General features: G+C 71.0%; 41 protein-coding genes and 2 pseudogenes (1 of these 43 running past the window's edge). 37 read left to right on the top strand and 6 right to left on the bottom strand.

Annotated features, from left to right (window positions below; all coding sequences use genetic code 11):
• The 19 genes from ACFYPS_RS30120 to ACFYPS_RS30210 all read left to right on the top strand — a co-directional run.
• Positions 1-128: the 3' portion of a hypothetical protein gene (locus ACFYPS_RS30120; RefSeq protein ID WP_354967801.1), read on the top strand. 13 nt of this gene lie to the left of the window's left edge; only the last 128 of its 141 coding nucleotides appear in the window; its start codon lies beyond the left edge, outside the window; the stop codon is at positions 126-128.
• Positions 129-195: 67 nt separating this feature from the next.
• Complete coding sequence (locus ACFYPS_RS30125) at positions 196-2,145, top strand: NAD(P)/FAD-dependent oxidoreductase (protein ID WP_354967800.1); 1,950 nt, start codon at positions 196-198, stop codon at positions 2,143-2,145.
• Positions 2,142-2,891: an enoyl-CoA hydratase-related protein gene (locus ACFYPS_RS30130; RefSeq protein ID WP_354967799.1), complete on the top strand. Its 750-nt coding sequence runs from the start codon at positions 2,142-2,144 to the stop codon at positions 2,889-2,891. The genes ACFYPS_RS30125 and ACFYPS_RS30130 overlap by 4 nt, the downstream gene beginning before the upstream one ends.
• Positions 2,892-4,022, top strand: a complete 1,131-nt coding sequence (locus ACFYPS_RS30135) for an acyl-CoA dehydrogenase family protein (protein ID WP_354967798.1) — start codon at positions 2,892-2,894, stop codon at positions 4,020-4,022.
• Positions 4,019-5,077, top strand: coding sequence for an acyl-CoA dehydrogenase family protein (locus ACFYPS_RS30140; protein WP_354967797.1), 1,059 nt, complete (start codon positions 4,019-4,021; stop codon positions 5,075-5,077). The genes ACFYPS_RS30135 and ACFYPS_RS30140 overlap by 4 nt, the downstream gene beginning before the upstream one ends.
• A 2-nt stretch (positions 5,078-5,079) precedes the next feature.
• Positions 5,080-6,237 carry an OB-fold domain-containing protein gene (locus ACFYPS_RS30145; RefSeq protein ID WP_354967796.1) on the top strand — a complete coding sequence of 386 codons (1,158 nt, stop codon included), beginning with the start codon at positions 5,080-5,082 and terminating at the stop codon, positions 6,235-6,237.
• A complete protein-coding gene (locus ACFYPS_RS30150; protein ID WP_354967795.1) occupies positions 6,234-7,394 on the top strand; it encodes a thiolase family protein in 1,161 nt (386 codons plus the stop codon). The genes ACFYPS_RS30145 and ACFYPS_RS30150 overlap by 4 nt, the downstream gene beginning before the upstream one ends.
• Positions 7,387-8,124 carry an SDR family NAD(P)-dependent oxidoreductase gene (locus ACFYPS_RS30155; RefSeq protein ID WP_354967794.1) on the top strand — a complete coding sequence of 246 codons (738 nt, stop codon included), beginning with the start codon at positions 7,387-7,389 and terminating at the stop codon, positions 8,122-8,124. The genes ACFYPS_RS30150 and ACFYPS_RS30155 overlap by 8 nt, the downstream gene beginning before the upstream one ends.
• A 10-nt stretch (positions 8,125-8,134) precedes the next feature.
• Entirely contained in the window at positions 8,135-9,313 is a 1,179-nt protein-coding gene (locus ACFYPS_RS30160; RefSeq protein WP_354967793.1) for an acetyl-CoA hydrolase/transferase C-terminal domain-containing protein, read from the top strand.
• A 277-nt stretch (positions 9,314-9,590) separates the two neighbouring features.
• A complete protein-coding gene (locus tag ACFYPS_RS30165; protein ID WP_354967792.1) occupies positions 9,591-10,340 on the top strand; it encodes an ABC transporter ATP-binding protein in 750 nt (249 codons plus the stop codon).
• 52 nt (positions 10,341-10,392) lie between these two features.
• On the top strand, positions 10,393-11,601 hold the full coding sequence (locus tag ACFYPS_RS30170; protein WP_354967791.1) for an ABC transporter substrate-binding protein: 1,209 nt from the start codon (positions 10,393-10,395) through the stop codon (positions 11,599-11,601).
• A 67-nt stretch (positions 11,602-11,668) separates the two neighbouring features.
• Complete coding sequence (locus ACFYPS_RS30175) at positions 11,669-12,550, top strand: branched-chain amino acid ABC transporter permease (RefSeq protein WP_354967790.1); 882 nt, start codon at positions 11,669-11,671, stop codon at positions 12,548-12,550.
• A 40-nt stretch (positions 12,551-12,590) separates the two neighbouring features.
• Positions 12,591-14,312, top strand: a complete 1,722-nt coding sequence (locus ACFYPS_RS30180; protein WP_354967789.1) for an ATP-binding cassette domain-containing protein — start codon at positions 12,591-12,593, stop codon at positions 14,310-14,312.
• Positions 14,309-15,127 (top strand): glucose 1-dehydrogenase, encoded by an 819-nt coding sequence (locus ACFYPS_RS30185; RefSeq protein WP_354967788.1) that lies wholly within the window; start codon positions 14,309-14,311, stop codon positions 15,125-15,127. Before ACFYPS_RS30180 ends, ACFYPS_RS30185 begins: the two co-directional genes overlap by 4 nt.
• Before the next feature lie 2 nt (positions 15,128-15,129).
• A complete protein-coding gene (locus tag ACFYPS_RS30190) occupies positions 15,130-16,104 on the top strand; it encodes an LLM class flavin-dependent oxidoreductase (protein WP_354967787.1) in 975 nt (324 codons plus the stop codon).
• A gap of 32 nt (positions 16,105-16,136) precedes the next feature.
• Positions 16,137-17,708: an AMP-binding protein gene (locus ACFYPS_RS30195; RefSeq protein WP_354967786.1), complete on the top strand. Its 1,572-nt coding sequence runs from the start codon at positions 16,137-16,139 to the stop codon at positions 17,706-17,708.
• Positions 17,705-18,112 carry a PaaI family thioesterase gene (locus ACFYPS_RS30200; protein ID WP_354967785.1) on the top strand — a complete coding sequence of 136 codons (408 nt, stop codon included), beginning with the start codon at positions 17,705-17,707 and terminating at the stop codon, positions 18,110-18,112. The genes ACFYPS_RS30195 and ACFYPS_RS30200 overlap by 4 nt, the downstream gene beginning before the upstream one ends.
• A gap of 10 nt (positions 18,113-18,122) precedes the next feature.
• Positions 18,123-19,385, top strand: coding sequence for a TetR family transcriptional regulator (locus ACFYPS_RS30205; protein ID WP_354967784.1), 1,263 nt, complete (start codon positions 18,123-18,125; stop codon positions 19,383-19,385).
• Entirely contained in the window at positions 19,385-20,167 is a 783-nt protein-coding gene (locus tag ACFYPS_RS30210) for an enoyl-CoA hydratase-related protein (protein WP_354967783.1), read from the top strand. The genes ACFYPS_RS30205 and ACFYPS_RS30210 overlap by 1 nt, the downstream gene beginning before the upstream one ends.
• Here the strand turns inward: ACFYPS_RS30210 and ACFYPS_RS30215 are convergent.
• Positions 20,154-20,561 (bottom strand): hypothetical protein, encoded by a 408-nt coding sequence (locus tag ACFYPS_RS30215; protein ID WP_354967782.1) that lies wholly within the window; start codon positions 20,559-20,561, stop codon positions 20,154-20,156. The genes ACFYPS_RS30210 and ACFYPS_RS30215 overlap by 14 nt on opposite strands.
• A gap of 199 nt (positions 20,562-20,760) precedes the next feature.
• Between ACFYPS_RS30215 and ACFYPS_RS30220 the strand changes: the two genes are divergently transcribed.
• From ACFYPS_RS30220 to ACFYPS_RS30240, 5 genes are read left to right on the top strand one after another with little or no spacing between them, the layout of a single operon-like run.
• The gene (locus ACFYPS_RS30220; RefSeq protein ID WP_354967781.1) at positions 20,761-21,792 is read left to right on the top strand and encodes a LacI family DNA-binding transcriptional regulator; all 1,032 of its coding nucleotides are present in this window, start codon (positions 20,761-20,763) and stop codon (positions 21,790-21,792) included.
• A gap of 43 nt (positions 21,793-21,835) precedes the next feature.
• Positions 21,836-23,104, top strand: a complete 1,269-nt coding sequence (locus tag ACFYPS_RS30225) for a sugar ABC transporter substrate-binding protein (RefSeq protein ID WP_354967780.1) — start codon at positions 21,836-21,838, stop codon at positions 23,102-23,104.
• Position 23,105: 1 nt separating this feature from the next.
• Positions 23,106-24,068, top strand: a complete 963-nt coding sequence (locus ACFYPS_RS30230; protein WP_354967779.1) for a sugar ABC transporter permease — start codon at positions 23,106-23,108, stop codon at positions 24,066-24,068.
• 2 nt (positions 24,069-24,070) lie between these two features.
• Positions 24,071-24,919 (top strand): carbohydrate ABC transporter permease, encoded by an 849-nt coding sequence (locus ACFYPS_RS30235; RefSeq protein WP_354967778.1) that lies wholly within the window; start codon positions 24,071-24,073, stop codon positions 24,917-24,919.
• Positions 24,920-24,946: 27 nt separating this feature from the next.
• Complete coding sequence (locus tag ACFYPS_RS30240; RefSeq protein ID WP_354967777.1) at positions 24,947-26,488, top strand: glucoamylase family protein; 1,542 nt, start codon at positions 24,947-24,949, stop codon at positions 26,486-26,488.
• Between the two features lie 207 nt (positions 26,489-26,695).
• Here ACFYPS_RS30240 and ACFYPS_RS30245 read toward each other — a convergent pair whose 3' ends face one another.
• Complete coding sequence (locus tag ACFYPS_RS30245) at positions 26,696-28,549, bottom strand: xylan 1,4-beta-xylosidase (RefSeq protein ID WP_354967776.1); 1,854 nt, start codon at positions 28,547-28,549, stop codon at positions 26,696-26,698.
• A 62-nt stretch (positions 28,550-28,611) separates the two neighbouring features.
• On the opposite strand from ACFYPS_RS30245, the gene ACFYPS_RS30250 reads away from it, so the two are divergent.
• Positions 28,612-28,968 carry a hypothetical protein gene (locus ACFYPS_RS30250; RefSeq protein ID WP_354967775.1) on the top strand — a complete coding sequence of 119 codons (357 nt, stop codon included), beginning with the start codon at positions 28,612-28,614 and terminating at the stop codon, positions 28,966-28,968.
• Positions 28,923-29,039 (top strand): annotated as a pseudogene (locus tag ACFYPS_RS30255) (IS701 family transposase); the annotation flags it as partial. The gene ACFYPS_RS30250 and the pseudogene ACFYPS_RS30255, both read left to right, overlap by 46 nt.
• Before the next feature lie 89 nt (positions 29,040-29,128).
• On the opposite strand, the gene ACFYPS_RS30260 reads toward ACFYPS_RS30255, so the two are convergent.
• Positions 29,129-29,362 (bottom strand): hypothetical protein, encoded by a 234-nt coding sequence (locus tag ACFYPS_RS30260; RefSeq protein ID WP_354967774.1) that lies wholly within the window; start codon positions 29,360-29,362, stop codon positions 29,129-29,131.
• Between the two features lie 263 nt (positions 29,363-29,625).
• Between ACFYPS_RS30260 and ACFYPS_RS30265 the strand changes: the two genes are divergently transcribed.
• Entirely contained in the window at positions 29,626-29,958 is a 333-nt protein-coding gene (locus ACFYPS_RS30265; RefSeq protein ID WP_387328829.1) for a DUF6444 domain-containing protein, read from the top strand.
• A complete protein-coding gene (locus ACFYPS_RS30270; RefSeq protein ID WP_354967773.1) occupies positions 29,955-30,716 on the top strand; it encodes a transposase in 762 nt (253 codons plus the stop codon). Before ACFYPS_RS30265 ends, ACFYPS_RS30270 begins: the two co-directional genes overlap by 4 nt.
• Before the next feature lie 36 nt (positions 30,717-30,752).
• Here the strand turns inward: ACFYPS_RS30270 and ACFYPS_RS30275 are convergent.
• A pseudogene (locus ACFYPS_RS30275) lies at positions 30,753-31,052 on the bottom strand (hypothetical protein); the annotation flags it as partial.
• Positions 31,053-31,085: 33 nt separating this feature from the next.
• Positions 31,086-31,625, bottom strand: a complete 540-nt coding sequence (locus ACFYPS_RS30280; protein WP_354967772.1) for a transposase family protein — start codon at positions 31,623-31,625, stop codon at positions 31,086-31,088.
• Positions 31,626-31,750: 125 nt separating this feature from the next.
• On the opposite strand from ACFYPS_RS30280, the gene ACFYPS_RS30285 reads away from it, so the two are divergent.
• From ACFYPS_RS30285 to ACFYPS_RS30325, 9 genes are all read left to right on the top strand, one after another.
• Positions 31,751-32,179, top strand: a complete 429-nt coding sequence (locus ACFYPS_RS30285) for a transposase (protein ID WP_387328803.1) — start codon at positions 31,751-31,753, stop codon at positions 32,177-32,179.
• A gap of 356 nt (positions 32,180-32,535) precedes the next feature.
• Complete coding sequence (locus tag ACFYPS_RS30290) at positions 32,536-33,576, top strand: LacI family DNA-binding transcriptional regulator (protein ID WP_354967771.1); 1,041 nt, start codon at positions 32,536-32,538, stop codon at positions 33,574-33,576.
• 67 nt (positions 33,577-33,643) lie between these two features.
• Positions 33,644-34,927 carry an extracellular solute-binding protein gene (locus ACFYPS_RS30295; RefSeq protein WP_354967770.1) on the top strand — a complete coding sequence of 428 codons (1,284 nt, stop codon included), beginning with the start codon at positions 33,644-33,646 and terminating at the stop codon, positions 34,925-34,927.
• Complete coding sequence (locus ACFYPS_RS30300) at positions 34,924-35,850, top strand: sugar ABC transporter permease (RefSeq protein WP_354967769.1); 927 nt, start codon at positions 34,924-34,926, stop codon at positions 35,848-35,850. The genes ACFYPS_RS30295 and ACFYPS_RS30300 overlap by 4 nt, the downstream gene beginning before the upstream one ends.
• Positions 35,851-35,953: 103 nt before the next feature.
• Positions 35,954-36,766, top strand: coding sequence for a carbohydrate ABC transporter permease (locus tag ACFYPS_RS30305; RefSeq protein WP_354967768.1), 813 nt, complete (start codon positions 35,954-35,956; stop codon positions 36,764-36,766).
• A gap of 4 nt (positions 36,767-36,770) precedes the next feature.
• Positions 36,771-37,841 carry a hypothetical protein gene (locus ACFYPS_RS30310; RefSeq protein ID WP_354967767.1) on the top strand — a complete coding sequence of 357 codons (1,071 nt, stop codon included), beginning with the start codon at positions 36,771-36,773 and terminating at the stop codon, positions 37,839-37,841.
• A gap of 63 nt (positions 37,842-37,904) precedes the next feature.
• Complete coding sequence (locus tag ACFYPS_RS30315; protein ID WP_354967766.1) at positions 37,905-39,185, top strand: Gfo/Idh/MocA family oxidoreductase; 1,281 nt, start codon at positions 37,905-37,907, stop codon at positions 39,183-39,185.
• A gap of 14 nt (positions 39,186-39,199) precedes the next feature.
• Positions 39,200-41,230 carry a hypothetical protein gene (locus ACFYPS_RS30320; RefSeq protein WP_354967765.1) on the top strand — a complete coding sequence of 677 codons (2,031 nt, stop codon included), beginning with the start codon at positions 39,200-39,202 and terminating at the stop codon, positions 41,228-41,230.
• Positions 41,227-42,843, top strand: a complete 1,617-nt coding sequence (locus ACFYPS_RS30325) for a glycoside hydrolase family 13 protein (protein WP_354967764.1) — start codon at positions 41,227-41,229, stop codon at positions 42,841-42,843. Before ACFYPS_RS30320 ends, ACFYPS_RS30325 begins: the two co-directional genes overlap by 4 nt.
• 40 nt (positions 42,844-42,883) lie before the next feature.
• On the opposite strand, the gene ACFYPS_RS30330 is transcribed toward ACFYPS_RS30325, so the two are convergent.
• A complete protein-coding gene (locus tag ACFYPS_RS30330; RefSeq protein ID WP_387328810.1) occupies positions 42,884-43,720 on the bottom strand; it encodes an IS5 family transposase in 837 nt (278 codons plus the stop codon).
• Positions 43,721-44,118 lie beyond the last annotated feature (398 nt).

Raw genomic sequence — 44,118 nt, forward strand, 5'->3', positions numbered from 1 at the left:
TGCAACGCGCCGACGGCGCCGAGCTGCTGAACCGGCACTTGGCCCAGCCCCGTGCCGAGCTTGCCGAGCTGCTCGTCGGCCGCATCTCCGAACTCCTTGCGGATACTGACCGGAGAGTATACAAATAGCGAAGGAACCGATTCCGGCCGTCCGCGCACACCCGGCTACGGTGGCCCGCGGAACTTGGGGGACGATGTGATCGAAAGCTCGGCCACGTACCCGATCGCCGTCGAGGAGGACGCGAGCGCGGTTGCGGCGCTGCGTGAGGCCCTCGCGGAGGCGAACATCCCGACGCTGCTGATGGTCCTCGTGCAGCTCACCGGCGACCGTCATTGGCTGGCGGACCCGTACCGGCCCCAGCGCACCAAGGGGATGAGCGACAACGACACCGGCGGGCTGCCGCCGGAGGTCCAGGAGCTGATCCGCGGCGAGGCGTTTGACGCCATCCGGCGATGGCGCGCCGGCGAGCTGACCCCGATGGGTCTGCCGCCGGAGGAACTGTTCGTCGAGATGATGAGCGTCTGCGTTGGCGAGCCGGTCCCGCCGGAGTACGCGCCGATGATGGCCGAGGAGATGGGCTTCCGCGCGCGCGACGTCACCTGGGACACGTCGCCGGACCCCGAGGCGCTGAGCCGCTTCCACGTCCTGGTGATCGGTGCCGGGGTCTCCGGCCTGTGCACGGCCTTCAAGCTGGAGCAGGCCGGCATCCCGTACACGGTGATCGAGAAGAACGACGCCGTCGGCGGTACCTGGCTCGACAACCGGTATCCGGGTTGCGGGGTGGACACGCCGAGCCACCTGTACTCGTACTCATTCGCGCAGCAGGAGTGGCCGCACTACTACTCCAAGCGCCAGGACCTGCACGACTACCTGGAGCGGTGCGCCACCGAGTTCGGCGTACGGCACCGGATCCAGCTCCGCACCGAGGTGCGCTCCGCGCGCTACGACGCCGTGACGCACACGTGGACTGTCATGCTGCGCGGCCCCGACGGCACCGAGCGCGAAGTCGTCGCCAACGTGGTAATCAGCGCAGTGGGGCAGCTCAACCGGCCCTCCGTGCCGAACATCCCAGGGCGGGACACCTTTGCGGGGCCGGCGTTCCACTCCGCCCAGTGGCCGTCAGAGGTGGACGTGCGGGGCAAACGGGTCGCGGTGGTGGGCACCGGCGCCAGCGCGATGCAGCTCGTCCCGGCGATCGTGGACGAGGTCGCTCAGCTGACCGTGTTCCAGCGCTCGCCGCAGTGGACGGCACCCAGCGAGAACTACCGCCGCGAGGTCACCGACGGCATCAAACTCCTCATGAAGGAAGTGCCGCTCTACGCGGCCTGGTACCGGTTCCGCCTGGCGTGGGCCTTCAACGACAAAGTGCACGCCTCGCTGCAGGTGGATCCGGACTGGCCACACCCCGAGCGCTCGGTGAACGCGGTCAACGACGGGCACCGCCGCTTCTTCACCGACTACATGCTCGGCAAGCTGGGGGACCGCAGCGAGCTCATCCCCAAGGTACTGCCCGACTACCCGCCGTTCGGCAAGCGGATGCTGATCGACAACGGCTGGTTCGAGGCGATCACGCAGGACCATGTTGAGCTGGTGACCGAGTCCGTCGCGGAAATCCGCCCACACGGTCTGATCACTGCGGACGGTGCGGAGCACGAGGCGGACGTGATCGTGTTCGCGACCGGATTCGACAGCCGCAAGATGCTCGCGCCGATGGAGATCCGCGGGCGGTCCGGCCGGACCCTGCGCGAGACCTGGGGCGACGACGACGCCCACGCGTACCTCGGGCTCGCCATCCCGGACTTCCCGAACTTCTTCTGCCTGTATGGGCCGAACACGAACCTCGGCCACGGCGGCAGCCTGATCTTCCTGACCGAGTGCGGCGTCCGCTACATCATGGAGATCATCCAGGCGATGGTCTCCGGCGGACTGGCCGCCGTGGAGTGCCGTCTGGACGTCCACGACGCGTACAACGCCCGGGTAGACGCCGCGCACGGCCGGATGATCTGGACCCACACCGGGATGGACACCTGGTACCGCAACGCGCGGGGCCGGATCGTCACGAACTCGCCCTGGCGGGTCGTCGACTACTGGCAGATGACGCGCAGGGCGCGCCTGGAGGAGTTCCACGTGGAGGGAGCGTCGTGAGCGAGGTACTCATCGAGGTACGCCCAGACGGGGTCGCGACGCTGACCCTGAACGCGCCGGACCGCCGCAACGCGCTGACCGCGGAGATGGCCGACGAGATGGTGGCCGCCTGCGACGCGCTGGACGCCGACGAGCGGGTCGGCGCGGTGGTGGTGCAGGCGCAGGGCAAAGCCTTCTGCGCCGGGGCGCACCGCGACGTGCTCGCCGCGGTAGCGAAGGATCCTGCCGCCGACGGGGCGTATCGGACGCTGACCCGGATCTACGCCGCGTTCACCCGGGTCGGGCGGCTCGCGGCGCCGACGATCGCGGCCGTCCGTGGGCCCGCGGTCGGCGCCGGGATGAACCTGATGCTGGCCACGGATCTGCGCGTGGTGGCCGACGATGTGCGGCTGGCGTCCGGCTTCCTGCCGCTGGGCGCACACCCCGGCGGCGGGCACTTCACCCTGCTGAGTCGGACGGCGGGGCGCGAGGTGGCGGCGGGGATCGGGCTGTTCGGGGCAGCGCTCACCGGCCGGGAGGCGGTGCAGCGCGGTCTCGCGTTCGCGTCCAGTCCTGCGGACCAGGTGGAGGCCGAGGCGATCCGGCTGGCGTCCACGGTGGCCAAGGACCCGGCGTTGGCCCGGGCGGCGGCCCGCTCGTTCCGTCTCCAGGCTGGCCCGCCCGGCGTCGGCTGGGACGTCGGCGTGCAGGTCGAGCACCCCGCGCAGATGTGGTCGTTCCGGCGCGGCCCACTCGGGGAGGCCTGAGTGGCCCTCACCCTCCCGCCCGCGGTGCTGCCGAAGTCCGCGGAGGCACTCCGCGCCGAGGTGCGGGAGTTCCTGACCGAGCAGCGCGCGTCCGGGGCGTTCGTGCCCGGCGTCGACACCTGGCTGTCCAGCTTCGACGCGGAGTTCAGTCGCCGGCTGGGGGAGCGCGGCTGGCTCGGGATGACCTGGCCCAAGCGGTACGGCGGACATGAGCGCTCGGCGCTGGAGCGGTTCGTCGTCATCGAGGAGCTGCTCGCGGCCGGCGCGCCCGTCGCCGCGCACTGGGTGGCGGACCGGCAGTCCGGCCCGTCGCTCCTGCGGTTCGGCACCGAGAAGCAGCGCCAGACGTTGGTGCCCGCGATCGCCCGGGGCGAGTGCTACTTCGCGATCGGGATGTCCGAACCGGACAGCGGCTCCGACCTCGCCTCGGTGCGCACGAGAGCAACCCCGGACGGCGAGGGCTGGCGGCTCGACGGCACCAAGGTGTGGACCAGCGGCGCGCACCATTGCCACTACATGATCGCGCTCTGCCGGACCGGCCCGGACCGGCACGGCGGGCTCACCCAGTTCGTGGTGGACCTGTCCGCGCCGGGCGTGCAGATCCGTCCGATCGAGCTGCTGACCGGGGAGCACCACTTCAACGAGGTCGTGCTCGACAACGTGTACGTCCCCGGCGAGATGCTGCTCGGCACGGAGGGCGACGGCTGGAAGCAGGTCACCTCGGAGTTGGCGAACGAGCGCAGCGGCCCCGAGCGATTCCTCAGCACCGCGCAGCTCCTGGTCGAGCTGGCGAGGTACGCCGAGGCCGCACGGGACACCCGCACGCTGGCCACCCTCGGCGGGCTCTTCGCGCAGATGTGGTCGATCCGGCAGTTGTCCCTGCGGGTCGCCGGGGCGCTGGACCGGGGCGCCTCCGTCGAGGTCGAGGCGGCGCTGGTGAAGGACGTCGGCACCCGCTTCGAGCAGGAGGTCGTCGACGCGGTCCGCGTCGCGCTGGCCGGGAACGTGGACCGGGACAGCCGGGCGGCGGCACTGCTGACGCATGCCGTGCTGCACAGCCCGGGTTTCACGCTCCGGGGCGGCACCACCGAGATTCTCGGGGTCATCGTGGCGAGAGGGCTGGGGCTGTGAGCGACGAACGTGAGCTGCTGGCCGGTGCTGTCACCGACCTGCTGACAGACCACTGTGGGCCAGATCGGGTCGCCGCCGCCGACGGCGGCTGGGACGAGGGGTTGTGGCGGCACCTCGACCGCGCAGGGTTGACCGGCATCGGCATCCCCGAGGAGGCGGGCGGCTCCGGCGGCGACGTGGCCGACGCGGCGGTCGTCGCGCGGCTCTGCGCGAGCTTCGCCGCCCCGGTGCCGATCGCGCCGACGCTGCTCGTCGCCCCGTGGCTGCGGGACGCGGCCGGGCTCGCGCAACGGCCCGGCCCGGCGGCCGTCGCCGGGAAGGCCGACGTGACGGCGGTACGCGCCGACGGTGGCTGGACGCTGCACGGCGAGGCCCGCGGGGTGCCGTGGGGAGGGTGCGCGGCCAGCGTGCTGGTCCTCGCCTCGACAGATGAGGGGCTGGCGCTCGCGGAAGTCGTCGGGGCCGCCGCCACGCCCGGGACCAGCCCGGCCGGCGAGCCGTCCGACACGCTGCGGTTCCACGGCCTCGGCCTCCCCGACGAGCGGGTGCGCCCGGTCACCACCGAACTCCTCGGCGAGCTCCGGCTGCGCCAGGCGCTGGCAACCACGGTGATGCTCGCCGGGGCGCTCGACCGGGTGCTGCAGCTGACCCGGCGGTACGTCGGGGAACGGGTGCAGTTCGGCAAGCCGATCTCCTCGTTCCAGCTGGTCAAGCAGAAGGTCGCCGTCCTCGCCGGCGAGGTGGCCGTGGCCGGTGCGGCAGCGGACGCGGCGGTGCTCGCAGTGGCGGCAGGTTCCACCGACGCCGCACCGGCCGTGCTCGCCGCCCGCGTCCGGGCGGCGCGCTCGGCCACCGCGGCGACCGCGATCGCGCACCAACTCCACGGCGCGCTCGGCTTCACGAGGGAGCACCAGTTGCAGCACTTCACCCGGCGGCTCTGGGCCTGGCGGGACGATGGCGACGCCGAGGGCACGCTCCAGGAGGAACTGGGCCGGATCCTGGCCGAGCGCGGGGCCGCGGGTTTCTGGCCCACCGTTGTCCGGGCGGGGGTGTGACGATGGAGATCACCGCACTGTCGGTGTACCGGCCCGCTTGGGCCGACGCCCGGGGCCGCCGGATGCTCGGCCCGGACGAGGACGTCACCACGCTCGCGGTCGCCGCGGCCACGGGGCTGGGCGGGGAGGCACTGGTCGCGGTGGCGCGGGTCGTGCTCGTGACCCGCCGCCCGGACGCGACCCTGGGCACGTTCCCGGAGATCGTGCTCCAGGCCCTCGGCCTCGACCCGGCCACCCCGGTGGAGGAGCGGCTCGGCGGCGCGCCGTCCACGCTGGACGCCCTGCTGTCCGCCGCGCCGGGGACGCTGGTGATCGGCGTGGACCCGGCGGCCCCGGCGGCCGCGGGGGCGGCGCTCACCGGCCCGGGCGGGCTGTCGCTGGAGCGGGCGGACACGGTCCGCCACAGCGTCCCGGTCCGCACCCGGGCCACCGGCGATGCCACCGACCGGGTGTACGACGACCCGCGGCTGCTGCGGGAGCGGGGCTGGCGGCGGGCGCTGCCCGGCGCGGGAGAGGCGACCGTCGTCGCCGGGCTCCCCGACCGCGACGTTCGCAAGCTCGCCGAGGGAGCGCACGGGGTGCCCGACGCACAGGAGGCAGCTGCCCCGATCTTCGCGCTGGCCCGGGGGCCCGGACTCCTGGTCGCGGTCGAGAACGGGCACAGCGTCTCCGCCCGGGTCACCGGCGACGCCCCTTGCACGGTGACCGCCCGTACCCCGCACACCGCCCCGGAGACCTGGGCGCCCCGCACCCCGGCCGAGATCCCCGCCTCGCTCGCCTCCTACGAGCGGGCGCTGGAGGCCAAGGTCGGCCTCAAAGCGGGGGAGTGCCGGGACTGCGGCGAGCGCAGCCTCCCGCCGCGGACCCGCTGTCTCCACTGCGGCGGAATGGACACCCAGGACCTCGTCGCCCTGCCCCGGAGCGGGGAGGTCTACTCGATCGTCACGATCCACGCCACGGTGCCCGGCAAGCACGGGCCGTACTCGCTCGCGGTCGTGGGCCTCGCGGGCACCTCGCTGCGGACGCTCGCGCACGTCACCGACGCCGAGGCCGGCAGCGCGCGGATCGGGGACCCGGGCGCGCTGGTGCTGCGCTGCGTCGCCGTCCGCGCCGGAGTGCCCGACTACGGATACGCCTTCCAACCCGAGGAGCAGCCGTGAGAGATGTGGCCATCGTCGGGGCGGGGATGATCCCGTTCGGCGAGCTGTTCGACCAGGGCATCAAGGACATGGTCGCCCGCGCGTTCGACGCGACGCTCTCTTCCGTGGACAAGGGCATGCGGCCGGACGAGATCGGTGCCGCGTGGTTCAGCGAGGTGCAGAGCGTCGACGGGTTCCCGGCCGGGCTGCTCGCGGACAGCTGTGGCCTCGACGACATACCGGTGACCCGGGTGGAGAACGCCTGCGCCAGTGGCAACGACGCCCTGCGCAACGCGCTCTACGCGGTCGGCGGCGGGTACGTTGACGTCGCGCTCGTGCTGGGCACCGACAAGATCCGGGACACCTCGGCCAGCTCCACGTTCTGGGACTGGATGAGCACCAACCGGGACACGGCCTGGGACCTGCCGCTGGCGCTGATCTCGCCGGCCAGCTTCGGGCTGCACGTCGCCCGGTACATGCACGAGTTCGGCGCCACCCGCGAGCACCTCGCGATGGTCGCGGTGAAGAACCACCACAACGGCGCCAACAATCCCTACGCCCACCTGCGGTACGAGGTGACGATCGAGCAGGTGCTGTCGGCGCCGATGGTGGTGGAGCCGTTCGGGCTGCTCGACTGTGTGCCGCAGAGCGACGGCGCGGCCGCAGTCCTGCTCGCCGGCCGGGACGTGGTGGACCGCTATACCGACCGGCCGGTCTGGGTCCGTGGGGTCGGCACCGGAATGGACCGGGTGCTGCACGCCGAGAAGGCGAACCTCGCACGATTCCCGGCCACGGCGAAGGCGGCGAAGCAGGCGTACGCGATGGCGGGCATCGGGTCCGAGCGCATCGACGTCGCCGAGGTGCACGACTGCTTCACCGGCGTCGAGATGATGACGTACGAGGAGCTCGGGTTCTGCGGCCGCGGCGAGGCCCCGCGGTTGCTGGAGAAGGGCGCGACCACCCTCGGCGGGCGGCTGCCGGTCAATCCCAGTGGCGGGCTGAAGTCCAAGGGGCACCCGCCGGGCGCCACCGGCCTCGCGCAGTGCACCGAGCTGTTCGAGCAGCTGCGTGGCGAGGCAATCAACCAGGTGGACGGCGCGCGCTGGGCCCTCGCCCACAACGTGGGCGGCCCGACCGCGGTCTCCGCCGTGACGATCCTGGAGGGTCCCGATGCATGAGCTGAACGGCAAGGTCGCGGTCGTTACGGGCGCGGCGCAGGGCATCGGCCGCGCGGTGGCGTTCGCGCTCGCTGAGCAGGGCGCCCGGGTGGCGCTGCTGGACCGGGACGGCGACGGCGTCGCGCGCGCCGCCGCGGAGCTGGGTGACCGCGCTCTCGCGCTCGCGGTCGACGTCGGGGACGAGGCCGCCGTCACGGAGGCCGCGGACCGCGTCGAACGAAAGCTCGGCCCGCTCGCCGTCTGGGTGAACAACGCCGGCATCACCCGTCCGGCGATGCTGCCGTCGATGTCGGCGGACGACTTCGACCTGGTGCTGCGCGTGCACGCCCGCGGTACATTCCTCGGCCTGCGGGAGGCGGCCCGGCGGATGGGCGCCGGGGGCTCGATCATCAACGTCACCTCGTCCGCTGGGCTGGACGGCACGATCGGGCAGATCAACTACGCCGCCGCCAAGGGCGCGATTGTGGCGATGACGAAGTCCGCCGCCCGGGAGCTCGGCAAGGCCGGGATCCGGGTCAACGCGGTGTCGCCCGCCGCGGCCACTCCGATGACCGAGAAGATCCGGACGGACGAGCGGTTCGCCGCGCGCTACCTGGAGCGCATCCCGCTGCGGCGATGGGGTGAGCCGGACGAGGTGGCGGAGGCGTTCGTGTTTCTCGCCGGGGCCACGTCCCGGTACGTCACCGGCCAGGTCCTCTGCGTCGACGGTGGCACCTACATGGCCAGCTGACGTGGAAGGCATGGTTCCGGCGGAGCTGACCCCGGACGAGGCGCGGGTCGCGGCGCGGATCGCAGAGTTTCTGACCCCGGGCTGCCGGGTGGCGATCGCGGACGGGGCCGGGGCTCCGGTCGGACTGGGCCGCCCGCTGGCGTACGCCGCCCGGCAGGTCGGCGGGGTGCGGCTGCTGCTCGGCTGGTCGTTCACCCTGCCGGTGCCTGAGGACCCGGTAGCGTTCCCGGAGGTGCGGACGCTGCTCGGCGGGTACGCGCTGCGGCGGGCGTTCGGCGGCGGTGTGCGGTACCTGCCGGTCCGGCTCAGCGCGGTCCCGGCGTTGTTCGCCTCGGCGTGGCGGCCGGACGTGCTGCTGGCCGGGCTGCGGCCCACGCCGGGCGGGTTGGGCTTCGGCAGCGAGGTCGCCTGGATGCGCGCCGCGGTCGACGCCGGCGCGCACGTGCTCGCGGAGGTGAACCACGCGCTCCCGGCCGCCAGCCGCGAGCCCGCGCTGCCCGCCGGCCGGGTGACGATCGTGAGCGAGGTGGAGCGGCCGCCGCTGGAGCTGCTACGGCCCCGGGTCGACGACGTGTCCGACGCGGCGGGCCGGCATGTCGCCGCGCTGGTGCGGCCCGGCTCGGCGGTCCAGTTTGGCCCGGGCACGATCGGCGACGCCACGCTGCGGGCGCTGGACGTCCCGGTGCGCATTGACTCCGGGATCGTCGGCGACGCGGTGCTGGATCTGGACCGGCGGGGCCTGCTGGAGGGCGTTCCGCTCGCCACCTACGTCGCCGGGACGGCGGCGGCGTACCGCTGGGCCGACGGGCGGGCGATCACCGCGCGGCTGGAGCACACCCACGACCTCACCCGGCTGTCCCGGCAGCCGCTGGTCGCCGTGAACACCGCGCTCGAACTGGACCTGGTCGGCCAGGTCAACGTCGAGGGCTTCGGCGGGGACGTGGTGGCCGGGGTGGGCGGCCACCCGGACTACGCCGTCGCTGCGGCCCGGGCGATCCGGGGTCTGAGCGTGGTCGCGCTGCCCACCCGGCGCGGTGGGCACCGCACACTCGTCGACCGGCTGTCCGCGCCCACCTCCACCGCCCGCTCGGACGTCGACGTGGTCGTCACCGAGCACGGGTCGGTGGACCTGCGCGGCCGCACCGACGCCGAGCGCACGGCCGCGCTGCGGCGCCTGTGGGAGTGTTGAGGCTCCGGGACGAACTGGGATGAGCGGGGGCGTCGCCGCCCGGGGCCGCGGGACGCTGCCCGGGCGCAGACTTCGCCCTGCCTGCCCGTCCGGACCGGTGCTGATCCGCGCCCTTGGGCAGGTGCAGGTTCCGACCGTCCCACCCGAGTTTCGATATCCCGAGGTTCTTGACCCGCCGGGGCCCTTGTGTATACCGTCCGGTCAGTATCAATGTGATGCTCGTTACAGGTCTCCAAAGAGGAGTAGCCACGTGACATCCAGTACGAGGGGAGCCCAGGTGCGGACCGATGACGCACCGGACGGCCCGGGCCGACCGGCGGTGCTGGCGGTCGCGGACCTGACCGCCGGCTACGCCAAGCACACCGTCCTGCGGGGCGTCGGGCTCACGGTCGGCGAGGCCGAGCTGGTGGCCCTGCTGGGGCACAACGGGGCCGGCAAGACGACCCTGCTGCGCTCGGTCACCGGCCAGGTCAAGCCCGCCGGTGGCCGGGTGGCCCTGGACGGCGGGGACTTCACCGGCCGGCCGCCCTCGGCCACCGCGGTCGCGGGCATGAGTCTCGTGCCGCAGGGCCAGGGGGTGTTCCCCTCGCTGACGATCGAGGAGAATCTCACGCTCGCCGCCGCCACCGGCGGCAAGCGCGGCGCCTCGGCGAGCACGCTGGCCGAGACGAAGGCGTTCGTCTTCGACCTCTTCGGGATCCTCAAGCATCGCCCGAAGGACCGCGCCGGATCGCTCTCCGGCGGGCAGCGCCAGATGCTCGCGATCTCGATGGCGCTGATGACCCAGCCACGGCTGATGCTCCTCGACGAGCCGTCCACGGGCCTCGCCCCGGTGCTCGTCGACGAGGTGCTCGCCGCGGTGCGCACGGTGAACCGGGAACTCGGCACCAGCGTCCTGGTCGTCGAGCAGGACATCAAGCGGGTGCTGGGCGTCGCCGACCGGGCGTACGTCCTGAAGCTGGGCGCCCTCGTCTTCGCGGGGACTCCGGCGCAGCTGGAGACGAGGGACTGGGCAGAGCTCTTCTGAACGCGCACCACCCGGGCCTGGTTGCGCCCGGCCCACCTTGAGAGGAGAAGCCGTGAAGTTCGGAGCAGGTCGGCGGCGGCTGGTCGCGATAGCGGCGGTGGCCGCACTGGGTACCTCGGCATGTGGAGGGGCCGCCCAGGGCGGCGACGCCTCCGTGACCAAGGACGGCGTGACGACGTACAAGATGGGCGTCGCGATGGCGCTGTCCGGCAGTCAAGCGGCGCTGGGGCAGGACTTCGTCACGTTCGTGAAGTACGGCGTCGAGGACGCGAACAAGCAGTACAAGGCGGACGGTTTCCAGATCGAGCTCGTCACCGAGGACACCGCCGGCACCGCCGACGTCGGCCTCAGGGCGTTCAACAAGCTCACCTCGGTCGAGCAGGCGCCGGTCGTGTTCACGGCGTGGAGCGCGGTCGTCAAGGCGATGGTGCCGGCCGCGAAGGACGTCGGCGTCGCGCTGATTAACAGCGGCGCGAACAGCCCCGAGCTGGAGGGCGCCGGCGAGAACCTGCGCAACTTCTTCCCGCTCGCCTCCAACGACGTCGCCGCGGTCAGCACGTACATGGCCGAGACGCAGAAGAAGAAGCGGGCCGCAATCATCCACGTCGACAACGCGACGGGGCAGGGCGCGACGGAGGTCTACAAGAAGTCGTTCGAGAAAGCCGGCGGCGAGGTCGTCGCGGTCGAGTCGATCCGGCAGGACGCGGTCGACGCCTCGGCGCAGGTCGCGAAGGTGCTCGCCGCGAAGCCGGACACCATCCACATCCACGCGCTGCTCGGTGAGGCGCCGGTCATCTTCAAGGCGCTGCGCGAGCAGGGTTCGACGATTCCCCTCACCACTTACGCGGGGCTCGGCGAGGCCGTGGCGGTGCGCACCGCGGCCGGCTCGTCGATGGACGGGCTGGTCTACACGACGCTGGCGAACACCTCGGCGGAGGACCCGAAGATCGCGGCACTGGTCGAACGGTTCAAGAAGGAGAAGAACCGCGAACCGGCCGGCCTCTCCTACGACGTCTACATGTACGACAGCGCGTTCTTCTTCGCCGAGCTGGTCAAGGGCCTGCGCGCCGCCAACAAGCCGGTGACCGGGGAGAACATCCTCAAGGCTATCGGCGACACCGACAGCTTCCCGCTGCCGCTGCAGAAGTCGACCGAGTTCACTGACACGGGCACCGTCCGCAAGCCGGTGATCCTCAAGCAGATCGCGGCGACCGCGGACAACCCGGCCAAGGACAAGGCCGTCGCGACCATCGAGCCCTAGCCGACCCATCTCCCGCCGCCCCACCCCAGGGGCGGGGCGGCGGGACCCCCTGAACCGAGGGACGACCATGGACCTGCTCCTCCAGCTCGCCAAGAACGGCGCGATCATCGGGCTGCTCTACGGCCTGTTCGCGTACGGCATGAGCCTGATCATCTCGACGACCGGCGTGCTGCACTTCGCCCACGGGTTCACGCTCGTCGGCTCCGCGTACACGTTCTGGTGGCTGTTCCAGGGCCACGGCGTCCACCCGCTGCTCGCGGCGGTGATCACCCTGGCGGCGGCCGGGGCGATCGGTGTGCTGATCGAGCTCGGCATCTACCGCCCGCTGCGGCGCCGCCGGGCGGGGGAGATGGTCTTCCTCGTCGCCTCGCTCGCGGTGCTGACCCTTGGCCAGAACCTGCTGGTGCTGCTCTTCGGCACCGACCCCAAGCCCACACCGCCCTCGGACTTCATGTCGTGGAACGCCTCGTTCGGGCCGCTGCTGATTCGCACGTTCGACCTGCTGGTGATCGCGGCGAGCCTCACGGCGTTCGCCGGCCTGTACCTGCTCCAGACCAGGACCGCGGTCGGGCTGTCGTTCCGCGCCGTCGGGGACAACCCGCACCGCGCGGAGACCCTCGGCATCCGGCTCCAGCACACGTACGTGTGGGTGTTCCTGGCCGGCTCGGTGGTCGCGGGGCTGCCCGCGGTGCTGCTCGCCGTGCAGAACCCCGTCACCCCGTCCATGGGCTTCGACCTGCTGGTGAAGGCGGTCATCGCGCTGGTCATCGGCGGCGTCGGCAGCATGCCGGGCGCGCTGCTGGGCGGCGTCCTGATCGGGCTCGTCGAGAGCCTAGCCGTCTACCAGCTCCCGACGCACTGGGCCGAGTTCGTCCTGTTCGCGGTCCTGTTCCTGTTCGTCGTGATCCGGCCGAACGGCCTGACCCGCAACACGCTGCGGTCGGCATGACCGCGGCCGCCGCCGTCGCCACAGAAGGGGCCGCGTCAGCATGGCTTTCTATCTGAGCAACCTGATCGCGCTGCTGGCGATCTTCATCATCCTCGGGATGTCGTTCAACCTGCTGATGGGGAACGCCGGGCTGTTCTCGATCGCACACGGCGCCTTCTTCGGCCTCGGCGCGTACACCACCGGCCTGCTGATGCGCGATGCGGGCTGGGGATTCCTGCCCGCGCTGCTGGCCGCCTGCGCGTTGTGCGCGCTGATCAGCATGATGCTCGGCATCGCCGCCAGACGGGTCACCGACGTGTACCTGGTGATCCTCACGCTGGCCTTCCAGGTCGGGGCCATCGAGATCATCCGCAATTCCGAGCTGACCGGCGGAGCGGGCGGCCTGATCGGCATCCCGAGGCCGGATCTCCTCGGGGCGGTGCTGATCACGCCCGAGGAGGTTGCCACCCTCGCCGTCGTCTTCTGCCTGCTGGTCGCGGCCCTCCTACGGGGCGTGGTGCGCTCGCCGTTCGGCCGCTCGCTCAAGGCGTTGCGGGAGGACGAGTTGGCGGCCCGCTCGCTCGGCAAGGCCACTCCCGCCGCGAAGATCAAGGCGTTCGCGCTCTCCTCGGCGCTGGCAGGGATGGCAGGCGCGCTGTTCGCCGTCCAGGTGCGGTACATCAGCACCGCCGACTTCGGCCTCGACCGCTCAATCGAGGTCCTGTCGCTGACGATCATCGGTGGGCTCGCGGTGTGGTGGGGGCCGTTCGTGGGCGCCGCGGTCGTGCTGCTGATCCCCGAGGCGCTCACCTACCTCGACCTGCCGGACACGCTCGTCGGCGCGGTGAAGGGCTTCGCGTTCTCGCTGCTGCTGCTCGCGTTCCTGCTGTTCCGGCCGCAGGGCATCGCGGGCCGGCGGCGCCGGGAGGCCGCGTCCACTCCGGCGGCGAGTGTGGTCTCGAGGCAGCGGGAGGAGGAGTCGATCCTGCTCCCCGAGGCCGCCTCCCCGGTCGACGGGCGTTCTGGCGGCGACGCACTGCGGTGCGAGGGTGTGTCGATCTCGTTCGGCGGCCTCACCGCGGTCGACGACGTCACGCTGACGCTGCGGCCGGGCAGCATCACCGGCCTGGTCGGTCCGAACGGCGCCGGCAAGACCACGCTGTTCAACCTGCTCTCCGGGCTGCTGGACCCGAACACCGGCCGCGTGTACTTCGGCGAACGCGACATCACCCGGTCCCCATTGGACGCCAGGGCGCGGGGCGGAATTGTCCGGTCGTTCCAGGAGATGCGGCTGTTCGGCGGCATGACGGCGCGGGAAAACCTGCTCCTTGCGCTCACCCCGAAAAGCGACGAGCGGCTGCTCACCCCGGGCGTGGTGCTCGGCGGCAAGCACGGACCCGAGCGGGAGCGCCTGGCCCGGGCCGACGAGATGCTGGAGTACCTCGGCATCGCCCACCACGCCGACACAAACGCCGGCGACATGTCGTACGCCGAGCAGAAGTTGCTCATGATGGGGCGGCTACTCGCCACGAAGGCCGACTGCTACCTGTTGGACGAGCCCATGTCTGGGTTGGACGCCGCCGGGCGGGAACGCATCCTCGCGCTGCTGCGGGACACCGTCGCGCAGGGCGCCACGATCTGCCTCGTCGAGCACAGCCTCGACGTGATCCGCAGCGTCTGCTCCTGGGTCGTGTTCCTCGCCGACGGAAAGCTCGTCAGAGAGGGCCCGACCGCGGAGATCACCGGCGACCGCGAGCTTGCCGCGATGTACTTCGGAACATGAGAGGAACCAGAGTGGACGGAACCGTGATCGTCACTGGCGCCGCCCGGGGGCAGGGGGCCGCCGAGGCGCGTCTGCTCGCCGGGCAGGGCGTGGCGGTCGTGCTCACCGACGTACTCGACGCAGTGGGCGAGGATCTCGCGGACGAGTTGGGGGACCAGGTAATCTACGCCCACCTCGACGTCACGTCCGAGGCGGACTGGGCGCGCACCGTGGAGCTCGCCGAGCGGACGTTCGGCCCGGTGCGCGCGCTGGTGAACAATGCCGGCGTGAGCCACCGCGTCGGGCTGATGGAGATCGACCTCGGCGACTGGAACCACGTCCTCGATGTCAACCTCACCGGCCCGCTGCTGGGGATGCGCGCCTGCGTCCCGTCGATGCGACGTGCGGGTGGCGGGTCGATCGTCAACGTCAGCTCGATCGCCGGGCTGACGGCATACTCCGCCTCCGCGTACTCGGCGAGCAAGTGGGCGCTGCGTGGGCTGACCAAGGTCGGCGCGCTGGAGCTCGGCCCGTCCCGCATCCGGGTCAACTCCGTCCACCCGGGACTGATTGAGACGCCGATGCTCGGCGACGCGCCCCAGGCGATGCTCGACGCGTTCGCCAGCCTCACCCCACTGGGTCGGGGCGGGCGGGCGGAGGAGGTGGCGGCGCTGGTCGCGTTCCTGTGCTCCGACGGGTCGAGCTACATCAACGGCGCGGAGATCGCGGTCGACGGCGGCTTCACCGCCGCGGGCCAGATGCAGGGTGTGCTCGGCGCGATCGAGCGCACGACCGGGGGGCCCGCCACGCTGCGTGTCCCGCAGCGAGAGGAGTAGCAATGAAGTTCGGGTATCTGCTGGCCGGCCAGTTCCTGGAGGGCGAGGACCCGCAGGCCCAGCTCGGCCAGGCGCTGGAGCAGGTGCGGGCCGCGCGGGAGGCCGGGTTCGGCTCGATCTGGGTGACCCAGCACTTCCTCGCGGACTTCCAGTTCCTCCAGCCGATCCCGTTCCTCTCCCGGGTCGCCGCGGAGGCCGAGGGGATGTCCCTTGGCACCGCAGTGCTGCTGGCACCGATGTACCCGCCGGTGCTGCTGGCCGAGGAGCTCGCCACGCTGGACGTGCTCTGCGGCGGCAGGCTGATCGTCGGGGCCGGGGCCGGGTACCGCGAGGAGGAGTTCCAGGCGCTCGGCGTACCGCGGAAGGTGCGGGCCGGTCGGCTCGCCGAGACCGTGAAGCTGCTTCGACAGCTGTGGAGCGGCAAGCCGGTCACGTACAGCGGCAACGGCGTCGAGCTGAACGAGGCCCGGCTCCGGCTGCTGCCCGCGAACCGGGAGGCCACTCCGTTCTGGATCGGGGCCACCGGACCGAAGGGCGTCGCCCAGGCCGCGCGCATCGGAGACGAGTGGTTGGTGTCGCCCGAGTTGCCGATCGGCACGATCGTCGAGCGCCAGCAGTGGTATCGGGACGCGCTGCCCGAGGGCGTGCGCGCGGAGGACAAGCAGTTCCCGATCCTGCGCGAGGCGTACTGCGCGGCGAGCTACGACGACGCCGTGCGGATCGCCCGGCCGGCGCTGGAGACCAAGTACGCGGCGTACGCCCGGTGGGGTCACGAGGTCGGCTCGTTCGACGAGATGGCCCGGGACTCGTTCGTGCTCGGGGACGTCGATCGGTGCGTCGAGCAGGTCGAGCGGTACCGCGCCGAGGTGAACACGTCGTTCCTCGGCCTGCGGATGCAGTGGCCGGGGCTCCAGCACTCCGACGTGCTCGCGAGCATCGCGGCCTACGGCGACGTGATCGCGCGGTGCTCGCGGTGAGCGCGAGCGCGCCGGACTCTATGGGAGGTGTGATGACCCAGGACATGGCCGGGGTAACGATCGGCGCTCTGCTGAAGCGGGCGATCGAGCGGTCCGGCGACCGCGAGGCCTGTGTGGACGGTTGGCGGCGGCTGACGTACCGCGAGCTTTCCGCGGAAGCGGACCGCTACGGCCGGGCCCTGATGGCGCTCGACATCTCCTCCGGCGACCGCGTCTCGATCTGGATGGGCAACCGGCTGGAATGGGTCTGCTTCTACCTTGCGGCGGCCCGCATCGGCGCGGTGCTCGTGCCGGTGAACACCGGTCTCACCGTGGACGAGGCGGCGTACGTCGTCGGCCAGTCAGACTCGGTGATCCTTGTCGTCGGGGACCGGATCCGGGACCGGGACCTGGCCGCCGATGCGCTCGCGGTGCTCCGGGACGACCGGGTCAGCGCGCACACGGTCGTCGTGGCCGGGGAGGGCTGCCCGGAGGGGGCGCTGCCGCTGGACGATCTGCTCGCGCGGGCGGATGAGACCTCTGAGGCCGACCTTGCCGCACGGCTGTCCACCGTGGACGCCGACGACGTGGTGCTGATGCTCTACACCTCGGGGACGACCGGGTTCCCCAAGGGCGCGATGCACTCGCACAAGGTCATCCGGAACATGTGCGACGCCGCCGACCGGATGCGGATCTCGTCCGAGGACACGCTGGTGCTGTACCTGCCGCTGTTCCACGTCTTCGGCGCCGCGGCCCTGCTCAGCTTCATGTACGCGGGCGGCCGCATCGTGCTGCAGCGGTCGTACGACGTGGCGCAGACGCTGGAGCTGATCGAGCGCGAGCGCGCCACGGTTGTGTACGGCGTCGCCACCATGTACTACGACCAGCTGCAGCACCCGACGTTCCCCTCCCGGGACCTGTCCCGGGTCCGCCTTTGCCTCGTGCCGGGCACCGGCGACCTGATCCGGCTGGTCTCCGAGAAGATCAGCCCCGCCATCAACGTGTACGGGATGACCGAGACAACCTCGATCACCACGCTGGCGGGCATCGAGGACCCGTTCGAGCGGCGGGGAGACACGGTCGGGTACCCGCTGCCCGGGTTCGAGGTGAAGATCGTCGGGCCGGCCGGCGAGTCGCTGCCGGCCGGGGAGAGCGGCGAGCTGGTGGTCCGCGGGCACCCGGTGATGCTCGGCTATTACAAGAAGCCGGAGGCCACCGCGGCCGTCCTCGACGACGAGGGCTGGTTCCGCACCGGGGACCTGGCGGCGCTGACCGAGGACGGGTATGTGCGGTACGGCGGCCGGATCAAGGATATGTACAAGGTCGGCGGTGAAAACGTCGACCCGATCGAGGTCGAGACCGCCCTCCTGCGCCACCCCGCGGTCGCGATGGCCGCGGTCGTCGGCGTGCCGGACGCGCGGCTGGAGGAGGTCGGCGTCGCGTACGTGCAACTACTGCCCGGCACCAGTGTGTCGCCGGAGGAGCTGCGGGAGTTCGTGCTCGGACACCTGGCCCGGTTCAAGGCGCCGCGGCATATCCAGCTGGTCGAGGTGTTCCCGATGACGGCGAGCGGCAAGATCAAGCGGTACCTGCTGCGGAAGCGGTTCCTGGAGGCGCAGACGTGAGCTCGCTGGAGGAGCAGCAGGTGGAGGCATTCGCCCCGGGGCTGCTGCCGGCCCACCTCGGGATGACGATGAAGCGCTGCGGGGACGGCTCCGCGGTGGTCTGCCTGCCGTTCCGGGAGGTACACCGGCAGCACCTCGGCGTGCTCCAGGGCGGGGTCACCGCTACGCTCATCGATGTCGCGATGGCGTGGGCGGTCTCGTCGCTGATCCATCCGCGGTCGGCGCCGACGATCGACCTCAACGTGCAGTACCTACGGCCGGTCGTTGACGAGGATCTGGAGTGTGAGGCCACCGTAATCCGGGCGGGACGGTCCGTCGCCACCGCCCGGGCCGAGGTGACGACGAACACGGGAGCGCTCGTGGCGGTCGGTACGGGGACATTCTTGGTCAGGCCGTCGTGGTAGGACGAGCAGCATGAACATACGGGTAGCCACCGAGCAGGCTCCGCGGACGTCCCGCCGTGCCCTCGCGGAGGAGCAGCGCCGTCGCGCGATCCTCGACGCGGCGACCAGCCTGTTCGACGAGCGCGGGTTCCACGGCGCCACCACCGACGACATCGCCGAGGCGGCCGGGGTCACCAAGCGCACGCTCTACCGGTACATGTCGAGCAAGGAGCAGATCCTCTTCGAGATCCACGACCGTTTCCTGAACCGGACCGTGTTCGAGGAGGTCACCGGGGCGGGCACAGCGGTGGAGCGCTTCGAGCACATGCTCCGCACGCACGTCAACGTGGTCGCCAACCACACGCAGGAGATCCGCGTCTTCATGGAGGAGCGGAAGCACCTACCGGAGGATAAGAAGCAGGAGATCTACCGGGGACGCGACACGTACGAGGCCGTGCTGCGGGACATCCTCACCGACGGCATGGAGTCTGGCGTGTTCGTGCGCGGGGACGTAAGGCTGCTCGCACAGGGCGTGCTGGGCGCGCTCACCGAGATGTACCGCTGGTACCGGCCGCGGCGGAACTCCCGGCCCGACGCCATTGCCCGCGTGGTGAGCGATCTGTTCCTCCGCGGCCTGCTGCCGCCGGGCGCCGACACCGCAGGCGAACCGGCGAGCTGGGTCGAGGGCGTGCCCGAGGTCGGGTCCACCGCGGACTCCGACGAGCCGATGGCTCGGATCATGCACGCGGCGACCGAGCTGTTCAGCACCCGTGGCTACCACGGCACGGCCACCCGCGAGCTCGCCGACGCGGCCGGACTGACCAAGGGCGCGCTGTTCTATCACGTGGGCCACAAGGCGGAGGTGCTGTTCGCGATCCAGAGCGCGGTCGTGGAGGAGGGCATCGCCATGCAGGGCGCGGTGCTCGACACGCCCGGCTCGGCCGCGCAGACGCTCGCCCGGATGGTGGTGGGGCACTTCCGGATCCTGCACAACTACCACCACTCAATGGCGGTGGTGAGCGAGGAGCTGAAGTACCTCGACCCCGAGCCGAAGGCGGCCGTGATCGCGCGGCGCGACCGCTACACCGCGGGGATCCAGGAGCTGCTGCGGGTGGCCAGGGAGGCGGGGGAGCTGCGGGTCACCGACGACCGCGTCGACACGCTGACGATCCTCGGCATGCTGAACTCCACGTACCGCTGGTATCGGCCCGGTGGACGGCTCTCCGCTGACGCGATCGGCGTGCAGCTCAGCGATCTGCTGCTGCACGGGCTGCTGGCGGGGGAGGCACGCTGATGGTCGAGGTGAAGATCGAGGGCCGCTGCGCGTGGGTGAGCCTGGCGCGGCCGGACCGCCGCAACGCGGTGGACCGGCACATGGTCGCGGCGCTGCGGGAAGTCTTCGACGACATGGCGGGCCACGAGGACGTGGACGCGCTCGTGCTGCGCGGCCTCGGTCCGAGCTTCTGCGCCGGCGGGGACATCGCGGAGTTCCGGGAGCTGGGCGAGCTGGGCCCGGCCGAGTGCGAGGCGGTGTTCGCGGGGCATGTCGCGATGCTGGACGCGCTGGGGTCGCTGCCCCAGGTGACGGTCGCGGCGGTGCACGGCGTCGCGGCCGGGCTCGGTGTCTCCCTGGTCAGCCGCTGCGACCTGGCGGTGGCTGCGAGCTCGGCGCGGTTCCTGCTGCCGGAGCTGGCGATCGGGGTCGTGCCGTCGCTCGTGCTAGTGGACGCGCTGCGGGTGATGCCGGACAAGCGTGCCCGGGACTGGCTGCTCACCGGCGGTCAGCGGAGCGCCGCGGAGGCTCTCGCCGCCGGGCTGCTCAGCCGGGTCGTCGAGGACGCGGACCTGGCGGCGGAGGTGGACCGTATCGTCGCGTCGCTCGGCGGCACCTCACCGGTGGCGCTGCGGCGCACCGTCGCGCTGCTCGGGGAGGTGGCGGACGCCCCCGCGGATGCCTGGGGCGCGATCTCGGCCCGGGAGGCCGGGGCCGCGATGGGCAGCGCCGAGGCTCGGGAGGGCGTCCGGGCGTACCTGAAGCGCCGCCCACCCCGCTGGGAGGACGTCAAGGCCGGCTGACACGTTTACCGGGGCTGAATCCGGCGGTGTCCCCAGGTCGGGTTTCCGCGGCGAGTCGCAGCACCAGCTCCCGCACTTGCTGGTCGACCGGTGGCCGGCCGGGCCGGGCGTGCGGGTAGGTCCAGTGCGAGATCAGCTGTCGGTGCCAGCGGAGCAGGGTCGCTGGGGTGACGAAGAACGCCGCCCAGAGCGGGCGGGGCAGCAGCCGCGACAAGGCGGCCAGGACCACCCCGTCGGCCGGTTCGAGATCGGGGCGGTGCACCTCTCGGCGTAGCACCGCCACCTGGTGGCGGAGTACAAGTATCTCGACATCCTTGGCCCCGCCATCGCGGACGATCTGGGTCAACATCTGCAGGACCTGCCGAAGCAGCAGGTACAGAAGGGACGCGGTCATGGCCGCCATCGTGTCGGCCACGCCGGCGGCGAGCATGTGCCGAACCGCAGGTCAGCCGATGTAACCCAATTCTCGAGCCCCACAGGGGCAGGCCTCCTCGCACGGGAGATTGTGGACCCGAGGGTTGTGAACTTCGTCGCGGCTGCCTATGGTCGCCTGAAACCGGTTTCTGTGAGGCCGGTTACGGATTGAGGGAGCGATGGGCAACAGCCGTATGACGGTTCGCGAGATCGCCAGGCTCGCCGGCGTCTCCGTGGCGACCGTCTCGCGCGTCTCCAACGGCACCGGCCAGGTCTCGGAGGAGATGCGGCGACGGGTGCTAGAGGCGATCGAGAAGCACGGATACCGCCCCGACCACCTCGGCCGAGCCCTGGCCGCCGGCCGGCACGGCGCCCTCGGTCTGGTCTTCCCCGGTCTGTCCGGCCCCTACTTCACCGAGCTGATCCAGGGCTTCGAGTCCGAGGCGGTGGGGTCGCGGGCCAGCGTGCACATCCTCTGCACGCACCTGCGCTCCGACTCCGACGACCAGGTGCTGGAGATGGGCCGCCGGGTGGACGGCGTCGCCGTCATGGGTGGCACGATCGCCGACGGGGCGCTGCTCCGGCTCGCCGGGATGGTCCCCGTGGTGGTGGTCGCCGGCGAGGGGCCCGGCGACATCCCCTCGATACGCGCCGACAACGCCGGCAGCATGCTGGCGCTCACCCGTCACCTGCTCGCCGACCACGACCTGCGCGAGCTGACCTTCGTCGGCAACCCGGCCGGCTCGCCCGACGTCAACGAACGCTGGGCCGCCTTCCGGCGGGCGCACCACGACCTCGGCATCGAGCCGCCCAACGAGCCGGTCGCGGTCAGCATGCAGCAGGCCGACGGGTTGCTCGCCGCCGACCAGTTGCTGGGCGGCGACGCACCCCGGCCCGCCGGGGTGGTCTGCGCCAACGACGAGATCGCCCTCGGCGTGCTGGTCGGTGCGCTCGGCCGGGGCCTGCGGGTGCCGCAGGACCTGGTCATCACCGGCTTCGACGACGTGCCGGCCGCCGCCCTCGTCACCCCGTCCCTGACCACCGTCCGGCAACCCGTACGCGAGCTCACCGCCGAGGCGGCCCGGCTGATCCTGCGTGCCGCCGACAAGCCCGGCGACACTCCTGCGGGCAGTCTCGTGCTGCCCACCGAACTCGTCCTGCGCGGCAGTTGCGGCTGCTCGGCGCCTCCGACCGGAGGTACCGGCAGGTGAGTAGCTCACACCCATCGAAACCACCAACCTCCGGAGGTACGAGATGAGAAGTAGGCGGTTAACCGCCGCGGCCGCGGTCGTCCTGGCCGCGTCGGTCGCGCTGGCCGGTTGTGGCCGTGACTCGGGCGGCGGCCAGGACGAGGCGAAGTCCGTCGGCGCGGGAAAGGCGAGCGGGGACATCACCGTCTGGGCGATGGGCACCGAAGGCGAGAAGCTCGCCGAGTTCGCGAAGGAGTTCTCCACCGAGAACCCCGACGCCAAGGTCTCCGTGACGGCGGTGCCCTGGGACGCGGCGCACCAGAAGATCGCGAGCGCCATCGCCGCGAAGCAGACGCCGGACGTGTCGATGATCGGTACCACCTGGCAGGGCGAGTTCGCCAAGACCGGTGCGCTCGACCCGGCCCCGCCGGACCTCATCAAGAAAGACGACTTCTTCCCCGGCGCCTGGGACACCACGATCGTCGACAACACCTCGTACGGCGTCCCCTGGTACGTCGAGACCCGGCTGATCTACTACCGCAAGGACCTGGCCACCAAGGCCGGGTTTCCCGACGGCCCGAAGTCGTGGGACGACCTCAAGGCCATGGCCAAGGGCATGAAGGAGAAGGCCGGCGCCAAGTGGGGCCTCAACCTCCAGCCCGGCAAGACCGGCAGCTGGCAGTCGGTCCTGCCGTTCGCCTGGTCCAACGGCGCGGACGTGGCCAGCGCCGACAAGCTGAGCTTCGACACCTCGGAGATGACCGAGGCGCTCGCCTACTACCAGTCCTTCTTCAAGGAGGGCCTGTCCCCGACCGCGCTGCCGGACGGCTCGCTCGAGCCCGGCTTCGTCAAGGGTGAGATCGGCTCCTTCATCTCCGGCCCATGGCACATGGGCATCGTCGAGGAGCAGGGCGGCGCCGGCTTCAAGGACAAGTACGCGGTCGCGCAGATGCCGACGAAGAAGTCGTCGACCTCGTTCATCGGCGGCAGCAATCTCGCGGTCTTCAAGGATGCCAAGAACCGCGACGGCGGCTGGAAGTTCGTGCAGTGGCTGAGCCGGCCCGAGGTGCAGGTCAGGTGGTACCAGGCGGTCAAGGACCTGCCCGCGGTGCAGTCGGCCTGGAACGACCCGACGCTGTCCGGCGACACGTTCCTGACCACGTTCGGCCAGCAGCTCAAGAGCGCCAAGGCGCCGCCGGCGATCACGACCTGGGAGCAGATCGCGGCTGCCTTCGACCTTGAGGCCGAGAAGCTGTGCAAGCAGAATGCGGACCCGGCCGCGACCGCCAAGGCGATCCAGGAGAGAGCGAGCGCCATCGGGACCGGGAGCTGACATGGCCGCCGCCCCCGCGGCGACGGCACCGGCGCGACCGGCCGGGGCGACGAGCCCCGACCGGCCCGCCGGGTCGGTCCGGCGGCGGCAGCGCCTGCAGCGGGCGCTGACCGGCTGGGCCTTCTCTGCGCCCTTCACCGTGTTGTTCCTCGTGTTCATGGCACTGCCGGTGGTGGTCTCGCTGCTCATGAGCTTCACCGACCTGCGCTCCACCGACCTGCGCCACCCGCTGGCCGTCAACGTCGTCGGCATCGACAACTACACCCGCCTGTTCTCTGATCAACTGTTCCTGCGCTCGTCGGTCAACACCCTGGTCTTCGTCGTCATCGGCGTGCCGCTGACGATGGTGCTGGCCCTGGCCGCCGCGACCGCGCTCAACTCCGGGCTCGTACGCTTCCGCGCGCTGTTCCGGGTCGGCTTCTACCTGCCGGTCGTGACCAGCATCGTGGCGATCGCGGTGGTCTGGCGCTTCCTGCTCGATCCCGAGATCGGGCTGGTCAACAACCTGCTGCGCCTGGTCGGGGTCGACGGGCCGAACTGGCTGTACGACACCACGCTCGCGCTGCCGTCGCTGATCGTCATGGCGGCCTGGCGCAACTTCGGTTTCCTGATGGTGATCTTCCTGGCCGGACTCCAGGCGGTGCCGGCCGACCTCTACGAGGCGGCGACGCTCGACGGCGCGACGCGGTGGCAGCAGTTCCGCAACGTCACCGTGCCGATGCTCCGGCCGACGCTGCTCTTCGCCGGGGTGATCACCGGCATCGGCTATCTCCAGTTCTTCGAGGAGCCGCTCGTCATGACGCAGGGCGGCCCGCTCTCCTCGACGCTGTCGGTGTCGTTCCACATCTACAACCAGTTCGGCTTCGGCAACTACGGCTACGCGGCCGCCGCCAGCTACGTGCTCTTTCTGGCGATCGTGGCGCTGTCGGTCGTGCAGTTCCGCCTGCTGGGGGAGAGGAACTGACGATGGCCACGAAGGACACCACCCTGCGTACCCGCGATCGGGTTGCGAAGGCCGCGCTCTACGCCGTCCTGCTCCTCGGGCTACTCGCCGTGGCCGGACCGTTCCTCTGGATGGCATTGTCATCGCTCAAGCCGGAGCGGGAGATCCGCGACGTGCCGCCGACCTGGTGGCCCGAGACGGTCACGCTCGACAACTTCCGTGGGCTGTTCTCCCGGCTCGACTTTCCGCTCTACTTCTTCAACTCCGCACTGGTCGCGACGCTGGTCATGGTCGGCAACCTGCTGTTCTGCTCGCTCGTCGGGTACGCATTGGCCAAGCTGCGGTACCCCGGCAAGCGGGCGCTCTTCCTGGCCGTGCTCGGCATGCTCATGGTGCCCGGCATGGTCACCTTCGTCCCGCAGTTCGTGCTGGTCAGCAACATGGGCCTGACCAACACGTACGCCGGCCTGATCCTGCCGTTCCTCGTCGGACCGTTCGGCGTGTTCCTCATGCGGCAGTTCCTCCAGTCGATCCCCGACGAGCTCATCGAGGCCGCCAGGGTCGACGGCGCCGGCGAGTTCCGGATCTTCTGGCGGGTGGTGCTTCCGCTGTGCCGGCCGGCACTGGCCACCCTCGGGATCCTCACGTTCCTCGCGTCCTGGAACAACTTCCTGTGGCCCCTCGTGGTCGCCACCACGGAGGACAAGTACACGTTGCCGGTCGCCCTCGCGCTCTACAGCGTCGGCGAGAACGAACGCAACTACGGGCTGCTCCTCGCCGGCGCGGTCGTCGTGGTGCTCCCGGTGCTCATCGTGTTCCTGTTCCTCCAGCGGCACTTCCTGCGCGGCATCGCGACCACCGGAATCAAGTGACCATCCCCGAACCAGACAAGGAGACCCATGCGACGCCTTCTCGCACCGCTGCTCGCGCTGGCACTCGTGCTGGCAGGCGGCCCGGCCGCCGTCGCGGCACCCGGCGAGCGCGGCCCCGACCGGGCACTGCTCCGCTACGCCACGGACACCTGGCGGTCGATGGCCGCCATGACCGACCCCGGCACCGGCCTGGTCGCCGACAACATCACCGGCGACCTTGCCGCCGGCGGCCGCGCCACCTACACGTCCCCCACCAACATCGGCGGCTACCTGTGGTCTGCGGTGGTCGCCAGTAGGCTCGGCATCATCTCGCGGGCCGAAGCCCGCCAGCGGATCGCCAGGACCCTCGACACGCTCGCCCGGCTCAAGCATCACACCGCGTCGGGCATGTACTACAACTGGTACGACCCGCGAGACGGCTCGGTCGTCACGGTATGGCCCGACAACGGCGACCCGGTCTATCCCTTTATGTCGAGCGTGGACAACGGCTGGCTGGCGGCCGCGCTCAACGTGGTCAAGGGCGCCGTGCCGGAGCTGCGCGGCAAGGCCGACGCGATCCTGCGAAAGATGAACTTCGGCTTCTACTACAACCCGGCGGCGTCGACGCCGTTCGGGGCCAGCGGCCTGATCGCCGGCGGCTTCTGGGACGCGCCGCCCCCCGGGTGCTCGCAGCAGCGCGACGGCGTCTGGTTCACCTGCAACCACTACGACATCACCGTCACCGAGCCGCGCATCGCGACGTACCTCGGCATCGCGATGGGCCAGATCCCACCGAAGGCCTACTACAACACGATGCGCACCCTGCCGGCCACCTGCGACTGGAGCTGGCACGAGATGCAGCCGGTCGGCTTCGACACCACCTACGAGGGCGTGCCGGTGTACGAGGGCGCGTACCGGTACCGCGGCATCCAGTTCGTACCCAGCTGGGGTGGCGACATGTTCGAGGCCCTGATGCCGGACCTGTTCGTGCCCGAAGCGCAGTGGGCCCCCAACAGCTGGGGCCGCAACCATCCCGCGACGGTCGCCGGCCAGATTGAGCACGGGATGAACGACGCCGGGTACGGATACTGGGGCTTTTCCCCGGCGAGCGACCCGGCCGGCGGTTACCAGGCCTGGGGCGTCGACGCGATAGGCATGGACACCGACGGCTACCCGTCCGACATGGAGCGCTCGAAGTACGACGCCGGGTTCGGTGACTGCCGCCCAGCCGGCCCGGACCCCGACTACGGCGACGGCGTGGTGACCCCGCACGCGGCGTTCCTCGCCCTCCCGTACGCCAAGGCAGCGGTCGTCGACAACCTCGCCCGCCTCAGGGCCAACTTCGACTCGTACGGTCCCGGCGGCTTCTACGACGCGATCGCGGTCGGCAGCGGCACCGTGGCCAAGCGCTACCTCTCGCTCGATCAAGCCATGATCATGGGTGCGCTCGGCAACGAGCTCGCCAACGACCTCCTGCGCCGCGCGTTCGTCTCGCCACAGTTCGAACGCCGGATCCGTCCACTGATCGCACAGGAGACCTTCAACGTGCCGGCCAACCAGAGCCTTCCACAGCTGCGTGGGGCCGCCTGACGGCGCCGGAAAAGGTAACGGTCGACCTGCCCAACCCGTCGCGGTGCAGCGAAGTAGGGCCCACGGCCACGCGCCGTAGGGCGCTACTTCCGCAATCGAGCACGATCCTTCGAGTGGTCGGCACCGCGGGAGCCGAGCCGAGGCCGGCCGGTCCGCGGACCTGGCTGCCCGATACCCCGGCCGACGACGCACCGGGGTGGGCAGGGATCAGGCCCCGGGGACCTCCACCAGCACCGCGCCGGGCTGCGGCAGGTCCAGCTCGATCACCGCCGCTCCAGCGTCTGTGGAGGGCTGCACCTTCTCCGCCGCGACCTGGTCGGCGGCGCGCAGCGCGGCCCACTGCTCATCGGTCGGCCACTCGGCGACGCCCAACCGGTCGGCGAGGGTGGTGATGTCACCGTGCTCCCGGTCGAGCCGGGAAACCAGGGCGGGCCGTCCGGCCGCGCCGTCGATGACCAACCGGATCCGCCGGGCCAGCGCCGGGTCTCCGTCCCGCTTGCCCTGGTCGAGGGTGGACACCCAGACCAGGATCGCCAGGCTGCCGTCGCCGCGCCGGCTGGCCCAGCTCTGCACCAGACCGTCCGCGCCGTCGCCGGCGGCCCGTACCGGCAGTTCGGTCTCGCCGAGTTGCGCGAGCATCCGCAGCGCGTGGTAGCGCGGCTTGGCGATACCGCCGACAGTGAGCAGGCCGAACCCGCCGTGCAGCAGCCTCGGCGGCCGGCCGAGTTCCTCGAAGTGATCGCTGGCCACCCAGTAGGACAGCGCCTCGACCCTGCCTGCGGCCGACCGCATGCCGGTGAGCAGGAACGTGGCGGCCGAGGTACCGTCGCTGATCGGGTGGAAGTGGGTGGGGGTGACGCCCCACTCGGTCCACAGGATCCGCGCGTCGGGGAAGCCGAGGCGGGCCAGAGTGGGCCGCAGGTCCAGCGGCGGGCTGCCGTACGTGTGGGTGGAGACGAAGTCCACCGGTGCGCCGGACCGTACGGCATGCTCCAGCAGCGCGTCCACCCAGCCAGCGGCCGCCGACGAGGGCCCACCGACCGGGATCCGCGGGTCGACGTCCTTGACCGCGCGGGCGGTCACGTCGTACAGCCGCATCCATTCTTCGTGGCTGCCGCTCCAGAAGACCTCCAGGTTGGCCTCGTTCCACACCTCGAAGTCCCAACCGAGCACCTGCTCGCCGTACCGGTCCAGCAGGTGGGTCACCAGCGCCCGAACGAGCCCCGACCACCGGTCCCAGTCGCGCGGCGGGGAAATGATGCCGCGATAGTTGAAGACGGTGCGGTCCGGATCGCTGGCCAGATCGCGGGGCATGAACCCGATCTCCACCACCGGCGTCATTCCGACGCCCAGGAGTAGATCGTAAATCTGGTCCACGCGGCTGAAGTCGTACACCGGCTCGCCGTCGACCTCGCGGTAGACGCCGAGGTCGTCGTGCAGGATCGCGTGCGCCCGCACGGCGGTCACGCCGATCTCCTCGCGTACCCGGCGGAGCGCGGCCAGCAGTTCGATGCCGATCTCCCGGCCGCCTGAGTGGTCCCGGCAGAGCAGTTGGGACAGCCGCTCGCTGCCGATCATCGGCTGCCAGGGACGGTGCAGGGTGGTGCCCGGGGCGTCCGCGTCGAGGCGCAGCGTGACGGTGCCTGGTTCGCCGGCGCCGGGCAGGGCGGCCGCCGTGACCGGGTCGCTCAGCGCGCTGGTCACGGTCACCTCGGGTACGGCAGCCACCGCATACGCATACCGCTCGCCCGGCGTGCCGGTGGTGTCGACGTACCAGGTGTCGGGAACGGAGAGCACGTCGCCGCCGAGGTGGTCCAGCGGGGTGAACGGGCCGGACACCCGATCGCCATCCAGCGTTGCACGATGCACCAGGTAGCCGACCGTGCCGTCGACGGGATGCCAGGAGAGGCGGACGTGTCCGCGGCCGGGGGTGGCGGTGAGGCGGGCCGGTGGTGGTAGGTCGGGTAGCGCGGCCGTGTCGCCTTCGTCGCTGCGGCGGGCGATGCGGGCTTCCCAATCGGTCCGGGCGTCGGACGGCTGGGGTCCGCTGGTGTTCGTCACCGGGTACCTCCTGGCGGTCTTGATTGAACCGGTTCGACGAATGTAACCGGTTACCGTCCGTCGTGCGATCCCGCTACCCGCCGCCGGACGACCCCGCGGCGCTGCATGCCGCCCTGAACGACACGCTGGTGTTCGTGTCCAGCGACGGCGAGGCCGCGCGGGTGTTCGTCCACCACCACAACGTCCTCGACGCGGCCACGCGGACCGGGGTCGGGCACGTGGTGCTGCTCAGCGGCCTCGACGCGGATGTGACCTCCCCGTTCTGCTACGCGTACACCAACGGCCACACCGAGCGGCTGCTCCGCGCCTCCGGCCTCCCGTACCCCATCGCGCGCCGGCCTCTTCACCGAGTTCCTCGTCGGCCTGATACCGGGCGGTGTGGGACGCCGACGTCGTCCGCGACGACCTGCGGCAGCTGATCGCCGACCGGTTCGGTGGCCCGAACGCGGTGCTGGTGGTCGATGAAACCGGCGATCTGAAGAAGGGCACGCCATGGTGATGACTCGCACGAGCTTCAAGTCGCGCATGTCGTCGCGGACCTCGGCGAGGACCAGCCGCCGAGGTTATAGAAAAAAATGCTCACCTGGCGTTGGCAATTCGATTGTCCGCGGCGATCCAGTTCGTCTCCCATGTCTTCCCGCCGTCGTCTGAGAAGGCCTGTTCGGACCTCGCCTTGTCCGGCCCCTGCCGGAAGATGAGGAAACGCGCCCTGATCGCGCGTCCCCCGAGCTGGTCGTCGCCGTAGAACTCGCCCACACCGTCGTGGAACCCGCCATGCACGGACGGGGTGAGCAGTCCATCGCGGAGGTTCACGAAGGTCAGGCTCCAGCGCCCCGGCTGGGGCTCATAGAGCCGCAGATTGAGGCCCTCGATCCTTCCGTTCGGCCCCGAGACCGTAAGCTCGACGACATTCGCACGCCGGTCCAGCAGTGACGTGATCTCAACAAGAATCCGGGTGACCGGATAGGTCGTTGGCCGCCAGAGGTGTCCATGGTGGAGGCTGGTAGGTTGGCGGATCGTGTTCGCCGAGTCGCCGCAGCCGCCGTCGTATGACGAGTTGCTGGCGTTTGAACGCGGTGTTGGTGGCCCGGTTGGAGCAGGCCCTCGGCCGGATCGCCGAGTTGGAGGCCCGGCTGGGTATGTCGTCGAGGAACTCGTCGAAGCCACCCTCGTCGGATGGCCTGGTCAAGCCCGCGCCGAAGTCGCTGCGGAAGAAGACCGGTCGGGGACTGGGACGCCCGCCGGGGCAGCCCGGGTCGACCTTGGAGCGCGTCGCCGTGCCGGACGTCACGGTGCGGCATGTCCCGGCGGCGTGTGCCAGCTGCGGTGCCGGTCTGGGTGACGACGCGACGCAGGTGGGAGTACTGATCCGGCAGGTGTTCGGCATTCCGAGCCGAGACTGGTCGTGACCCAGCACGAGATCATCACCGTGGCTTGCCCGTGTGGGCACCACACCCAGGCCGGCGTACCTGCGCAGGCGAGCGCGCCGGTGGCGTACGGGCCGCGGATCGCCGCCCTGGGGGTGTACCTGCTGCACGGGCAGTTCCTGTCGATCGGGCGCACCGCGCAGACCCTGGCCGAGGTGTTCGCCGCGCCGGTCAGCGCGGGCACCGTGGCGTGCTGGGTGAAACGCGCCGCCCTGGGCGTCATCGACACGGTCCTACCGGTGATCCGCGACCGGATCACCGCGGCGCCGGTGGCGCATTTCGACGAGACCGGGTGGCGCACCGCCGGTGGGCTGGGCTGGTTGCACTCCGCGTCCACCCCCACCGATGTCCTGTACACCGCGCACCCGAAACGGGGGACCGCGGCGATGAACGACGCCGGGATCCTGCCCGTGTTCACCGGGATCGCCGTGCATGACGCGTGGGCGCCCTACGACACCTACACCCAAGCCACGCACGCCCTGTGCAACGCCCACGTCCTGCGCGAACTGGTCTACGTCGTGGACAACGCCGACACCCTCATCGCCGCATACGCCCAGCAGGCAATCACCGCCCTGCTGGAGTTGAAAACACTGGCCGACACCGCCGCCACCACCGGCACGGCCCTCGACGCGGCCGCCACCACCGAACACACCCACCGGCTGCGATCCGCCGTCGTCCTCGCCGCGAACGCCACCGCGGGCGCCGGGGAACAGGCTGTCATCGGCCGGTGCGGTGCGTAGGGTCCGGCGTTCGGTGCGACCGTGTCCGCGGTCGTCGTCGACGTGCGTGTGGTCGGCGAACTCGGTGTCGGTACCGCGTAGCAGCGCCTGGGCGGCCTGGTAGGCGAGGGGCTGATTCCCCTTCAAGACCAGAAGGTAGTGGGCGTCGAGGACCTCGGTGATCAGGCGGGCGGTCTTCTTCGTCGTGTGCAGTGTGTCCAAGGTCAGCATCATCCCGGCCACATCGAGGGGTGCCAGCAGGTCGGCGACCACCGTGTTCTCGCCGCGTTTGTCCGGGACCTGGCGTTGGCCCAGGATCACGCCGCCGTGGTGGGTGATCGACGCGACCAGGAACACCTGCCCGGTCGGGGTGCGGGTCCCGCGCAGGAGTTACCCGTCGACCGCGGCGGCGGGCAGCAGCCCGGCCGGCCGCGGGTGGGTCACCGCCCGCTGCTCGGCCCGGCGCTGCTCCCGTTCGAGGGGTCCCGCGGTGGCCGCGATGACCGGGACGGGCGCATCGCCTCGCACGACGTCCGCGGCGTATCCGCAGGTCGCCGTATCGAGGGCGTCACCGTCCAGACCGGCCAGGACCCGGCGGAAGGTCCGTTCGCTGGGCACGGTGTACCGGCCGAGCAGCGGGTCGAACCGGGCCCCGATCCGGTGCAGGACATCTTGCGGGGTACCCGCCGCCCACTGCCGGATCGCCGCCACGGAGTCGTTGCCCACCACCAAGGTTGCGCACGCGGTCAGGACCAGGATCACCACGAGCCGGTGGCGAAGACCCCGCAGCCGGCGCGGGTTGGGTACCTGCCCTAGACGGTTGAGCAGCGATGACGGCACCGACAACGGGTCCGTGGCAAGTTCGGCCTCCCAGAGGGCCAGATCCGCGAGGTGGTCAACAGCAGGGCTGATCGGGGAAGATGAGGACACGAGCGCGGCTCCTGAAACGATCTTCTGGCGTAGGCACCCGAAAGATCATCAGAAGTCGCGCTCGTCCCACAACTCCACCCCCAAAACGTGAACAGACCACCGCAAGTCGGCACAACGCCGGGGCCGTGGCCGACGGCTCAGTCATCAGCGAGCTGCACCGTCAGCACCGGGCGACCGAGTTCAAGAAATTCCTGATCACCATCGACAAGAGCGTCCCGGCCGAGCTCGACGTGCACCTGATCTGCGACAACTACGGCACCCACAAAACGCCGGCAGTACGTGCCTGGCTGGCGAAACACCCGCGGTTCCACATGCGCTTCACCCCGACCGGCTCATCATGGATCAACCAGGTCGAACGCTGGTTCGGCTTCCTTACCGACCAGAAAGTCCGCCGCGGAACCCACAAAAGCGTCCAGGCCCTTGGAGCTGACATCCGATCCTGGATCGCCGACTGGAACAGCAACCCCCGACCGTTCATCTGGACCAAGACCGCCGAAGAGATCCTCGAATCACTCGCGCGATTTTGTAGGCGAATTTCCGGCGCGGCACACTAGCCGCGCCAGGCCGAGACGACCCTCCGCAAGCCGGATGACCTCGGACGACACCCGATTCCGACCGGCTTGCCGAGAGTTCACACCGAAGGCGTCTATCTCGTTGTAGTCGGACACAGTGGTCGTCCTCGCGCGTCGAAGGGCTCAGTTGCCAGCCGCCGGTCGACGCGTCTGGGTCGCGCGGCGGCCGGCCCTCGGCCGGGTCTACCGGTGATCTTCTCTCATGATCAGCACGGCATGGTCACTGATTGTGATCGGAACGACCTATTGATCCGTCTGCTAAACCGGTCTAGCATTCCCCAAACCGGTTTAGCGACAGTGGTGCTCCGCGCTCTGGCGGGTACGGGAAGGAGGCCGAGTTGGTCAGCCGAGACCGGCCGACAATTACCGACGTCGCCCGTGCCGCCGGGGTCTCCAAGGGAGCGGTTTCCTTCGCCCTCAACGGCCGGCCCGGGGTGGCCGAGGAGACCCGCCAGCGCATCCTGGCGACGGCGAAGGCGCTGGGTTGGACCCCGAGCCACCGTGCCCGGGCCCTGTCCACCTCGCGGGCGTTCGCCGTCGGCCTGGTCCTGGCGCGCCCGCCGGAGTTGCTCGGCGCCGACCCGTTCTTCCCCGCCTTCATCGCCGGCGTGGAACGAGTCCTGGTCGAGCGGAACCAGGCGCTGGTCCTCCAGGTCGTCCCCAGCCAGCGGGCGGAGGAGGCGGGCTACCGGCGTCTGGCCGCCGATGGGCGGGTGGACGGGGTCTTCCTCCTCGACCTGCGGATCGCCGATCCCCGGATCGCCCTGCTGGAGGAGCTGCGGCTGCCTGCCGTCACCCTCGGCCGTCCCGACGTTGCCAGCCCGTTCCCGGCGGTGCTCGTCGACGATCGGCGGGGGATCACCGCCGCTGTACGCCATCTGGTGGAGTTGGGGCACCGGCACGTCGCGCACGTCGCCGGCCCGGACCACTTCCTGCACGGGAGGGCGCGGCGGGAGGCCTGGGAGAACGCGCTGCGGGCCGCCGGGTTGTCGCCCGGGCCGTGCGTGCCCTCCGACTTCTCGGCGGCCGGTGGGGCCGCAGCCACCCACCGACTGCTCGACCTGGCCGAGCCGCCGACCGCGATTATCTACGCCAACGACGTGACGGCGATGGCCGGCATGGCTGTGGCCCGGGAGCGTGGCCTGGACGTCCCGGGCCGGCTCTCGGTCACCGGCTTCGACGACACCGAATTGGCCGCCCACATCAGCCCGGCGCTGACCAGCGTCCGGACGGATCCGTCCGGGTGGGGCGGCGCCGCCGCCCGTACCCTGCTCAACCTCATCGACGGCGACGGCGGCGCGGATGTCGAGATGCCCCCCGCGCAGCTCGTCGTTCGCGCCTCCACCGCCGCACCACCCCCACCACCCCCACCGCCGTGACCGGCCGGCCGGCGTCGCGCCGGCCCGGCCGGTCGATCGTCACGGCAGTCGAGATCGGAGACCCATCATGAAACGGACCGTCCCCGCCGCGTTGCTCGTGCTCTCCCTCGGCCTCACCGCAGCCTGCAGTGACGGCGGCTCCGACGCCAAGGCCGACTCCTCGGCCAAGGGGCCGATCACCATCTGGCTCTCCAACAACAAGGAGGAGTTGGCCTGGGGCACGGCGATGGTCGAGGCGTGGAACAGCCAGCACGCCGACCAGAAGATTACCGCCCAGGAGATCCCGGCCGGCAAGTCCTCGGAGGAGGTCATCGGCGCCGCGATCACGGCCGGGAACGCCCCCTGCCTGATCTTCAACACCGCGCCGGCCGCGGTGCCGCAGTTCCAGAAGCAGGGCGGGCTGGTCGCGTTGGACGACTTCGAGGGCGCCAAGGGCTACATCGAACAGCGGTCCGGTTCGGTCGCCGAGCAGTACAAGTCGCCGGACGGCAAGTACTACCAGATGCCCTGGAAGGCCAACCCGGTCATGATCGTCTACAACAAGGCGATCATGCAGAAGGCCGGTGTCGATTCGGAGAACCCGCCGCTCGGCACGTACGCGGAGTTCCTCGACACGAGTCGGAAGATCAAGTCCTCCGGCGCCGCGCAGGCGGCCATCTACCCCTCGCCGACCAGCCAGTTCTTCCAGTCCTGGTTCGACTTCTACCCGCTGTTCGTCGCCGAGACCGGCGGCAAGCAGCTCGTCGAGGACGGCAAGGCGCAACTCAACTCGGCCGAGGGGCAGCGGGTCGCCGACTTCTGGAAGACCCTCTACGCCGAAGGACTGGCCCCGAAGGAGCAGTACAACGGTGACTCCTTCGGTGAGGGCAAGGCCGCCATGGCGATCGTCGGCCCGTGGGCGATCGCCGTCTACGGCAACAAGATCAAGTGGGGTCTGAAGCCGGTCCCGACCTCCGCCGGCAAGCCCGCCGCCGAGACGAAGACCTTCAGCGACGCCAAAAACGCCGCCATGTACTCCTCCTGCCAGAAGCGGGGCACCGCCTGGGAGGTGCTGAAGTTCGCTACCAGCCAGGAGCAGGACGGCGCGCTGCTGAAGGCGACCGGCCAGATGCCGCTGCGGACCGACCTGACCGCCACCTACGCGGACTTCTTTACCCAGAAGCCCGCCTACCGCGACTTCGCCGACCAGGCCGGGCGCACCGTCGAGGTACCGAACGTGCCGAACTCCATCACCATTTGGCAGACGTTCCGGGATGCGTACTCCGAGTCGGTGATCTTCGGCAAGCGGCCGGTGGCCGACGCGTTCGGCGACGCCGCGCAGAAGGTCGACGGGCTAGCCGGCCAGCGATGAGCGCCCGCCTCACCCGGGGTACGCACCAGCACCCCGGCCGCCGACCGGTGACGGCCCTGCTCGGCCGTCACCCGGTCGGGCTGGCCCTGACCGCGCCCTACGCCGCGTTCATCGTGCTGGTTTTCGCGTACCCGCTCGGGTTCGCCGTTTGGATGAGCTTCCACGACTACTTCTTCGCCGCGCCGGGAGCCCAGGTCGAGCGTCCCTTCGTTGGGCTGGAGAACTACCGGGCCGTGATCGGCGACCCGGGGGTCCGGCAGGCGTTCGGCAACATTCTGGTCTTCCTGCTGATCAACGTGCCGCTCACCGCCGTGCTGGCGCTCACGCTCGCCGTGGCGCTCAACCGGTCCATCCGGGGGCGCACCTTCCTGCGGGTCGCCTACTACGTGCCGTACGTGACCGCCAGCGTCGCCGTGGTCGGGGTCTGGCTCTTCCTGTTCAGCTCGGACGGCCTGGTCAACAGGGTCCTCGGCCCGCTCGCCCCGGACCCGTCCTGGCTGGTCAACGAGACGCTCGCGATGCCGCTCATCGCGGTCTTCGTGGCCTGGAAGCAGCTCGGCTTCTTCATCCTGCTCTACCTCGCCGCGTTGCAGACCGTCCCGAAGGAGCTGTACGAGTCGGCGGCGGTGGACGGGGCGACTGCCTGGCAGCGGTTCCGCTCGGTGACGGTACCGGCGGTCCGCCCCGCCACCACCCTGGTGGTGATCCTGGCGACCATCACCGGCGCGAACCTCTTCACCGAGCCCTACTTGCTCACCGGAGGCGGCGGCCCGAACGGCGCCTCCACCTCCCCGGTGCTGCTGATGTACCAGCGCGGCATCGAGCAGGGCGCCCCGGACGTTGCGGCGGCGATCGGTGTGCTGCTCGTCGTTGGCGTCGTCACCGTATCGATGATCAACCGTCGACTGCTGGAGAGGCCCTGACATGTCGACCAGCACCCTCGGCACACCCACACCCGCACCCACACCCGCACCCGGAGTCGCGTCCGCGTCCGTGGCACGCCGTCGCCCCGGCACCCTCCGACGGGTGCTGCGCACTACGGCCCTGGTCGCCTTCGCGCTCGCCTTCATCTTCCCGTTCTACTACATGTTCATCGGGTCGTTGCAGGCCGAACCGGACACCTCCCCGGCCGGGGCTTTCCCTACCGGCGGCCTCACCCTGGACAACTACCGGGAGATCAACGCCGAGATCGACCTGCTCCGGTCCCTTGCCAACTCCGGGATCTTCACCGGCGGGGTCATCCTCGGCACGGTCGTCTTCGGCGTACTCGCCGGCTACGCGCTGGCGCAACTCAGCTTCCGGGGCCGGGGCACCCTCTTCGCGCTGGTCCTGCTGGTCCAGGTGGTGCCGTTCCAGCTCCTGCTGATCCCGCTCTACGTGCTGATCGTGCGCGGCTACGGGCTGGCCGACTCCTACCTCGGGATGATCCTGCCGTATGCGATCAACACCACGGCGGTCTTCGTCTTCCGGCAGTTCTTCCTGCAACTGCCGGCCGACCTCTTCGCCGCCGCCCGGATGGACGGCGCGGGCGAACTGCGCATCCTCTGGTCGGTCGCGCTGCCGCTGGTCCGCCCGGCACTGCTCACAGTGGTGCTGCTGACCTTCATCGGCCCGTGGAACGAGTTCCTCTGGCCGTTTTTGATCACGAAGCAGACCGACATGCAGCCGCTGGCGGTCTCGCTCGCCAACTACCTGAGCAACGTCGCCGCGCGGGCCGCCAACCCGTACGGCGCGATTCTCGCCGGCGCCTGCGTCCTGGCCGCACCAGCCGTCGCGCTGTTCGTCGCCTTTCAGAAGCACTTCACTTCCAGCAACATCGGATCTGGCGTAAAGGGTTGAACCGTTGACTGTCTCCACCGTCGTCCCGTACACCCTCACCCGACTCGGCGTGGTCATGGCGCCCGAGGCGGCGGAGCCGCTGGAGGTCGAGGGGGTGCTCAACCCGGCCAGCGGGCGTACCCCGGACGGGAAGCTCCACCTGCTGCCCCGGCTGGTCGCCGAGGGGAACGTCTCCCGGGTCGGGCTCGCCGAGGTCGAGTTCCACGACGGGGTACCGGCCGGGGTGATCCGCCGCGGCGTCGTCCTCGCCCCCGACGAGAGGTGGGAGCGCGGGCTGAACAACGCCGGGGTAGAGGATCCGCGCGCCACCTGGGTGCCGAGCCTCGGTATGCACCTGATGACGTACGTCGCCTACGGGCCACTCGGGCCGCGCTTGGCCCTGGCCGTCTCCACCGACCTGCGCACCTGGCGCCGCCTCGGTCCGATGCAGTTCGCCTACCAGCCGGGCCTGGACACCGACCTGAACCTCTTCCCGAACAAGGACGCGGTCTTCTTCCCCGAGCCGGTACCCGGCCCGGACGGCCGGCCCTGCTACGCGATGCTGCACCGTCCAATGTGGGACCTGGGCTGGTTCCGCCCCGGTGAGGGGGTGCACCTGCCCGCCGGAATCACCGACGAGCGGCCCGGCATCTGGATCTCCTACGTCCCCGCCGAGGAGGTGCACTCCGACATCACCGCCCTGGTCCGGCTCCGCGACCACCGCTGCGTCGCCCTGTCCGAGTTCCCGTACGAGGAGTTGAAGATCGGCGCCGGCCCGCCGCCGATCCGGGTGGAGGAGGGCTGGCTGCTCATCCACCACGGGGTGACCGGCCACATCCCCGACACCTTCGACCCCAGCACTCAGAAGGTCGAGTACGCGGCCGGGGCGATGCTGCTCGACCCGGCCGACCCGGGCCGGGTGCTTGCCCGTACCGCCGAGCCGATCCTGGTGCCCGAAACGGAGGACGAGCGCTCCGGCACCGTGCCGAACGTGGTCTTCCCGACCGCGATCGAGGAGGTCGACGGGCTCCGGTACGTCTTCTACGGGATGGCAGACGCCAAAATCGGCGTTGCCCGGCTGGACCGTGTCCGGTAAGTCGGGCGGTCCGGCCCGACCGGTCATCGTTACCGGGCCGGCTGCCGCACCGGGGTGGGCCCGGTGACCGGCCCGGCCGCGCTGCGCCTCGGCGTCGTCGGGGCCGGCGGCTTCGCCACCTTCCTCTCCGGCGCCCTGCGCGACCTGCCGGACGTGACGGTGACCGTGGTCGCCGACCCGGACACCGACCGGGCCGGGCGGCTGGCCGGGACGCTGGCCGCCCGGGCGGTGCCGGACTGGCAGACGCTTGTCGCCGCCGACGACGTGGACGTCGTGGTGGTCGCCACCCCGCCGGCCGGCCACGCGCAGATCATCCTCGCGGCGCTGCGCGCCGGCCGGCATGTCTTCGCCGAGAAACCCCTCGCCACCGGCGAGGACGACGCCATCGCCATCCGGAACGCGATCGCCGCCACCGGCCGCGTCCTGGTGGTCGACCACGTGCTGCGCTACAACCCCGTGCTACGGGCGCTGGCCCGGCTGCGTGACCCAAGGTTCGGCACGCCGCCCGGTTCCCCGCCCGGCCCGCCGCCCGGCCCGCTGCTCAGTCCGCTCCGGCGGCTTGCCTTCGAGAACGACGCCAGCGACGAGGATCTCGGCTCGGAGCACTGGTTCTGGGACGAGCGGGTCAGCGGCGGGATCTTCGTCGAGCACGGCGTGCACTTCTTCGACGCGGCCGACGCCCTGGTCGGCTCGACCCCCGAGTCGGTGCAGGGCATGCTCGGCCACCGCCCCGGCAGCGACCTGGTCGACCTGGCGGTCGCCACCACCCGGTACCCGGACGGCGCGGTGGCGACGTTCGCGCATGGCTTCAGCCACGCCCACCGGTGTGAGCGGCAACTGATGCGGATCGACTTCGGCACCGCCGAGGCCCGGGTGACCGGCTGGATCCCGGTGCACGCCACCGTCGACCTCTGGACCGACGACGCCGGAGCCGCGCTGGTCGGAAGCCTGCCGGCCCGGGTCGCGGAACTGCTGGCCGTCGACGGCCACAGGTTGGGTGACCGGGCCGCCGTCGAGGTGGCGGTGCACCGGCACGCCGGCCCGGCACACACCCGGGATCGGGGCCACGAGCGCCGGCTGCCGCATCGCTGCCGGATCACCGTCGACCTCGGCGGCGAGGCCGCCAAACCGTACGTCTACGCCGAGAGCGTGCGGGCCGTCATGTACGACCTGGTGCGCTGCGTCCGTACCGGCGACCGGCCCGTCGCCGGAGTCACCGAGGGCGTGACGGCGGTGACCGTCGCCGCCGCGGCCCGCCGCTCCGCCTGCGAGGAACGCACCGTCCACCTCGGACAGCAGCCGTCGGGACGCCCGACGGCTGCCCCCACCACTCACCCGTCCTGACCGAGGAGACCCCCGTGAAACGTCGATCGCTGCTGCTGGGCAGCCTCGCGCTCACCACCCCGCTGCTGGCTCCTGCCCCGGCCGGAGCCGCCGCCCCCGCCGCCGCCCCGCGGAGCACGGTGGCGCGGGGCCGTCCGCTCACCAACCTCGCCCACCTGGACTTCCTGCGGCAGGACGTCACGCCGCCGGACCAGCACGGGCACACCACCTACCGGCTCGCCGACACCCCGCGAATCGGGGTGCTCTGGACGTACGCCGAACCCGGGCCGGACGGCGAGTTCCGCCGGGTCGGCGGCGGAGCATACGACCCGGAAACCGACACCTGGGGGCAGGGCGCCTACAACGCCGACGACATCTCCCGGGCCGCGGTGGTCTACCTGCGGCACTGGCGGCAGACCGGGGCCACCACCAGCCGCGACGGTGCGTACCAGCTCCTGCGCGGCCTGACCTATCTGCAGACCGCGGACGGTCCGCACGCCGGCAACGTGGTGCTCTGGATGCAGCCAGACGGCACGCTCAACCCGAGCGCCGAGCCGAAGGAACTGCCGGACCCGTCCGACAGCGACGCGTCGTACTGGCTGGCCCGGACGATCTGGGCGCTCGGCGAGGGGTACGCCGCGTTCCGCGCCACCGACCCGGACTTCGCCGACTTCCTGCGGAACCGCCTCGACCTGGCGATCGCCGCCGTGCAGCGCCAGGTGCTCGTCCGCTACAACCGGTGGCAGATCATCGACGGGGAACGTACCCCGGCCTGGCTGATCGTGGACGGCGCGGACGCCACCGCCGAGGCGGTGCTCGGTCTCGGCGCCTACGTCGAGGCCGGCGGCGGCACCACCGCCCGCCGGGCGCTGCGCCAACTCGCCCGGGGCATCGCCGCCCTCGCCGACGGCGACGTGCGGGAATGGCCATTCGGTGCGATCCGTCCCTGGGCGCTTTCGCGCTCGGTCTGGCACGGATGGGGCGCCCAGATGCCGGCCGCGCTCGCCCGGGCCGCGCAGGCACTCGGCGACCGGACCCTGCTCGGCCCGGCCGTCACCGACTCGGCCGTCTTCACCCCCTGGCTGCTCACCTCCGGCGGCCCGGACAACGGCCGGCTGCCCACCCGCACCGACCGGACCCAGATCGCCTACGGCGTCGACTCCCGGGTGCAGTCGCTGCTCGCCGTCGCCGATGCCAGCGGACGTTCCGGGTTCGCGCAGCTCGCCGCCGTCACCGCCGCCTGGTACTTCGGCGCGAACCCGGCCGGGACGCCCGGCTACGACCCGGACACCGGCCGGGCCATCGACGGCATCAACGGCGACGGGCAGGTCAACCGGAACTCCGGCGCCGAGTCCACCATCCACACGCTGCTCAGCATGCTGGCCCTGGACGCCCGTCCCGAGCTGACCGCCCTCGCCCGCCGCACCGAGGTCGTCGAACGGGTCGGCGCGGTGACCCTGGAAGCCGAGGATGCCGCCCGATCGGGTGGGGCGACCGTGGTCACCCCACCGTCCGCTTGGACCGGCGAATCGCTGATCAGTGGGGCGTACGTCGACCTGCCCGCCGGGGCCGGGCTGCGCTGGCAGCTCCCGCCGGCCGACCAGCCCCGGCTGGTGCTGCCCGTGGTGGACCTGCGTTCCGGCGTACCCGCCCGGACGGTCTGGCGCAGCGACGCCGGACCGCTCGGCGAGGTCGACCACGCCCGGATCGGCGCCCAGGGCAACTCCCCGGCCCCGGGCGCCCTGCTCCCGGTCACCCTGCCCCGCGAACTCGCCGCCCACGCCACGGACCTGACCGTCGAGGCGGCGGCCGGGGAGCCGGCGACCGTCGACGCGGTCGTGCTGGAGCCGCTGGTCTCCCGGCTCACCCTGGCCGGCGGCGAACGGCGCACGACGCTGCTGCGCAGTGCTGCCCGGACCGCCCGGACGGCGGAGATCACCGCCACCGGACCGGCCACCGTCGAGGTGTACGACGCGGCGGGCGTGCTCCGCTCGCGGGGCACCGGCGCCGCCGCCACGCTGCGGGTCACCGTGCTGCCTGGCGGCTTCACCCTGGTCCGCCAATGACCGGGTCCGCGCCGGGGGAGCTGTGGTGGCGCGGCGGGGTCTGCTACCAGGTGTACGTGCGCAGTTTCGCCGACTCCGACGGCGACGGAGTCGGCGACCTGCCCGGGGTGACCGCCCGCCTGCCGTACCTGGTCTCCCTCGGCGTGGACGCCGTCTGGCTGACCCCGTTCTATCCGTCACCGATGGCCGATGGCGGGTACGACGTCGCCGACTATCGCGGTGTCGACCCGGCCTTCGGCACCCTCGCCGATTTCGACGCGCTCGTCGCCGACGCGCATCGGCTCGGCCTGCGGGTCGTCTGCGACCTGGTGCCCAACCACACCTCGGACCGGCACCCTTGGTTCCGCGAGGCGCTCGCCGCACCGCCGGGCAGCCCTGCCCGTCGCCGGTACGTCTTCCGTCCGGTCGATGACCACGACCCGGACCGGCCACCCAACGACTGGCGTTCGGCGTTCGGCGGGAGCGCCTGGCGGCGGGTGCCGAGCCCGGACGGCTGGCCCGACGAGTGGTACCTGCACCTGTTCAGCCCCGAACAGCCCGACCTGAACTGGGACAACCCGCAGTTGCGGGCGGAGTTCCGGAAGATCGTCCGGTGTTGGCTGGACCGGGGTGTGGACGGGCTGCGCATCGACATGGCGCACGCTCTGTTCAAGCACCCCGACATGGTCGACGCCGGCGCCGGACAGCACATCGAGTTCCGGCGTAACCACCTGATGCCCTTCTTCGACCAGCCGGGCGTGCACGGGCTGTACCGGCAGTGGCGAACCATGGTCGACGCGGTGCCGGGGGAGCGGGCGCTGATCGGGGAGGTGTGCCTCTTCGACGCCGACCGGCAGGCCCGGTACGTCCGCCCCGACGAGCTGCATCAGGCGTTCACCTTCGAGTTGCTGGAGTGCGACTGGTTCGCCCCCGCGCTGCGGGACACCATCGGGCGGACGCTCGAGGCGTACCGCCGGGTCGGCGCCCGGCCGGCCTGGGTGCTTAACAGCCACGACGCGACCCGGACCGTCACCCGCTACGGTTCGGGAGGTGGGGGCCCGCGGGCGGCCCGGGCCCGGGCCGCCGCCCTGTTGATGCTGGCGCTGCCCGGCGCGGCGTACGTCTACCAGGGGGAGGAACTGGGGCTGCCCCAGGTGGACCTCCCCGACGAGGCGCTCCGCGACCCGATCTGGGAACGCTCCGGGCGGACCGTGCGCGGGCGGGACGGCTCGCGGGTACCGATTCCGTGGACGGCGGACGGCGAGACGTACGCCTTCTCGCCAGACGGCGCCGACCCGCCCTGGCTGCCGCAGCCCGACGGCTGGGGAGCCTGGAGCGTGCAGCGGCAGACGGCCGACCCGGCCTCCACGCTGGCGCTCTACCGGGCGGCGATTCGGTTGCGCCGGAAGGTGGGGGAGAACATCGGGGCCGCTGAGCTGACTTGGTGGGACGCCGGACCGGACGTGGTGGCGTTCCGTCGCGGCGACGGGTTTGGCTGCGCGGTCAACACCGGCGGCGGGGCGGTGCCGCTGACCGGTGTCGGCCGGGTGCTGCTGGCGAGCGTACCGGCCGAACCGGCGGGCGGGGCGCTCCTGCTGCCGCCGGACGCCGCGGTCTGGTTCATCCCGGCCTGAGAGGGCGTCTGATTCACGTATTTTGCGAGTGATGCTGCCTTCAGGTGTCTCGCCAGGTTGGGGTGGTTTCGTCGGTGATGCGTTTGGTGAGGTTGTCGATCATCGCGATGCGGATCATGCTGGCTGAGTTGTCGGGTAGGGCTTCGTAGTCGCGGGCGAGGCGTCGGTGTTGCATGATCCAGCCGAGGGTGCGTTCGACGACCCATCGGCGTTTGACCACGGAGAATCCTTTGATCTGTGGGTCCCTGGTGACGACTTCGACGTCGATGCCGAGGGCGGCGCCGTGTTCGATGACCTTGTTCTTGAAGCCCGCGTCGACCCAGGTCTTGGCCAAGGCAGGGTGGATGGCTTTGGCCTGGTCGAGCCGGTTGATGCCGATGGTGTTGTCGCTGGCGCTGGCAGCGGTGACGACGACGGCGAGGAGTAGGCCGAGGGTGTCGGTGATGATGCCCCGCTTGCGTCCGACGATCTTCTTGCCGGCGTCGATGCCCTGGGTGGGCAGGGGTGCGTTGGTGGAGGTTTTCACACTCTGGCTGTCGATGATGCAGGCCGACGGGTGCACGGCACGTCCGGCCTTGGTGCGGGTCAGTCCGGTGAGCTGGTAGTTGAGCTGGACGAAGATGCCGTCGTTAGTCCAAGCGGTGAAGTAGCCGTAGACGGTCTGCCAGGGCGGGAGATCGTGGGGCAGATAGCGCCGGGCGATGCCCGTGCGGTTGACGTACAGGATCGCGTTGAAAATCTCCCGCAAGTTGTGGGTGGCAGCGCGTCCGCCGACGCCGGCCTGGGTACGGGCCTGACGCCAGGCATTCAGGCGTGGTGCGATCAGCGCCCAGCGGGCGTCGGACAGGTCGCAGGGGTAGGTAGGTCGCTCAACCATGCCGTGGTTCTACTGTGGACGAGCGGTAGTGGATCGCACCCGCGGTCCGACCACACGAGGACTTTTCTGAACCAGACACGTTCCGTGGAACGAAGCTGGCATATCGTTGCGACATCAGTCAGGCAAATGGTGCCGATAGCCGTGAGTCGTCGGCTCTACTGGCCCGGCAGCCGGCGGGCCGAATGCTGCTGATCCCACGCAGACAAGATTAAAACGCCCAGTCAGAAGGCATTCGATGAACCGGTGTCCCGCTATAACCTGTTTGCGGCGTGCCCTATTCTGCCGCTTTGCGGTTTGGATAGTGACGTGATCTCAACAAGAATCCGGTAGGTATCGGTATTCGAAGTGGATGAGGTGGAGAGCAGCGCGGACGATGTCGCCGATCTGCCGTGGGCTGG

It is taken from the genome of Micromonospora sp. NPDC005087, assembly GCF_042872965.1.
In the GTDB taxonomy this organism is placed as follows: domain Bacteria; phylum Actinomycetota; class Actinomycetes; order Mycobacteriales; family Micromonosporaceae; genus Micromonospora.

Coding starts and splice junctions, on each gene's coding strand:
- ACFYPS_RS30145 (WP_354967796.1), top strand. CDS start 5,080: ATGGAGATCACCGCACTGTCGGTGTACCGGCCCGCTTGGGCCGACGCC.
- ACFYPS_RS30155 (WP_354967794.1), top strand. CDS start 7,387: ATGCATGAGCTGAACGGCAAGGTCGCGGTCGTTACGGGCGCGGCGCAG.
- ACFYPS_RS30160 (WP_354967793.1), top strand. CDS start 8,135: ATGGTTCCGGCGGAGCTGACCCCGGACGAGGCGCGGGTCGCGGCGCGG.
- ACFYPS_RS30175 (WP_354967790.1), top strand. CDS start 11,669: ATGGACCTGCTCCTCCAGCTCGCCAAGAACGGCGCGATCATCGGGCTG.
- ACFYPS_RS30180 (WP_354967789.1), top strand. CDS start 12,591: ATGGCTTTCTATCTGAGCAACCTGATCGCGCTGCTGGCGATCTTCATC.
- ACFYPS_RS30185 (WP_354967788.1), top strand. CDS start 14,309: ATGAGAGGAACCAGAGTGGACGGAACCGTGATCGTCACTGGCGCCGCC.
- ACFYPS_RS30190 (WP_354967787.1), top strand. CDS start 15,130: ATGAAGTTCGGGTATCTGCTGGCCGGCCAGTTCCTGGAGGGCGAGGAC.
- ACFYPS_RS30195 (WP_354967786.1), top strand. CDS start 16,137: ATGACCCAGGACATGGCCGGGGTAACGATCGGCGCTCTGCTGAAGCGG.
- ACFYPS_RS30205 (WP_354967784.1), top strand. CDS start 18,123: ATGAACATACGGGTAGCCACCGAGCAGGCTCCGCGGACGTCCCGCCGT.
- ACFYPS_RS30210 (WP_354967783.1), top strand. CDS start 19,385: ATGGTCGAGGTGAAGATCGAGGGCCGCTGCGCGTGGGTGAGCCTGGCG.
- ACFYPS_RS30215 (WP_354967782.1), bottom strand. CDS start 20,561: ATGACCGCGTCCCTTCTGTACCTGCTGCTTCGGCAGGTCCTGCAGATG.
- ACFYPS_RS30220 (WP_354967781.1), top strand. CDS start 20,761: ATGGGCAACAGCCGTATGACGGTTCGCGAGATCGCCAGGCTCGCCGGC.
- ACFYPS_RS30225 (WP_354967780.1), top strand. CDS start 21,836: ATGAGAAGTAGGCGGTTAACCGCCGCGGCCGCGGTCGTCCTGGCCGCG.
- ACFYPS_RS30230 (WP_354967779.1), top strand. CDS start 23,106: ATGGCCGCCGCCCCCGCGGCGACGGCACCGGCGCGACCGGCCGGGGCG.
- ACFYPS_RS30235 (WP_354967778.1), top strand. CDS start 24,071: ATGGCCACGAAGGACACCACCCTGCGTACCCGCGATCGGGTTGCGAAG.
- ACFYPS_RS30240 (WP_354967777.1), top strand. CDS start 24,947: ATGCGACGCCTTCTCGCACCGCTGCTCGCGCTGGCACTCGTGCTGGCA.
- ACFYPS_RS30295 (WP_354967770.1), top strand. CDS start 33,644: ATGAAACGGACCGTCCCCGCCGCGTTGCTCGTGCTCTCCCTCGGCCTC.
- ACFYPS_RS30300 (WP_354967769.1), top strand. CDS start 34,924: ATGAGCGCCCGCCTCACCCGGGGTACGCACCAGCACCCCGGCCGCCGA.
- ACFYPS_RS30325 (WP_354967764.1), top strand. CDS start 41,227: ATGACCGGGTCCGCGCCGGGGGAGCTGTGGTGGCGCGGCGGGGTCTGC.
- ACFYPS_RS30330 (WP_387328810.1), bottom strand. CDS start 43,720: ATGGTTGAGCGACCTACCTACCCCTGCGACCTGTCCGACGCCCGCTGG.